This window comes from Amycolatopsis sp. NPDC043887 (assembly GCF_056435665.1).
This window is the reverse complement of the sequence record NZ_JBWKEB010000009.1, coordinates 311,474-368,019: the sequence shown is the minus strand read 5'-3', so window position 1 is coordinate 368,019 and position 56,546 is coordinate 311,474. Positions and strand designations below refer to the sequence as shown.

Sequence of the window (56,546 nt, the reverse complement as noted above, 5' to 3'; positions counted from 1 at the left end):
GCTCGGCGCGATCGAGGAATCCGGCAACGACCGGCTGCAGGTCGGCTTCAACCGCCGGTTCGCCCCGCTGCTGAACGAGTCGGTGCGCCAGTTCGGCCCGCGGATCGGCCCGGCTTCCGTGCGCTACCTGGTCAACGCCGGGCAGCTCGACGCGAACAGCTGGTACAACCAGGCCGACAGTGAGGGCTCGCGGTTCGCCGGCGAGGGCGGGCATTTCATCGACACGGTCAGCTGGCTGCTGGGCTCCGACCCGGTCTCCGTGTACGCCACCGCGACGCCCGGGCACCAGGACCTCCAGATCCTGCTGCGCTATCCGGACGGCTCGACGGCGTCGATCGCGTACACCACCAACGGTTCGTCGGCGTTCCCCAAGGAAACGATCGATCTCACCGCCGACGGCAAGGTGCTGAAATTCGACGACTTCGCGCGCGCGTCGGTGTTCGGCCGCAAGAAGTGGGCCAGCTCCCGCATCCCCAAGGGCCGGGACAAGGGGCAGGCCGCCGAACTCGAAGCGTTCGTCGACGCGCTGACCACCGGTGTCGCGATGCCGGTCTCGGTCGAGTCGCTCGTTTCGACGACGCTGGCCACGCTCGCGGTCAACCGCAGCCTGGAGACCGGCGCCGTGGTGCGGATCGGCACGGAGGGACTCGGCTGATGGATCCGTCCTGGTACCTGCGAAGACTGTCGCGGATGGGACCTGCCGAGATCGCCGGCCGGGTCACCGACGTCGTGCGCAAACGCCAGTGGCGCGGGGTCGCGGGGGAGAAGCCCGCCTGGCTGCCGGACCGCCGGTTCGTGACGGTGCCCGGTGAAGACGTCCTCGCCGCCGTTTCGGGCGAAGCCGTGAAGGATCTGCTCGTCACCGCCGACCGGCTGATGGACGGGCGCGCGGAGTACTTCGGCGTCGAGCGGGACGACCTCGTCGCCCCGGACTGGTCGTACGACCCGAAGACCGGCCGCCGCGCACCGTCCGATGTGTACTCCTTCGACATCCCGTACCGGAGCGAGGACGCCGTCGGCGACATCAAGCAGATCTGGGAGCCGTCGCGGCACCAGCACCTCACCGTGCTGGCCGCCGCGTACGCCCTGACCGGCGAGGACCGGTACGCCGAACGCGTCGCCGCGCACCTGAAGTCGTGGTGGGCGGCCAATCCGCCGATGCGCGGGGTGCACTGGGTCAGCGGGATCGAACTCGGTATCCGGCTGCTGTCGTGGGTGTGGGTCCGGCGCCTGCTCGACGGCTGGGCGCAGGCGCCGTCGCTGTTCGAGGACAACCCCGTGGCCCTCGGCCAGATCTGGCACCACCAGCGCTGGCTGGCGGCGTTCCCGAGCCGGGGTTCGTCGGCGAACAACCACGTGATCGCCGAGGACGCGGGACAGCTCGCCGCGGCCTGCGCGTTCGCCTGGTTCCCGGAATCCGCCGCGTGGCGGGACACGGCGCTCGCGTCGCTCGACAAGATGTTGCGGCACAACACCTTCGACTCCGGCCTCAACCGGGAACTCGCCACGGAGTACCACGGGCTCGTCCTGGAACTGGGCCTCGCCGGGGCGCTGGAGGCGAAGGCCTCCGGGGTCGCGGTGCCCGAGTCGACCTGGCTCGTGCTGCTTCGGATGACCGACGCTCTGGCGTCCATTGTGGACAATCGGCTGCGCCCGCCGAGGCAGGGTGACGCGGACGATGGTTTCGGCCTCATCGTCGACGGTGAGGACACCGGTCGTTGGGCCTCGCTGCTCGACACCGGGTCCGTCCTTTTCGGACGGTTGGACTGGTGGCCGGAGACCACGGGCGGGGACATCCGCACGCAGCTCTTCTCCGCGCTGGCCAAGGACATCCGGGTCGGCGCGCGGCGTCCGGTGCGGCGGCGGGACGACTTCGCCGACGCCGGGATGACCATCCTGCGGGACGGCGGGATCTGGTGTCGTTGTGACGGCGGGCCGCACGGCTTCCTGTCCATCGCCGCTCACGCCCACGCGGACGCGCTCTCGGTGGAGGTCCGGCACGACGGCGTCGACATCCTCGCCGACCCCGGGACCTACTGCTACCACGGCGAACCGAAGTGGCGGTCGTACTTCCGGTCCACGGCCGGGCACAACACGCTCGAACTCTCCCGCGCCGACCAGTCGGTCTCCGGCGGTCCGTTCCTGTGGACGAAACACGCCGTCACCACCGTGATCGCCGCGGGAACGCCGTCGCGCTGGAGCGCGGAGCACGACGGCTACGCGCCGTCCGTCCACCGGCGTTCGGTGGAGCTGGAAGGCACTGGACTGCGGATTCTCGACGAGGTCCGCGGTGGCGAGGCACAGCACTGCCGTCTCGCGTTCCACTTCGGGCCGCTGGTCGAGGTCTCGCTTTCCGGCGGGACGGCGACACTGTCCTGGACCGTCGGCGGCGAGGCTCGTACGGCTTCGTTCGAGCTGCCGCCGGAGCTGGGCTGGTCGGCGCATCGCGGCGAGACCACCCCGCCGATGGGCTGGTACTCGGCCGGGTTCGGCCGTCGCGAGCCGTCGTGGACCCTGCTCGGCAGCGGAACCGCCGTCGACGGAGCCACGTTCACCAGTGTGCTCACCTTCGAACCCGATAACGAGGATCCCCCATTGTGATCGCACGACCGCACCGCCTCCGCCGGGCAGCGCTTCTGGTGCTGCTCGGCTCGCTGACGCTCACCGCCTGCACCACCCCGGCCGAAGAGCCTGGACCGGATCCGGCCAAGGCGCCGTCCGGTGCGATCGCGCAGGTGTGCGACAAGCTGCCGGAGGGTCCGGCGGAAGCGCCGGCGGGGGCGGTGAAGATCGACCCGGCGGTGCCGGGCGACCTCGCGGCGAAGACTCGGTCGAGTCCGGCCGGGACGACGTTCTGGCTGGCACCGGGGACGCACAAACTCGGCGACGACCGCTACGACCAGGTCAATCCGAAGCCGGGAAACGTCTACGTGGGTGGTCCGAAGGCGGTCCTCGACGGCCGGAAGATCAACCAGTACGCCTTCGCGGGGGACGCCGCCGACGTCAAGATCCGGAATCTGACCGTGCAGGGCTTCGCCGCGCCGCACGACGAAGGCGTGGTCAACCACGATTCGGCCGACGGATGGGTCATCGAGCACAGCGCCGTCCAGGACAACGACGGCGCGGCGCTGATGGCGGGCGCGCGGCAGCAGGTCCGGGGCAACTGCCTGCGTCGCAACGGCCAGTACGGGATGAACGCCTACGCGCAGGACGGCGGCATCACCGGTCTCGTCGTCGAGGGCAACGAGATCACCGGCAACAACACCGGCGACTGGGAACGCAAGATCGACGGCTGTGGCTGCTCCGGAGGGATCAAGTTCTGGGAGGTCGACGGCGCCGACATCGTCGGCAATTGGGTGCACGACAACCGCGGCGTCGGGCTGTGGGCCGACACGAACAACAACGACTTCCGCGTCGCGGGCAACGTCATCGAGAACAACGACGGCTCCGCGCTGATGTACGAAACCAGCTACAACGCCGTGATCAGCGGCAACACCATCCGCCGCAACAACCGGGTGGACGGCAAGCGCTACATCGACCGCGGCGACAGCTTCCCGGTGGCGTCGATCTACGTGTCCGAATCCGGCGGCGAGCCGAGGGTGAAGGCGCGCACGGACAAGCTGGAGATCTCCGGGAACACGTTCGAGAACAACTGGAACGGCGTCACCCTGTGGGAGAACTCCGACCGGTTCTGCAACAGTCCGGCCAACACCTCGTCCGGCTCCTGCACGCGGCTGGTGCCCGAGCGGGCGAAATGCGCGCTGCCCGGGATCGCGGGCGGGCCGCTGAACGGCGACTGCCGCTGGAAGACCCAGCGCGTCGAGATCCACCACAACCGGTTCGTGCTCGACCCGGCCGTCGCCGGCTGCGAAGAGAGCTGCGCACGGATGGCGATGCTCGCGAACTTCGGCACGTTCCCGGACTGGTCGCCGTACAAGGGCGAGGTGGTCCAGCAGGCGATCACCTTCGACCAGGGCAACCGCCTCTACGACAACGTCTACTCCGGGCCGTGGAACTTCGTGGCGTTCGAACCGAGCCGGGTCCTGGGCTTCGGTGAATGGCAGGGCGCGCCCTACAAACAGGACCAGGGCAGCAAACTCACCCGTGCGGGAGGTGGCTGACATGCTCGATCCCGCGGTCCGGGCCGAACCGTCGATCCGCACGGGGATGCCCAAGGCGGTCGGCGTCGCCTGGACACTGTTGATCATCAACACCTTGGGCTCGACAGGGGCGAAGACGCTCATCCCGTTGCCGCGTTCGGTCAGCCAGCTGATCACCATGGGCGCGCTGGGCGCCGCGTTCGTGATCGCGCTCGCCCTGAACGCCCGGCTGCGGATCAGGCCGAGCGCCTATCTCTTCCTGCTCACCCTGCTGCTGGTGCTGAGTGTGGTCTCCAGCCTGAACCTGGAAGGCGGGTTCGGCGCGCTGTTCCGCTGCTTCCGGTTCGCCCTCTTCCTCAGCACCCTGTGGCTGCTGACACGGTGGTGGAACGGCGGTCTCGACCTCGTCCGCACGCATATCCGCGCCTACGGCGTGGTGCTGGTGACGGTGGTGATCGGGCTCGCGCTCGGCCCGGGCAACGCGATGCCGTTCGAGTACGGCGGACGGCTCACCGGAACGCTGTGGCCGCTGACGCCGCCGCAGGTCGGCCAGTACGCGGCCGTCGTCATCGGCCTGACGACGCTGTTGTGGCTCGGAGGGAAGCTGGAGCGGAAGCACGCGCTGGTCGTCATCGTCCCGGCGTTCGGGATCCTGCTGCTGACCCACACCCGCACCGCGATGCTCGGCCTGGTGGCCGGGACCGTGGTGGCGTTGATGTCGCAGTGGATGTCCAGCGCTCGCGCGCGCAAGGTGTTCACCTGGCTGGTACTCGGCGGGGGGTTCTGCGCGGTGGCGCTGAGCGGGCTGCTCCAGACCTGGTTTCTGCGGGGACAGTCCGAGGAGAACTTCTCCAGCCTCACCGGCCGTGCGAAGGTGTGGGACGCGCTGCTCGACGCGCCGCGGACAACGCTCGAATACCTGTTCGGTGTCGGGCTGACCGACAAGTCCTACGACGGGCTTCCGATCGACAGCAGCTGGCTCGCCGTCTACCACGAGCAGGGCTACGTCGGGATCGCGATCGTGGCGGCGTTCCTGCTCGTGCTGGTGGTGGTCGCGGTGCTGCGGCCGCCGTCGCCCGCCAGGGCTTGCGCGATCTTCCTGATCACCTACTGTCTTTCCGCCTCCTACACCGAGGCGGGCCTCGGCGACGCGTCGCCGTACCTGCTGCACTTGGCGCTGGCCGCGTCGCTGCTGGTGCGTGTGCCCGCCGAAGAACCCGAGTTCGTCAAGGAGCCCGTGTGAAGGTTCTCGTGATCCACAATCGGTACCGATCCGAGCAGCCGAGTGGCGAGAACAACGTCGTCGACCAGGAGACCGCGTTGCTGGCCGAGGCCGGGCACGAGGTCGGCCTGTTCGAGCGGCGCAGCGACGACATCGCCGGGATGTCGCTGCCGCGCAAGGCCGTCGTCCCGCTGCGGGTGCCGTGGAACCGGGCCGTGCGCGCGGAACTGGCGCGGCGACTGGCCGACGATCGGCCGGACGTCGTCCACGTCCACAACACGTTCCCGCTGCTGTCACCCTCCGTGCTGGCCGCGTGTGCCGACGCCGGGGTCCCGACGGTCGCGACCGTGCACAACTACACCCTGATCTGCCCGCCCGGCACGCTGTTCCGCGAGGGCTACATCTGCACCGACTGCGTGGGACGCAAGCCGATCCCGGCGGTGCGGCACGGGTGCTACCGTGGTTCGGGGCCGGCCACCGTGCCGATGGCGGCGAGCATGATGCTGAACCGGAACCGCTGGTGGACCGGGGTTTCGCGGTTCTTCTGCATCTCGAAGGCCCAGCGCGAGATCCTGATCGCCGCCGGGATGCCCGCCGAACGGCTCGCGGTGAAGTACAACTACGTCACCGACCCTGGCAAGACGCGCAAGGGCGCGGGGGAGCATCTGCTGTTCCTCGGCCGGATCACCGAGGAAAAAGGCATCGGTCTGCTGATGAAGGCGTGGGATCGGTTCGTCGCGGCGGGTGGCCCGGTGCCGCCGCTGGTGATCGCCGGCACCGGCCCGATGCAGGACGAGGTCGCGCGCTGGGCCCACGGCCGAGACGATGTCCGCTACGTCGGGCTTCAGTCCAAAGCGGAGTGCCAAGACCTGATCGTCCGCTCGAACGCCGTCATCGCCCCGTCCGAATGGCTGGAGGCGTTCGGACTCGTCGTGGTCGAGGCGATGGCCGCCGGTGTCCCCACCGTCGCCGCGGCCCACGGCGCCTTCCGCGAACTCGTCGAAGACGGCGTCACCGGCCTGCTGCACGAACCCGGGGACGCCGAATCGCTCGCGGCGCGGCTACGGGAGATCGTCGGCGACGCCGAACGGAACCAGGAAATGGGCTGGGCGGCACGGCTGGTGTACGAACAGGAGTTCACCCCGAAGGTCGGCCTCGAACGGCTCGTCGGCGGCTATCAGGCAGCGATCGACGCGTGATCACCGGTCCGCCCGCGCTCCCGCCGCGGGCGCGGATCCCACTCTGGGCGCTGGGCGCCTTCGGCTTCGTCGTCGCCCTCGTCCTCGGCCTCCGCTACGCTGGGACTTCCCACACCGCCGGCCTCGACGCCCTGGTGTTGGCGGTGGCCGACCGAGTGCAAGGCCCGCTCTGGTACGTGGCGACCGCCATCGACTTCGCGGGAGAACCGGTGGGCGCGATCGTCGTGATGGCGCTGTTCGGCTGGGTGTGCGTGCGGCACCGGCGGCCGCGGACGGCGATCCTGCTGGTGGCCGCCTCCGGGGTGACGGTGGCGCTGACCACCGGCCTGAAACCCCTGACCGGCAGGCTGATCCACGGCGAATTCCTCTCCTACCCGAGCGGTCACACGGCTTTCGCGGTCACCGTGGCCGCCGTCGTCGCGCTGTTGGTGATCGATGTGCGGGGTCTCGGCGTTCTCGGCGGGGCTTCGGTACTGGTGGGCCTGGTCGCTTTCGCCGGGCTCGCGATGGGGTGGGCCGAAGTGGCGCTGGGTGCGCACTATCCGACGGACACCTTCGGGGGTTTCGGGGTGGCTGTCGCGGTGGTGCCGGTGGTGGGGTGGGCGGTGGACCGGCTCACGCGGTCCGCTTGATCACGATGTTCGGCCGTGGCCGCGCTTGTGCCGTCCGGAACGCGGCGCGCAACTCTCGCTCGACCTCGTCCGGCTCGGTGCGCAGCCGGGACGGCAACGTCTGCAGCACGACGATCCCCGCGGCGACATAACGGGCGTTGCGCGCGACGGTGGCGCGATGGCCGTCGAGGTTCGCGTGGTGGCGGTAGGAGTCGATCTCCCAGGCGAAGGCGCACTCGTCACACCAGAAGTCCGGAGTGGCGATGTGGTTCCCGTTCGCGTCGAAGATCGGGACGTTCCAGTGGCCCGGCGAGAGACCGGATCTTCGCCAGAGACGCCAGGCGTCGGCCTCGGCGACGGATCTCGCGCCCGCCACGAGCGGAACGAGGGCCTTCCTGGGCAGGGCCGTTCCGTTTCGGCCTGCTCGGTCCAGCTCGTGGGCGAGCATTTCGGGGGTGCAGAAGCGACGTTGGACCGACTCGGCCATCATCGCCTGGATCTCGTCTTCGTCGGTGAGCCTGCGGGCGGCGTCGATGACGGCACGGGGGACAGGTGCGACCGGGAGATCTCCTCGGAAATGGGGACGAGGCAGGCGGTGAGTTCGCTCTATACGGACGAACCCGGCATCGGCCACGCCGCGGTTCGCCGGGATGAGGACATGGACTTCCCCCTGCTGAGGAACCCTTTCCAAACCGTGGCGGCGGAGTGCCCAAGCGCCGGTGAGCACCGCGTCTCGCCGGGCATGGAGCAACGCGGCGCGGACGCGGTGCTCATGAGTCGGTGGACCGCTGCTCAGCAGGACGACACCGGGGAGCAGCGTTCGCCAGGGGCCATCCGCCGCGCAGCGGCGAGAGATGGTCCGGCGCGGTACACCGATCCGTTCGAGATCGGTCGCGCGGACCACCTCCGGATGGTCCGGGGCGGTGAGCAGGGGGCCGGTAGGCCAGGTTCCTCTTCGCACCGGACCATCGTGCAAGCCGGTACCGACATTTTTCGCCCTGAGATTGCACGAAAGTCCCTCTCACGAAGAAAAGGTGGCGACGATGTAGGAATTGGGACACTCAACGTCCCAATTCCTACATCGTCGCGGAGGGGCGGCGGCTCCATTCCCCACTCGCGCCGGGGTCACGCCGCTCAGCACCCACCATCCCCAAAGGAACTACAAGCATCCTGCGCGTAAGGAGCCCCCTGCCACCCCGAAACCCCCACGGTCCGCGAAGCGTCCTGAACGACGAACCGCCACGCACCGGAATAATCGTTGTCGTACCACCGATTCTCCTGCCGGAAGGTCACCGCGTCCGAAACGGAAGATCCCCGGTAAGGCGACCAGTCCGGATAGGTCCCGAAGTTCGCCAAGAGAGCCATCCGTCCGCAAAAGCCCGAGCAATCGGACCCGTGAGAGAACTTGTTGCCGTGGATGGAGACCCGCTGGGTCTTCCACCGGCAGTCGTCGTACAACGGCCGAGAAGTGATCCCCGGCGAAGAGCAGGAGGAGACCGAAGGGACGAGGAGGGTGCAAGAGCCGGAAGACGTGTTCGCCGGGCTGTTGCAGAAGCGGTCCGCGTTCTCCCACAGGGTGATTCCGGACCAGTTGTCCTCGAAGACGTTGTCGACGATCTCCACCAGCGAAGTGCGGGCACGAACACGCGGCTCGCCGCCGGACTCCGAAAGGTAGATCGTGCCGACCGGGAAATCGTCCCCGCGAGAAGCGAAAGCGCGGCCTTGCACGAGCGTGTTCCGCCGGAAGGTGTTCCCGCGGACCACGACGTTGTAGGAGATCTCGTAGAACAACGCCTCGGCCTCGTTGTCCTCGATCAGGTTGTCCTCGATGAGGAAGTCGTTGTTGTTCGTGTCGGCCCAGAGCCCGGCACCGTGGTTGTGGTGGACCCAGTTGCCGCGGATGTCGGCGCCGTTCACGGCCCAGAATTTCGCTCCGCCGCTGCAGCCGCAGCCGGGTTCCTTCGTCTCCCAGTCGTCGGTGTTGTTCCCGGTGATCTCGTTGCCCTCGACGAGCAACCCGGTGATCCCGTCGCCCGCCCGGTAGGCGTTGATGCCGTACTGCCCGTTGTTCCGCAGGCAGTTCCGGAGGATCTCCTGACGCGGACCCGCCATCATCGCGGCACCGCGGTTGTCCTCGATGGTGTTGCCTTCGATGGTCCAGTGTTCACCGGAGTCGTGGTTCACCACGCCCTGATCGCGCGGCGCCGCGAAACCGCGGATCGTGAGGCCGCGGATGACGACGTCGCGAGCCCGCTGGGTGAACGCGTAGCGGTTGACGCCGCCACCGTCCAGTACGGCGCCGGGTGCGCCGAGGTAGGCGTTGCCGTCCTTGGGGATGACTTGCCCGAACTCGTCCGGGCCGAGGGTGTGCTTGCCCTCGGTCAGCCAGAATGTCGTGCCGGCCGGGAGCTCACGTGTCTTCGCGGAAAGGTCGATCCCCGGGGAGATCACCACGGCGCCGTCCGGTTCGCCCGGGCTCACCGGTCCCGCGGCGCAGGCCGCGACAGGAGCCGCCGAAGCCGTGACGACTCCTGTCGCGATCAGCATCAGAACAACCAGGAACGCGGGCATGAAGGCAACGGTAAGCCACTATGGACGGTCCCAGGTGGACACTTACAGGTGAACCTTCAGCAGGTCACCGGCTCTCCGAACCCGCTGCAGCCGTCCTGCAGGTAGGGCGCCGCCCGCCATTGCGCCGCGGTCAGCCGCCGTGACGTGTCGTGGGCGACGAACGTCCAGGGCCCGTAGTACTGGTTGTCGTACCACCGGTTGTCCTGCCGGAAGGTGATCGCCTCGGAGATCACGGCACCCCGGTATGGCGACCAGGCCGGGAAAGTCCCGTAGTTCGAGAGCACCGCCATCCGTCCGCAGAGGCCGAGGCAGCCTTCCAGCGACGTATCGAACTCGAACGTGTTCTCGTGCACCGAAACGCGCTGCGTCTTCCAGCGGCAGTCGCCGTACAGCGGTTCGGTCTTGATACCCGGATCGGAGCAGGCGGACGTCGGCGAAACCCAGGCCGTACAGGACAGCGTCGACGTGTTGGCCGGGCTGTTGCAGAACCGGTCGGCGTTCTCCCACAGCGTGATCCCCGACCAGTTGTCGGAGAACATGTTGCCCCGGATGTCGATCCGGCTGGTCCGGGCGGGCAGTCCGGGCTCGCCACCCGATTCGCTGAGGTACACCGCGGCGACCGGGAAGTCGTCGCCCTTGGCGGCCCGGTTGCGGCCCTGCACCAGCGCGTTCCGGTTGAAGGTGTTCCCGATCAGCTCCAGGTTGTAGGAGATCTCGTAGAACAGTCCCTCGGAGGCGTTGTCCTCGATCAGATTGTCCTGGATGAGGAAATCGTTGTTGTTCGTGTCGGCCCAGAGCCCGACACCGTGGTTGTGGTGGACCCAGTTGCCGATCACATCGGCACCGTTCACGGCCCAGAACTTCGCGCCGCCGCTGCAACCGCAACCGGGGATCCTGGTCTCCCAGTCGCCGGTGTTGTTCCCGGTGATCTCGTTGCCCTCGATCACCAGACCGGCCAGCCCGCCGCCGAAACGGTAGGCGTTGATGCCGTACTGGCCGTTGTTGCGCAGGCAGTTCCCGATCACCCGCTGGCCGGTCCCGGTCATCATCCCGGCGCCGTCGTTGTCCTCGATGACGTTGCCTTCGATGGTCCAGCGCTCACCGGAGTCGTGATTGACCACGCCCTGGTCCCGTTCGGCGACGAAACCGCGGATGGTCAGCCCGCGGATCACCACGTCCTTGGCCTGCGTGGTGAAGGCCGCGCGGTTGATCCCGCGTCCGTCCAGTACGGCGCCGGGTGCGCCGAGGTAGACGTTGCCGTCCTTGGGCATCACCTGGCCGAACTGGTCGGAACTCAGCGTATGCGTGCCCGGTGCCAGCCAGAACGTGCTCCCCGGCGGGCTGAACCGGGTCTTGTCGGTCAGATCGGTGCCCGGATCGACGACCTGGGCGCCTTCCGGGGCGGAAGGGACGCCGACGGTCGTGCCGCACACCCCTCGAGCCGGCTCTTCGGTTGCCTCCGCTGTGATTTCAACGGCGACCTGGAGCAGTAGCACCGACAACGCCACGCGCAGCGTGCGCGAGCCGGCCGAGCGATACGCGATCCCTGAACTCATACCCTTCTCCGAAATACCGGCTTCACCGGACGGCCACCCAGCCACGGTGCCGGATCTTCCGCGTCGAGCGCTTTGCGGTACACGAGGCAGGCCTGCGAGACCACTTCGACCGTCCGGTCGATGTCTTCTTCGGACAACGCGCTGCTGACCACGAACGACGGTCCGAGGACCCCGCCCGTGACCAGTTGCCGCAGGAACAACGTTCGGTAGTCCTGCGACGGTTTCTTCTCGGCGTCGAGCGTGCCGAAGACGAGGTTGCTCGCCCGGCCGCGCACGACGACGTGTTCCCCGACCCCGGCCGAGGCCGCGACTTCGCGGACCCCGGCGGCGAGCCGGTCGCCGAGCGCGTGCAGCCGCGCGGCGATGCCTTCTTCGGTGTAGGTCTCCATGACCGCGATCGCGGCGGCCAGCGAATGCGTTTCGGCGCCGTGCGTGGTGGACAGCAGGAAGACGCGCTCCTTGGCGGTGCGGAGTCCGCCGAGTTCCATCAGTTCGCGTTTGCCCGCCAGCGCCGAGACGGCGAATCCGTTACCGAGTGCCTTGCCGAACGTCGAGAGATCCGGCGTGACGCCGTAGAGACCCTGCGCTCCCGCCTCGGACCAGCGGAAACCGGTGATCATCTCGTCGAAGATCAGTACGCAGCCGTACCGGTCGGCGAGTTCCCGCAGGCCGACGAGGTACCCGGCGGGCGGTTCGAGCTGGGTGGACGCCTCCAGGATGAGGCAGGCCACCTGGCCCGCGTTCTCCCGCAGCAGCCGTTCGGTCGCGGGGAGGTCGCCGTAGGGGAACGACACGGTGAGATCGGTGATCCCGTCCGGGATGCCCGACGACATCGCCGTGGTGCCGATGAACCAGTCGTCGATGGAGAAGAAGGCGTGGTCACGGCAGATCGCCACGAGCGGCCTTCCGGTGGCGGCCCTGGAGAGCTTGACCGCGGCCGTGGTGGCGTCCGAACCGTTCTTGGCGAACTTGACCATCTCGGCGGTGGGCACGGTTTCGAGGAACTTCGCCGCCGCCCGTTCCTCCACAATGGATGGACGGGCGAAGTTGGCGCCCCGGTCGATCTCGCGGTGGGCGGCTTCGCTCACCCGCGGGTGTACGTGCCCGAGGCTGACCGCGCGCAGCCCCGAGCCGTACTCGATGTACTCGTTCCCGTCGACGTCCCAGACGTGCGCGCCGAGCCCGTGCGAGATGACCGGCGCCAGGTTCTCCGGGTACTGATCGTCGCCCTTGGCGTAGGTGTGCGCCCCGCCGGGGATCATCGCGTGGAGGCGCTCGTTGGCCCGCATGGATCGGGGAAGCTGACGGGTCATGCTCTCACCTCGTGTTCTGTAGTACCTGGTGGCGGATCTGAGACGAATCCGCGTGGCCCGCCTCGCCGAAGACCCGCTATCGCGCCGGCAGGACGCCTTCCCGGTCACCGCGAGGTGGGAGATCGGGCGGCGTCCCGCCGACGTCCATCGAGGACGCGGGTCCACCGATGGACGCCAGTACCGCGGAAAGCGGGAGCGCGGATCGGTCCCGCTCCGACATCAGCGCCACCGGAAGCGGCCACGGGATCGCCAGCTCCGGATCGTCGTGGGCGATCGCGACGTCCTCGGAAGGGTCGTGCGCGCGGTCGATCCGGTAGGAGACGTCGGCGTACTCGGTGAGTGCCTGGAATCCGTGCGCGCAACCCGCCGGGATGTACAGCGACACCTGAGTCTCCCCGGACAGTTCGAACGTCTCCTTGCCGAGGTACGTCGGTGAATCCGGCCTGAGATCGACCACGGCGTCGAAGACGGCGCCCCAGGAGCAGCGGACGAGTTTCGCCTCACCGAGCCCCGCGCGGAGGTGCATCCCGCGCAGCACGCCCTTGCGGGAACGGGAAACACTGTCCTGGAGGAACCCGTGCGGGTCGATCCCCGCCGACCGGACGACGTCGGCGTCGAACGTTCGGCAGAAGAAGCCGCGTTCGTCGGCGTGCGGGGTCGGCTCGAACAGGTACGCGCCCGCGATGGCGGGCACCGGGATGATCTTCATCGGACTCCCATCGGCAGGACGGCGGCCGAAAGCGCGGCGAACTGTTCGTCCAGCAGCCGCTCCTGCTCCGCGCTTCGTTTCGCGACGATCTCGGTCAGTTCGCCCGCCCTGGATTCCAGTTCGGCGAACTGGCGCACCAGCGCCTCGAAGTCGATCTCCTTGGCGGATTGGCAGAACTCCCCGAGCCCGAGCGTGGACATGAGGACCTCGTTCTTGCGGGCGTACCCGACGGACAACGTCGGCTTCGCCAGCTTCAGCGCGCACAAGACATTGTGGTAGCGCGTGGCGACGACGGTCTCGACCGTCGACATCGTCCGCATCACGTCATTCAGCGTGGCCGTGTCGGCCGCGGTGACCAGCGGGGATTCCAGCTTCCGCATGATCTCGCCGACCACCTGCGCGTCGGCCCGGTCGCCGATGAACAACCGCACTGGCCGGCCCTCGGCGACGAGGCCGGCGACGAACCGAGTCATCTTGTCCACGTAGGACCCATAGATCTCGGCGGCGCGGGCCCTGTCGTCGTTCCCGCCGTGATAGGCCATCACGCCGATTCCGACGGAACGGGGCACCACCGGCTCCGAAGTCGAAGAGAGGGCGAAGGCGAGGTCGGGGTAGACGCGGTCGTTCGTGACGTCGGTGCCCATCGCGCGCATCGCTTCCCGCGACGGCTCGTCCCGGTAGGACCGGAACGACGCGAGCCGCGCGGCCCAGCCGAGGATCGTCCGGGTGGACCGGTGCGTGCTCACGGTGGCGCCGACACTCACCAAAGCCACCTTGGTGCCGACCAGACGGCCGGACGCCGAAAGCAGCAGCAGTGCGTACGGGAACCCCCACGGACGCAAGGGAAGGGAGGTTTCGAGGACACCCATCCCCGGCACGATCACCACGTCCTGACGCCTGACCCAAGCCGTCGTGCGGAAGACGTCGACGAGTTTCCCGAAGCCCTTCATGGCGATGGAAAACGGTCCCGATGCTGTTCGGTACTCACCTTCGTACCAGTTCAACGCGGTCGTCTCGAGTCCGTAGCGCGCCGCGACGACTTCCGGACCGCCGCACATCACGCTGAGCGCGGCGTCCGGATGTTCCGTACGCAGATACCCGAGAACCGCCTCGAAGGAACCGTCGTTGCCGAGGTTCCCCGATCCGAGGAGTCCGAACAGCCCGATTCTCACGGGCGAGGTCAAGAGACTCGTCCCTCCTGGCCTGCGACGACCGACGCCACGGAGACCTCACGCGGGCCCAGTTCGGCCTCGGCCTGGTCGGGCATCCGGCCCATGGCCGGGTTCCCCGCCCGGTTCAGCATCCATTGCCGCAGATAGCGGAAGCATTCGCGCTTCTCCGCGCCGGAGATCGGCGCGTTGCGGATCGCGTTGACGTAGCCGAGCACGTACTCGCCGAGCAACCGGACCATCGGGTGGCGGAGCTTGTCGGCCCGCTTCGGGTCGAGGTTGGCGGCCCGCCTGCGCACGGTCGGGTGCTCGTGCTCGGAGCGGCCGGGGTGGTCACGCCGGAAGTACAGCCAGTCGGGCACCTGGTGGAACGGGCCGTGCAGGGCGAGTTCGGAGATGATCGTGCGGTCCGCGTGGTGGTAGCTGTCCAACGGTGCGACGCGGCGCAGCACCTCGGTGCGGATGACCGCGCCGTCGTCGTCCCCGCCGGGTGCGAACAACGTGCTGCGGAAGCGTTCCGCGGCGTGCGGCGAAGCCGTGTTGAGCGGGTACTCCAGTGCCTGCGTGACGACGGCCTTCTCGTCGATCATCGCCGTCCACGAGTGCGAGAGGACGAACTCGGGGTGCTCGTCGAGCGCCTCGACGCACCGTTCCAGCAGGTCGCATGCGTAGAGGTCGTCGTCGGACGCCCACTTGAACAATTCGCCGCGGGCGACGTCGACGCAGTAGTTGTGGTTCGGCGCGCAGCCGATGTTCACCGGCTGGCGGACATACCGGACGCGGGAATCCATCTTCGCGTACTCGCGGCTGATCTCTTCGGTGCGGTCCGAGGACGCGTTGTCCGAGATGATCAGTTCGAAGTTCTCGTAGCTTTGGCCGAGGAGTGCGTCCAGCGATTCGGCGAGGTAATCCTCGCCGTTGTAGACAGGGAGCCCGATGCTCAGCCGAGGAGCGGTGCTCATGACGTCCTCATTTCTTCCTTCTCCGAAGTTAGGTGCTCTTTGAGGGCGGAATGGAGCTGAAGCCACCACACCGCCGATCCGCTGGTGATCGCCAACGCGACCCCCCAAGCGGATCCGGACGCCCCGGCCAAGAGGGCGCCAATGAGCCCGAAACCGACATAGCCGGCCGAGTTGATCAGCTGGGCGCGAAGGCTCCTTTTCGCAGCGCCGAGCGCACGCAATCCGGCGGCCGCCCCGGTGTTGAATCCCGCCGCGGCGATACCGATGGTCACCGGGAGGATCAGTTCGGAGGCGGGAGCCCAGACGTCGCCGAGGACGAACCGGCCGGCGTCGTGGGGTACCAGAAGCAAGGCGAGACCCCAGACCAGGGCGGCGGCCGCCTGGCCCGCGCCCAGAACGGCGCAGAAGTGGCGTAGGCGATGCGGGGCTCGCTGGAGCACTCGCGCACCTTCCGCCACGGTGACCAGGGAAAGTCCCATCAGAAGAGCGAAGAACGGTCCGAGCAGCAGTTCGGCGCCGCGGATCTCGCCGACGCTCTCGAGTCCGGCGATCGCGCCGAGTCCGTACATGCGCAGCTGCGTCGAGCCGCTGTTGCTGACGTTTTCGATCAGGTAGCGGGTGCCGAGGTCTCGGTGCCGCTTGAGCCAGCCGAGCGTGCCGCGCGGATCCGGCCGGACCCCGGCCTGCAGGCAGCCGTATCCGGCGGCGACCGCCCCGGACAGGCCCCACGCCAGGATGAACGCGACGACCGAGTCGAACCACCGGTGGGCGATGAACAGCGCCGGGATCAGGGCGACGCCCCAGACGACGTCGTTGACGAACGCCTTCTTCCCGTGCCCCGCCGCGAAGAAGGCGAACCGCCACGCGTCCTGCAGCAGCAACGTGGGGATGACCAGGCCGAGCGCGACGAACGCGCCGCCGATGGGGCCGCCCACCACGAGACCGGCGACCACACTGACGGCACCGGCGAGGACACCCGCGGAGAGCGCCGTCCCGGTCGCCCTGGCGGTCGCCGTCCGCCAGGTCTCGGTGGGCACCCCGGAGAAACGCACCATCAGCGGATCCGTCGTCAGCCCGCGCGACAGGTTGAGCACCACGCCGTAGCTGACCCAAGCGAGGCTGAACATGCCGAAGGCGAACGTGCCGAGCGAGCGCGCCACGAACAGCCCGACCACGAAGTTGGTGATGCTGGAGACGGCCTGGTCGCCGAGGCCCCAGCTGAGCCGTCCGGCCATGGCCCGGACGGCTTGGGAACGCAGAAGTGATCGCATGGGGCCTCTAATTCTTGAGCAATCCGGCGTCGTGCAGTGCCTGAGCGGCGGCGACGACGGAATCGAACGGCAGCCCGGACCGATCGGCGACGTCGAGGAGGCTGTGCTCGCCGTCCGAGAGGTTGAGCACCCAGAGCATGGCCATCTGGGCATGCTTGGCGTCACTTCGCCCGCCGAGCGAGTCGTACAGCCCGCGCTTGCCGAGTTGCGGCTCGCCGAAGGGGCTGAGGTTGACGTAGCTGCGGTTGCGGTCGAGGACGGCGAAGGTGTCCCGCAAGGTCTGAAGGGTTTCCTCCATGGCCGCGGTGGAAACGAAATCGAGGTTGTCGGCCGAGGTGTGATATTCCGGATAACCCGCGTACGGCGTCCTCGTCAGCGAACCGACGCCGAGATTGAAACCGGGGGAGCAGAACTGGCGCTCGTCGTAGCCGTACGGTGAGAAGTCGACGATCTTGTGGGCGCGATCGGCCAGGACGTACGCGAGCACACGGTCGATCTCGGCGTCGCCTCGGCGGCTTCGCTTGTAGGTCAACGATCCCGGGTCACCGGCGCACGCCAGCACGAGCCCGGCCTTGATCCGGCCGACGCGGTCGTTGTTGCGCGCGAGCCAGGTGATGGCGCCGATCGTGCCCGGCATGAACAGGAACCGGTACGTGTAGTGGGGCTTCTTCAGCGTCCGCGCGAACGCGGCGGCGATCGCGATCCCGGCGACGTTGTCGTTCGCCAGCGAGGGATGGCAGGTGTGGCAGGAGATGATCACTTCGTCGGTGACTTCGCCCGGTACGACGTGTTCGGCGTAGGTGAGGCTCCCGTTCGTCAGCGTGGAGTCGATGTGGACCTCGTACACGCCGTCCGGCATCGCGTCGAGGGTCTCCTGTGCCAGGCAGAAACCCCACGTCGGCGAGTAGTAGCTGGTCCGGTACGGCACCAAGGACGGTTGATCGGGCAGGGTGTGCAGGTGTTCGCGCAGTTCGGTGAGTGGCATCTTCCGCGAGACCGGGACGCTGTAGCCGACGACGTGCAGATTCGACTCCCGGAAGTCGACGACCTTCCGCCCGGAAGGGTCCTTCACCCAGGCGTCGCGGATGTTCCACTCCTGGGGAACGGTCCAGTCGAGCACCTGGGTCCCGGTCGGCACCTCGTGGACGTCGAGCGGGATGTGCTCGCCGAGGATCTCCAGCGTGGCGCGGACGCCGTCGCCGGTGATGCTGCGGCAGAGCGGATACAAGCGCTCGACCAGCTCGCGCAGGTCGGCGCCCGTGTCCAGTGGCTTGCGGGTCATCACCGTCGCCGCAAGGTTTCGTCGATCTCGCCGGCGGCGGTCCGCGCGTTGAGCGTGGCCAGCCTGGTGAAGCGGTTCTTGAAGTCGTGCGCGGTCAGGCCGTGCGTGCGGTAGGCGTAGATCAGGTCGAGCGCCCCGTCCTTGACCGACCACTCGCATTCGAAGCCGGGGATCGCGTCGCGGAAGCGGGAGAAGTCGACGCGATAGGAGCGCGGGTCGCCCGCGGACTCGCCGGTGATCCGCAGCTTCGCGCTGGGGACGGCCTCGACGACCTGCTGGGCGATCTCGGCCACGGTCACGTTGTTGCGCTCGGTGCCGATGTTGAAGGCCTTGTCGTGGACGGCCTCCTTGGGCGCGACCAGCGCGGCCTCGAAGGCGCGCGCGATGTCCTTGGCGTGCACCAGCGGCCGCCACGGCGACCCGTCCGACAGCACCAGGATCTCGCCCGAAACGTGGGCGTGCGCGGTGAGGTTGTTGAGCACGATGTCCGACCGCAGCCGCGGCGAGAAGCCGAAGGCGGTGGCGTTGCGCATGTACACCGGGGTGAAATCGTCGTCGGCGAGTTCGTGGAGGTCGTCCTCGACCCGCACCTTCGACTCGGCGTACGGCGTCACCGGGCGCAGCGGCGCGTCTTCGTCGACGAGACCGTCTCCGCCCGAAGCCCCGTAGACCGAGCACGTCGAGGCGTAGAGGAACCGCTTGACTCCAGCGTCCTTCGCCAGCTTCGCGAGCTTGACCGAGGCGTGGTGGTTGATGTCGTAGGTGAGCTCCGGCGCCAGCGACCCCAGCGGGTCGTTGGACAGCGCGGCGAGGTGGATCACCGCGTCCACCCCGGTCACGTGCTCGGCCGTGATGTCGCGGAGGTCGACTTCGTAGCCCTTGGGATCGTCGGGCTTCGGGCCCAGCACGCAGGTGTCGAAGAGACCGGAGTCGAGGCCGACGACCTCGTGGCCTTCGGCGGCCAGCACCGGGGCCATCACCGTGCCCAGGTAACCCTTGTGCCCGGTCAGCAGCACACGCATGGCTTTCAGCCTTTCGGAGTGAGGTCGAGCGTCAGTTTCTTGAGGTCGAAGGCCTCCGCGTAACGCCGCCCGCATTCGATTCCGCGGATGCGGGCGAGGCCGAGGAAGGCTTCCCGGTCGTACCAGGGCCGGTGCCGCTGAGAGGCGTAGTGCTCCTGCAGCAGCCGGACCTTCTCTTCGGCGCGCTCGGGCGTGAGCGGTACGTACGCGGTGGGTTTGGCGAGGTCGCCGTCCCATTTCGCGATCTCGTACTCCAGCTGGAGATGGGTGCGGAACACCGTCGGCACCAGCGTCGCCAGCCCGCGGTGGTCCTGGTGCGCGTCCGCCGTGCGCGGGGAGAGGACGAGGTCCGGGTCGGTGCGGCGGCGCAGCTCTTCCAGGGCGTTCTTGGCCTCTTCCCAGTGCGCGGGGAACCGGCCGTCGGGCAGTTTGAGCACGGTGACCTCGACGTCGGCGCCCTGGCAGAAGGCCGCGAGCGCGGCACGCTCCTCGGCCTCCCGTTCGGTGCCGCCGCCGGAAAGGACGAGCACGTCCACCCGGACACCGGGGTTGGCGGCGCAGAGGGTCAGCAGGGTGCCGCCCGCCCCGATGGCGATGTCGTCACAATGCGCGCCCAGAGCGACGATCCGTTCGAGCCCGCCGGTACCGAGTCCGATCACGCGATGCTCACCGGAGCCGGTTCGTTTTCCCACAACGCCCACGGGCGGTCGCCGTGCGCGTAGGCGTCGTCCAGCTGGACGCGTTCCTTGACGGTGTCCGTCGGCTTCCAGAACCCGCGATACGGGTACGCGAGCAGCTTCCCCTGCTTGGCGAGTTCGCCGCAGCCGTCGGCCACCAGGTCGCCGCCCTCGGGGATGTGGTCGAAGATCTCCTGGCGCAGCACGAAGTACCCGCCGTTCTCCCACAGCGGCATCTCGCTGACCGGGGTCAGCGCGCCGATCCGGCCGTCCTCGCCCATCTCGACGCAGTGGAACGACGACTGCGGCGGTACGACCATCATCGACGCGCCGGCGTCGGATTCGGTGAACCGCTCGATCATCTCCGGCAGCGGGGCGTCGGTGAGGACGTCGGCGTAGTTGGCGAGGAACATCTCGTCGCCCTCGAGGTACGGGCGCACCCGGCGCAGCCGCTCGCCGATGGCCGATTCGAGGCCGGTCTGCACGAAGGTGATCGACCAGTCCGCGATGTCGGTCGACAGCAGTTCCGCCTTGCCGTTGCGCAGGACGAAATCGTTGGAGGTGGTCTCCCGGTAGTCGAGGAAGAACTCCTTGATGTGGTGCGCGCCGTAGCCGAGGCAGAGGACGAACTCGGTGTGGCCGAAATGCGCGTAGTACCGCATCACGTGCCAGATCAGGGGTCTGGGGCCGACCATGGCCATCGGCTTGGGCACGTCGGACGCGTCACCGTTGCGCATCCGCATGCCGTAGCCGCCGCAGAAGAGGACTACCTTCACGACTTCACCTCGACGATTTCCAGGTGCGGGATGGGAAAGACCAGTTTTCCGCCCCATTCGTCCACAAAGGACAGTTGGGCGGTCAGTTCCTTCCGGAGGTTCCACGGAAGGACGAGCACGTAATCCGGCTTGTCGGCTTCGATCCGTTCGGGTGGCAGGATCGGGATCCGGGTCCCGGGGGTGAACCGGCCGTGCTTGTACGGGTTCCGGTCGACGGTGTACCGCAACACGTCCGGGCGGATACCGCAGTGGTTCAGCAGCGTGTTCCCCTTGCCGGGGGCGCCGTAACCGACGACGCTCTTTCCGTCGAGCGCCGCGTCGGTGAGGAACTTGTTCAGCTCGAGCCGGACCTTGGTGACCCGCTCCGAGAATTCGGTGTAGCCGGACATTTCGTGCAGTCCGGCGGCTTTCTCGGCGTCGAGGACCTGAGTCATCCGCTCGCTCGGTTCGCCGGCGACGGCGTCCGGGCGCGCCCACAACCGGATCGAACCGCCGTGGGTGGGCAGGAGTTCGACGTCCACAACGGACAATCCGCCGCGCGCGAGGGCCCGGCGCGCGGATTCCACCGTGTAGTACTGGAAGTGCTCGTGATAGATCGTGTCGTATTGGTTCTCCTGGATCAGTGTCAGCAGGTGCTGGACCTCGATGCTGACCCAGCCGTCGTCGGCGACCAGGGCGCGGAGCCCGTGCGTGAAACCGATGATGTCCGGAATGTGTGCGTAAACGTTGTTCGCCACTACGAGGTCGGCCGGACCATGTTCCTCACGGACGTCGCGTCCGGTCTCGGGACTGAGGAACGCGGTCTTCGTCGGCACCCCGGCGTCACGCGCGGCTTGGCCCACGTTCACCGAAGGTTCCACGCCCAGACAGCGGATCTGCTGCGCCACAACGTGTTTGAGCAGATAGCCGTCGTTGCTGGCGACCTCGACGACGAACGAGGACTCGTCGAGCCCCAGCCGCTCGACGGCGCCGTCGACGAAGGTCTTCGCGTGTTCGACCCAGGAGTCGGAATACGACGAGAAGTACGCGTATTCGGTGAACGTCTCTTCCGGGGTGATCAGCGGCGGGATCTGGGCGAGCCGGCATTCGGTGCAGACTTGCAGGTGCAGGGGGTAGGTCGGCTCCGGCTCCGCGAGCTGCTCCGCGGTCAGGAATCGTTCGCACGGCGGTGTCGCCCCGAGGTCGGCGACACTGGCGAGATGGGCCGAGCCGCAGAGTCGGCAGGTGGTCATCTAAGAGGCTCCTTGGCTCGCGTCACGTATCCCAGACGTCGGCACCTCGGGTCGCCTCGTTACATGCCTTTCAGGGGTCTCACGCTTCCGTCTCACAACCGAAACCTGTCGTCTCGGCCATCCGCGCAGACGTCTCCGCCATCCGGGCGCGGGTACCCCCGGCGGATCGCGTTTAGCGGGCTGAACGCGATCCGGCCAGACCCGCGTGAAGCCCCCTTCCCCTCGGCTCAGCCGAGGGGAAGGGGGCCTTCACGCGCCTTCAGCCCATCGTCAAGAAACCACCAGCGCGTAGTCCGCGTCGGTGGCCGACGTCTCCGGGTGACCGTCGGCGTTCACCTGCGTCGCCACGACCTCCACCGTCCACGTCCCCGCGGCCGGCTTCTCGAGGATGACGTTCTCCACCGTGTCGACCGTGTTCGGCGAGCCGCCCGCGGTCGAGAAGTTGCCCGCCTTCAGCCCGTTGTTGCCGTAGTAGACGGTCCCGTTCGGCGCGGTGACCTTCAGGGTCAGGTCGTTGACCCTGGCGACCGACGCGCTCGGAGAGCCCGCCGGGTCGGTGTAGGCGAGCGTCGCCTTGAACTGCTTGGTCCCGTTCACCGCGACCGTGTACTTCTTCGACTGCCCGGTGCCCAGCAGGTCGGTCTCGTTCACCAGCACCGGCAGTTTCCACCCGTTCGCCTTGGCCTGGTCGTGCAGGTACCGCACGTTCGCGGTGCCCCAGCCCTGATGTGTCCTGGTCATGTCGTGCGACGTGCCACTGAACGCGAACTGGTCGGCCCCGTTGACCAGCAGGGCCTTCGCGGTCGCCGCGTGCGGGCGGCTCGTGAAGACGTCGCGGCCCTTGCCGGGGCCGCCGTCGAACACGCCGTCGGCCCACATCTGGAACAGCAACCCGGCGTTCCCGCAGGTGATCGGGGTCGCGCCGCTCGTGCCGCCGAACGACGTCGTGTACGAGGTGTCACTGCCCGAAGACGTGGTGTCGATCCGGTCGTAGTAGTTCGACAGTTCCGGTTTGATCCGGCCGTCGGCGGCCGGGCCGATGCTGGCGCCGCCGCTCCACTTGTCGTCTGTGCGGCCCAGCGTGTTGTAGTGGTACTGCCCGCCGACCGAGAGCACGTTCTTCGACCAGGCCTGCGGCCGCGACTGCTGGGTGCCCGCGTTGCTCTGCGACTGGCAGATCAGCAGGTCGTGGTCGAAGACGATCTTGTCGAGCTCGGCGGAGACGGAGTTGTAGGCCGTGGTCAGCCCGCCGCCCCAGCTGTTGCTCTGGAACACCGCGCGGTACTTGCCCGCCGGGTCGACCAGCTCCTTGGTGTGGGCGTAGCGGTCCGGCTTGTTGTAGGTGGCGAAGATCCCCTGCCCCTCGGGCAGCAGCCCCCGTTGTGGCGCGCTCACCCCCGACGCGAAGATCTGGCCGTAGGTGGAGGTCCCGTGGCTGGTGCTGGTGGAGTTCGAGCCGTGCATCACCGTCGGCCGCGCCTTGAACTCCTGGTGGGTGACGCGCAGGCCGCCGTCCATCACCTCGCCGCGCACGCCCTGACCGCGATAGCCGCCGACGCTCTCGACGTAGTTCGCGCCCCCGCTCTCCCTGGCGTTGGCCATGTCGGTCTCAGGGGCGGTGATCGCGCCGACCGCGAGCACCTCGGCCCCCTGCGCCACGGTGGCGGCTTGACCGGAACCGAGTTTCGCGACGATGTGCTGTCCGCTCTGCGAGATCGCCTCGATCCCGCCGCCGAGCCGAAGGATCCGCTCGGCCACCGCGCGTTGGTCCCTGGCATCGGATTCGACCAGCGTCACCAGATAGCTACCGGTCGCGGCCAGTGAGATCTCCACCTTGTCGTCCGGCCGGTATTCGCCGAGCCAGCGGACGAAAGCCAATTCCGCCACCGATTCGCGGTTCTCCGGCTTCAGTCGGACCACGTAGGCGAAATCGGGAATGTAGGTCCCGATCCGCACGCCGAGTGAGCGCAATTTCCCGCGCTGCGCGTCGGTCAGCGCGCCTCGGACCTGGAGCAGGTACGCGCCCTTCCAATCCTGGCTCGCCGCCGTGCGCTGGCTCAGCGGGTCGAAGGTTCTGCTGGCCAGACGGATGAACTGGGGGTCTTCGGCGGCCGGGGCGGCGACGGCCGCCCCGCTCGTCAGTAGCATCGCGCCGATCAAGGGCGCGAGGAAGCGGACAGACTTCGGCCGTGGCATGAAATACCTCCGGGGAGCTCTGCAGGGGAGAGGTCTTTCGAAGGTACCGGCCGAAAAGCGTGATGATCAGCCGCTGAACGGCCCAGCCGTTTTGCGGTATTGCGGGAAAAGGAGCATAAACGGTTAAAAACTGATTCAGGACATCTCGTCGATCGCCCCGCTGAATCGCGTCAGCCGCTCGCGTTCTTCTTCGTCGAGCCGCCGGGCGCTGCCCTCGGGCAGGGTGCACGCGACCCAGATGGTGCGGCAGCGCGCGTAGACGGCCCGCTCGTCGCGCAGCCTGCTGTTCACCACGACGTCGCAGGTGCCGATCCGGCCGACCACGGTCTCCACCTCGACCGGGTTGTCGCGGAAGGTCAGCCTGCGCAGGTAGCTGACGTTGTGCTTCGCGATCAGGTACGCCGGTCCCTTGGCCTGGAAAAGGTGCTCACGCCGCGGGTCGAGCAGCGCGATCTGGGCTTCCTGGAAGTAGTCCAGCAGCCGCACGTTCCCGACGTGACCGAGGCAGTCCAGGTCGGCGACACGCAGGCGATGGCGGTGGAGGTGGATCTCGGGAGCGGGACGCGCACTGGTCGTCCCCAGCGGATGTGCGTGCACGAAGTGGATCTTCAACGATCGCGTGGTGTTCCGGCCGCGCGGCGCAACGGACACCGGCCCGGTTCACTCCATCAGGGCTTCGGAGAGCTCGCGGATCGCGGCGGTCTCGGCGGTGTGGATGTCCCGGATCATGGCGCCCATCGTGCCGAAGAGTTCACGGGCTTCGACGTCGGTGAACGGTGTTTCGTCGTTGTAGTGCGCGCGCAGTTTCCACATTTCCGCACCGGCCGCCGCGGCGGCGTCCTGCCCCGCGTCGCCCTCCCGGACACCCGCCGACACCGCGCTGACCAGCCCGCGTACCCAGGCGAACTCCGCGTTCGACGCCGGGACGGCCGTCTCAGCCAGTTCGGCCCAGCGCTCGCCGATCCCGCGCCAGGTCGACGCCTGTTCGGCCAGCGCCGGAAGTTCGAGCAGGCCGGCGGCTTCGGTGAGCGCGTCGGCGAACAGCCCGCGCAGGTGCCCTCCCTCCATCCCGGCCGGGGTGACGCTCTCCCAGACGTTGAACAGCGCTCCGACCAGCCCGCGCCGCTCGCCGAACGCGCGCGGCCAGCCCTTCGGGTCACGCTCGTCGGTCATCGCCTTCGCCCAGCGCCCCCATGCGGGCAGCGAGAACGACTTCGACGGCGCCGAGAGGTTCCGGACGCAGTCCGTCAGCCCGGCGTGCACGGCCGTCCGCCAGTCGGAGACCTCGCCGGGCCGGATCGTCGCGAGCAGGTTCTTGTACGAGCCGACCCGGCCGCGCGCGGCGTCGAAGGTCTTCCGGCCGACCGTCAGCGGGGCGAGGTTCCGATCGTCGACGAGCACCCGGCCGTCCTCTTCGCCGTACGCGACGACGAAGTGGCCGCCACCGCCGGACATCTCCGGCGGCAGGTGCCAGTAACCGACCGATTCGCGGTCGGGGAGGACGAGCACCGGCCGCCCCGCTTCGAGTTCGGTGTCGAGTCGTTTCGCGGCGGCGCGTTTACCACCGGTGGTGTGGAGATCGAGGCCGAGTCCAAGGCGGTCCACTGTGGACTTGAGCCAGTCCTGGGGGTACTGCCAGCGCGCGCGGAAACCGAACACGATCGTCGACATCGTTTCGTGCGCGAAATCCCACAGGATGTAGCCGGCCCCGATCCCGCCGGAGACGGCGAAGATCAGCGCCTCGCCGGGCGCCTTCCCGTCCGGCCCTTCGACACCGTGATGCGCCAGCACGGCGGCCACGGCCGAGACGTCCGGTTGCAGCCCGCCGCGCAATTCGTACTCGGTCACCCCACCATCATGCCCGCTTCGGCCTCAGAAGTCCCTGATCAGGGAAACCCTGCCGCGCAAGGGATCCGCCACGTACACCGTCCTGGTGCGCTGGTCGATCGCGACCGCGCCCGGGTTCACGCCGAGTGACAGGTCTCCGGTGAGCAGGCTCGTCACCCCGTCGATCCTGGCGAGGCCGTTCGGCCCTCCGTTGGAGTACACGGTGTTCGATCCTTCGTGGACCACCACCGACGAAGCTTCCGAGCGCAGCAACACGGTCGCCTTCTCTTTGCGCGTGCCCGTGTCCACGATGGACAGATGATGGATCGCCGAATTCGCGACGAACACCGTCCCGGACGCGCTGTGCACGGCGACTCCGGTCGGTGACTTGCCGACCGGGATCCCGCCGGTGAACTTGCCCGCGCCGATGTCGAAGACCTCCAGCGAGTCGGTGGCCGTGCTGGTGCAGTACGCGAGCTTGCGTCCGCTGTCGACCGCCGTCGACGACAGCCCCCGCGTGGGACCGGGGACGAGGTCCAGCAGGCGGCAGCCGACGCCGTCGATGACGGCCAGCGTCCCGGTGAGGGCGCTGGCCGCGTAGATGCGGTTCGCCCGCTCGTCAATGTCGACACTGGACGCTCCAGGACCGGCCGGCACCACGCTGACGACGTCGTTGGTCCGCCCGTCGAGGACGAGGACGGTCCCGCCGGGCGGGTTCGCGACGAAGATCCGGTTGGTCACCGTGTCCACGGCCAGCCCGGCGGGCTCGCCGCCGACCGGGATCACGTCGCCGACCGTGCCGGACCGTGAGTCGAGGACGCCGACCGTGCCGGTGGACGGGTCGGAGACGTACGCGAAGCCGGTGACGGAATTCACCGCGACCGCCTCCGGGGCGCCTCCGACCTCGACGAGAAGCACTTTCTCGGCTCTGGCCGCCGGCGCGAAGGCGACCGCGGAGGCGCCGGCCGCGGCCAGGGCGAGCAGGGCTCGGCGGCTCAGTTCGGGTCCTCGCACAGGCGCCTCCCGATGATCGTTCCGAGGTTCGACGATAACCCGCGAGCCGAGCACGCGAAGGAACTTCGCGTCCCCCGATCGCGTTGTTTCCGATGAGTAACCCCCACCCCTGAGAAAGGAAGGAGCAGGACGCCGTGCACAAACACCAGAACGGGCTCAAGACCGCCGTCCTGCTCGGCCTGCTGTCCGCGCTCATCGTCGGGATCAGCGGTTTCTTCGGGCGGGGCGCGCTGGTCATCGGGCTGGTGGTGGCGCTCGGGGTCAACGCGTACGCCTACTTCAACTCCGGCAAGCTGGCGTTGCGGGCCATGCGCGCTCGTCCGATTTCGGAGGCCGAGCAGCCGGCCATGTACCGGATCGTGCGGGAGTTGGCGACCACCGCGCGGCAGCCGATGCCGCGGCTCTACGTCAGCCCCACCCAGGCCCCGAACGCCTTCGCCACCGGCCGCAGCCCCCGGCACGCGGCGGTGTGCTGCACCACCGGCATCCTCGGCCTGCTCGACGAACGCGAACTGCGGGCGGTGCTCGGGCACGAGCTGTCCCACGTCTACAACCGCGACATCCTGATCTCGTGTGTCGCGGGCGCGCTGGCGAGCGTGATCAGCGTGATCGCCAACATCGCGATGTTCACCAGCCTCTTCGGCGGCAGCAACCGCGAGGACGGCGACAGCCCGCTGGCCGGGCTGCTCCTGGTCTTGATCGGGCCGATCGCGGCCGCCGTGGTGAAGCTCGGGGTGAGCCGTTCGCGCGAGTTCCAGGCCGACGCGTCGGGCGCGGAACTCACCGGCGACCCGCTCGGGCTCGCCTCGGCTCTGCGGAAGCTCGACCAGGGGACGCGCGTGGCGCCGCTCGTGCCGGAACCGAAGCTGGTCTCGCAGTCGCATCTGATGATCGCGAACCCGTTCCGGCCGGGCGAAGGCCTCACGAAGCTCTTCTCGACCCACCCGCCCATGGCCGAACGCATCCGGCGCCTGGAAGAAATGGCGCGCCACCCCCACTGACCAGCCGGATCGCGTTTAGCCCGCGAAACGCAGGTCACGGCCGGGGTCGCGTTTAGCCCGCTAAACGCGACCCGCCCTGGGCCCATGCCCCCGCGTCGCGGGGCCCGCTGGCCCCAATGCGGCATTGGAGACACTCACCGCCCCCAATCTCATCTGGGGCGCGCTGACCAGCCGGATCGCGATTAGCCCGCGAAACGCAGGTCGGCCGCCGGATCGCGATTAGGGGGCTAAACGCAGGTCGGCCGCCGGTGTCCCACCTCGTGGGAGCGGGAATCGGGGCCGCGGGCGCGTTCCGGCAGGCCTACACCGGCACCACCCTGCGCGACCATCACCAGTACGCGGAGGCGTGACAGATGCCCAAGCAGATCAAACTCGCCGCACACTTCCCCGGCGTCAACAACACCACCGTGTGGAGCGACCCGCGTTCGGTAGCCAAATCGACTTTTCGTCCTTCGAACATCTCGCGCGCACGGCCGAGCGGGGCAAGTTCGACTTCCTCTTCCTGGCCGAGGGCCTGCGCCTGCGCGAACACGCGGGCAAGATCCTCGACTCCGACGTCGTCGGGCGACCGAACACCACCACCGTGCTGGCCGCGCTGTCGGTGGTCACCACCCGGCTCGGGCTCGCGGGCACGCTGTCGTCGACGTTCAACGAGCCGTACGAGGTCGCGCGGCAGGTCGCGAGCATCGACCACCTCTCCGGCGGCCGCGCCGCGTGGAACGTCGTCACCTCACCGGACGCGTGGACGGGACAGAACTTCCGCCGCGGTGGCTTCCTGCAACGCGAGGACCGCTACCGCCGCGCCGAGGAATTCCTCGCCACCGTGCGTGAGCTCTGGGACAGCTGGGCGCCGGACGCCCTGGTGAGGGACAAGGAGAACGGCGTCTTCGCGCGGGGCCTCGAGCGTGTTGTCCACAGCGGACCGCAGTTCGACATCCGTGGCGAGTTCACCGTCCCGAGGACTCCGCGGGGGCAGCCGATCGTCATCCAGGCGGGTGACTCCGACGAGGGCAGGGGAGTTCGCCGCCAAGACCGCCGACGTCATCTTCAGCCGCCACGGTTCACTGGAAAGCGGCAAGGAGTTCTTCGCCGACGTCAAACGGCGGCTACCCGCTTACGGGCGCGAGCCCGGTGAGCTGCTGATCATGCCCGCGGCGACGTTCCTCCTCGGCGACACCGAGGAGGACGCGCACGAGTACGCCCGCGAGATCCGCTATCAGCAGGTCCGCCCGGCGACCGCGATCCAGTTCCTCGAACAGGTCTGGAGCCGCGACCTCTCCGCCTGCGATGCCGACGGCCCGCTCCCCGAGATCGACCCGGACCCCGACGCCGAGCCACTGACCTGGGGCCGCGTCCGGCACGAGAAGGATCCTCTCGCCGTGGCCGCGAAATGGCGGGCGATCGCGGAGGAGAAGAAGCTCTCCCTCCGCGAACTCGTCATCGAGGTGACCGCGCGCCAGCAGTTCGTCGGCACCGCCCGGCAGGTCGCGGAGTCGATCGACGAGTACGTCCAGAGCGACGCCGCCGACGGGTTCGTGCTCGTGCCGCATCTGACCCCGGGTGGGCTGGACGCGTTCGTCGACGACGTCGTTCCGCGGTTGCAGGAACGGGGTGTCTTCCGGACCGACTACACCGGCGACACCCTGCGTGAGTTCCTGTTCAGCCGGTAGCACCCTGGGTTCGCGCGACGTTCATCAGATATTCGCCGTAGCCGGACTTCGCCAGCTTGGCGCCGAGCGCGTAGCACTGTTCGGCGTCGATGAAGCCCATCCGCAGCGCGACTTCTTCGAGACAGGCGATCCGGACACCGGTCCGGTGTTCGAGGACCTGCACGAACTGGCCCGCCTCCAGCAGCGAGTCGTGCGTGCCGGTGTCGAGCCAGGCGAACCCGCGGCCGAGGTCGATCAGGGTCGCGCGGTCCTGCCGCAGGTAGGTGAGGTTGACATCCGTGATCTCCAGTTCCCCGCGCGGCGAGGGCTTGAGGTCACGGGCGATCTCGACGACCTGGTTGTCGTAGAAGTACAGGCCGGTGATGGCCTTGTTCGACTTCGGCTTCTCGGGTTTCTCCTCGATGGAGAGGAGCTTGCCGTCGGCGTCGATCTCGCCGACGCCGTACCGCTGCGGGTCCTTGACCGGGTAGCCGAACAGCACACAGCCGTCGAGCGAGGTCGCCGCGGCCTGCAACCGGCTGGAGAACCCCTGGCCGTAGAAGATGTTGTCACCGAGCACGAGCGCGACGTCGTCGTCGCCGATGAAGTCCGCGCCGATGACGAACGCCTCGGCCAGCCCGTTCGGCGCGGCCTGCTCGGCGTAGCTGAAACTGAGCCCGAACTGGCTGCCGTCACCGAGCAGCCGCCGGAAATGCGGCAGGTCGACCGGCGTCGAGATGATCAGGATCTCGCGGATCCCGGCGAACATCAGCACCGAGATCGGGTAGTAGATCATCGGTTTGTCGTAGACCGGTAGCAGCTGTTTCGATATCGCCTGGGTGATGGGATGCAGACGCGTCCCACTGCCCCCCGCCAGCACGATGCCCTTCATGCGATGCCCCCGCTTCGTAGCCGATCGCTCGGGAACTCACACTACCGGGTGGCTCAGAAAGCCGGGCCCTTCGCGAAGTACGCCTTGCAGCCGAGGTTGTACTCGGTGGAGATCTGCAACACGTTCCTGCCCCCGTCGACCGGCAGCAGCGTCGAGCTGTAGTTGGGGCAGAAGTTGTCGTGGATCCCGACGATGTGCACCGGGGCCGGACGTTCGTACCAGTGTCCGGCGCCGAAGTTGTCGTTGACCAGCAGCACCCTGCCGTTCTTGTCCTGCGGGACCCCGGCGGCGTTGGTGTAGATCTGCCCGACCATCACCAGCCGCACCCCGTTCGGGCCGCCGGGGAACAGCGTGATCGTCTGGGCGTGCTGAAAGTAGTTGCCGTTCGCGGTGGTGACGCGGGTGCCGGGGTCGCGGGGATCGCCCCAGTTGGCGCCGTCGGAGGAGATCTTGAAGTACGGGTCGCAGAAGCGGTCGCGGTAGTTGCAGATCTCGTAGGCCAGGTAGAACCGGCCGTCTGGGAGGCGCCGGATGATCGGCATCCCCGGCCGCACCCGATGGGGCGGGATGGCCATCGTGCGCTGCTTGGTGCCCCAGTTCACCCCGTCGGTGGAGGCGACCCGGTTCATCACCTGCGCGAACTGTGGCGCCTCGGTCTCGTCGGCGTAGTGCAGCCAGAGCGTGCCGCCCGCGTCGACGACGAACTCCGGCTCCCAGATGCCGTCGTGATTGTGCGACCGGGCCGCCTCGGACAGGAAGCCCCATGTGCGGCCGGCGTCGCGGCTGGACCAGATCCTGATGCCGATCCGCCGCTGCGGACCGGCGTCCTGCCGGTAGCTCGCGGCCCACAACAGGGTGCCCGCGCGGAGCCTGCCGACCCGCTGCGGCAGTTCGTACAGCGTCCCGCAGCACATGCCGCGGCGGCCGTCGCGGTCGCGGATCTCGCCGATCTTGTGGAAGCTCTTGCCCTCGTCGGTGCTCTCCATGATCGGGGTGAACTTGCCGCTCGCGTCCTCGCTGGTCAGCGACGCGAGGATGCGGCCGCGGCCGATCGCGGAATGCTCCAGGCGGATGAGCCGCGGGTACGAGCCGTAGCCGGGCACGAGCTGCTGGCGCTCGGCAGCCTGCGCGGAGGTGAACAGGGACGCGACCACCGTGAGTGACAGCGCAAAGGCGAGTGCGGAGCTGAAACGGCGCTTCATCGTGACCTTCCTCGAACGCGATCGCCGGATTACAACACGGGCTTTTGTCCTTTTCGGACTCCCGCGAAGGCGTTGCGGCGGAAACCCACGTCCGAGTGGCCTGAATCGCTCGGCCGAGTGGTCCGGTAACGCTGGGCTATCGGCAGGCGAAGATCCGTTGACGGGTTCGACCAGGGGGAAATTCGTGATCATGCGCTTGTGCGCGGCCGCTCTGCTGACCGTGGGCCTGGTGGCCTGCTCACCGCCGAACCTGGGCCGCGTAGTCCCGCAGGCGGCCGCCCCGGAAGGGCTGGCCACACCTTCGCCGACCCCGACGACCACCCCGAGCCCCGGCCCGCAGCCGGAGGAGAAGCACTCGGGCAAGGGGAACGCGTCGGTCCCCATGGCTTGGCCGCCGCGCCTCGGCTTCGTGACCTTCGACTGCCCGAAGTGTTCCGGCCACGTCGCGGTCAACACCGAGAACGAGCTGATCGTCAACGACATCGGCCCGTACAAGGGCACCCAGTGGATCAACGACATGCCCGGCCGTCAGGCGAAGACGTTCACCGTCAAGGCCAACGCCGCCTGGACGCTGACCATCACCGACGAAAGCGGCCTGCCCGTCCTGGAACCGGGTAAGCCCCTGTCCGGCAAGAGTGAAGCGGTGTTCGCCGTTCCCGACGCCGTCACGTCGGTCGCCGTCACGACCAAGAAGAGCGGCCGCACCGCGGTGTGGGTGCACAGCGGCGACTACTCGGAACTTCCCGTGAACCAGCTCGGCGACTACACCGGCAGCGTGCCCGTGTCCGGCCCGGCTTTCGTGTCGGTGGAAGGCGACGGGACCTGGACGGTCACCGCGTCCTAGACATGACGAAGGCCACCTTCCGCGGAAGGTGGCCTTGTCGTCGCCGCGCTCAGCGGTAGTTCGTGAACTGCGTCTGACCTGGGCGGATGGCGTGCTGTGGCGCTCTGAGCTGCTGGTTCGTGCCCGTTGATGGTCGTCTTTGGCCGTCGCTGGTCGATGCCGTTTGTACCGGATTTGTACCCGACCCCTGATCGCTAGGCGTAGGGAGTAACAGGCGTCGACCAGGTCGCGACTAGCTAGTGCGCGTCCCTTGAGGGGCGCATGTGACGCTGTTGGGAGCCTGGTCACCACACAGGCAGCTTGGTAATCTCAATGAGATTACCTTTTGTTCTTATGCGACCACGGAGGGTAAGTAATGAAGTCGAGGACCGAGCACCCCGCCTACATTGATGCCCTGACGGAAGCGAGCAAGTCCTACGAGCCGTACGTCGACCTCAGTCGTGTCGTCGAAACGGCGCAGGCTGCCGCTGGTGGTCAGCGCGCCGACGGGGTTAGTGCCATCTACACTCACGAACCCGGGCCGGCCCTTTCAATCTGGGTAAGGTAAATGCCTTCATGGAGTAGCTTGGTTTCTGAGTTTTCGAAACTCAATGACCAGGAAAAAGGTGCTTGGCTGGCGCAGGGGTCAGCCAAAGCGCTGGCGGACCTGTCTGAGATCCGCTCTGGTCGCAATGTGGTCCTCTATAGCTCTTGTTTCCTGCAAAAGCCGCAAGTTCCAGGTGAATTCAGTCAGATCACGCATGAAGATCTCAATGGATTCATGAGTGTTATTTATGGGATGGACTGGAGTAAGGGTCTTACTCTTGTTCTTCACACTCCTGGGGGCGTTACAAATGCGGCTGAATCCATTGTCGATTACCTTCGTTCGAAGTTTTCTGACATAGAGGTGATCGTTCCAGCTCTTGCGATGTCGGCGGGCACGATGATCAGCCTCGCTGCTGACCGCATTCTGATGGGTCGTCAGAGTCAGCTGGGGCCGATCGACCCGCAGATGCCGGTGATGGGGCGCATGGTCTCAGCGCAGGCCATCGTTGCGCAGTTCACGCGGGCTCGGGAGGACATTGAAGGGGACGTGCGTCTGGCTCATCTGTGGGCCCCGATTCTTCAAAGCTTGGGCCCTGCGCTTCTCCAAGAGGCGGATCACGCGCTGGCGTACTCCGAGCGTATGGTTGCTGGATGGCTTCGCGATAATATGTTCAAGGACCGGGGGGACGCGTCTGAAATCGGCACCAAAGTTGCTCATCACTTCAATGACGCTGGCACTCATATGAGCCACGGCCGAAGGATAAATGCGGCAGAGGCGGCGAAGTGGGAAGTGAAGATCGAGCTGCTAGAGGATGATCAGGCTCTCCAAGAAGCGGTTTTGACTGCCTATCACGTCATGACCATTGCATTCGATACAACGCCGCATACGAAGGTCATGTGGGCAAGTACCGGGCAAAGCTGGCTAAAGTCGTGGCTGTCGCCCGAAGATCGAATGTTGATCGGCAAGGGTGCAAGGGTGCTAGAACCCGTCGTGCAGTCAAATCTTGGCGAATAGAGTGGGTGGCCTCTCGGCATCTCGTCGACCTGGCGCAGCCCGATCACGTCGGGTCAAGGGGGCACCTCTCCGCGTCCGTGACTGAGCTCCGAAACCGCCCCCTTGACGCGGCGTGATAGCCCTCCGGGAGGTCGACGAGATGCCGTCTGGCCAACCACGGACGTAACGTGCGAGCCCTGCCGGCCATCTCGGAGACCTGCCCGTCCGGCGAGGACACCTTCTCTTGGATCGGCAACTTACCTCGCCTATCGGCCACTCGCCCCGGCCGACTCGCGGGGGACCGGCCGCCAGGCCGCACGCCCCCGCGAGGGCTTGGCCGGGGCAAAGAGCTGGGGCCGAGCGGCCCCGGAGGGGCCGCCTTGATCCAGTAGAGAAAGTTCTCACCAAGCGTCCGGCTCACCGGCACGTGGTCTCCGGAGATCAGCCCGCCGGAAACTCGTACGCAAGCTCGTACTTGTCGCCGGACAACCGCATGTCGTTCATCTCAACCGCTCGACCCTCTGTGCTGTAGGCAATCCGCCGAACCGCGAAGATCGGAGTTCCGTTGTCGAGCTGGAGCATGGATGCCTCTTCGGGCGTCGGCATGCGAGTACTGACCGTCTCCACGAAGTGGTCCAGCGGGTATCCGGCTTCTTCAAGGCGCGCATAGCTACCGCCCTTGCCAGTGTCCACCTGCTCGATCAGCGTGTCTCGCGTGATCTCCCTGGGGAGTCGAGACGTCGCGAGCTGGACCGGCAGGCCGTTCGCTCGCATGACCCGCTCCCGAACCGTCACCTCCGCGCCCTCGTCGATACCGAGCGTGGTCGCCGTGTCCATGTCCGCCTGCTCGAAGGTGATCTTTACGCTCACGCTCGGCGTGAACTTGTTCGCCTCGGCATCCCCGAGGAACGCGCCCTTGTTTTTAGCGCGGGCTGCTCGGCTAAGCCTGCTTCGACTGAGGCGCTCAACCCTGTGTGGCGGGCGGATGAACACGCCCTTGCCATGCTCTGAACTCACGAGTCCCTCCGAGCGGAGAAGTCCAACGGCTTCGCGGATCGTGATTCGCGAAACGCCATAGGTCTCGACCAGGATGCGCTCGGACGGGAGCTTGTCACCCGGGTTGTACTCACCGGTGTTGATCTTTTCCCGCAGGTCACCGGCCACTTGGCGGTAGGCCGGGAGTCCGCTCGCTCGGTCGATCATCGACAACACCCTTACTGGTCAGTGCATCAGGACGTCACTACCAGTATCCCACCTCGCGACGGCTGATCACCACAGCATCAGCGAACTCATCTTGACATCATGACCAGTTGCCTTCATTCTGAAGTGGTCAGGTTGTCATGACCAGTTGGGAGGGCTTCGATGAACGCCTTGGCTGTGTTGGATGACGAGCCGCATGTGACGGTGATTCCGGAGCGACTCCGATTCTCGGAGCTGATCGTCGACTCGACGTCGTTCGGGGCGGTGAGCTTGTCGTTGGCTTGGGTCAGTGACGGCGGGTTTGTCATCTCCGTCGATCAGCCGCCCGCGCGCATGGTCCGCATCGGTGGCAACTGGTACCGGGAGTCGCGCTGGGGCGCTGCCCTTGCGGTGTCCCTTCCGGACGTTGTGCATGTGCTCGACGCCACCGAGGTTCAGGTGGCTATTCACTCTGCCGGTGTCGCTTTGGAGCATCGGATGCCGGTCGACGTTCTCGCGGAACTGGCCTTGATCGGCCTGGAGCGGGTCGGAGTGAATGAGGTCCGCCGTATCGCCGCCGAATGGGGTGCGATCTGCTTGGCGTCGGCCCGCGAACGTATCTCGGTGTCGTTGTGGCGCAAGGAAGTTCGGCGCGTGTGGGGCTCTCGTAAGGAGATGGACCGTGCGTGTCTGGCCAAGCTCGACGTGCTGGACGCCGTTCGTGGCGACGCGAGGTTGGCCGCCTGATGTGCGCCGACTCGCTGGTGACGTTCACCTTCGCTGATGTGAACCCGATCACCGGGCAGACCTATGCCCGGTCGGTCTTCGCTGAGTTGCCCGGATATGCGGCGGACATCGTGACCGGCACGCTCGCCCTGGAGCCCGGCGAATGGGACGTTCTCGTAGCCGACGATGAGGCGTTCGACTTCACCGGGGCCACGACGCCCTATCCGATTCCCGGTGCCACTCGCCGCCCGTTCGCTCACGCGGAGGGCTTCTACGTGGTCGTGCCCTCCGAGCAGATGGCCACACGCGAGCCTCCCGAAGACATCATCGGGGTGATCGACTGATGGTTGCTGCTCCGCTGGGCCTGCGCGAGATGGCGGCCGCGTTCACCGAGTCCGGCACGTTGGACCCGGCCCTGGCGCACGTCCTCGCCCGCGCTGACTTCGACTCCTGGGCCGGGAAGGTTCAGGCCGCTCGGGGCTGTGTGAAGCCGGTCCGGATGGCCGGATCGTCCACAGTGGTCGATGGCTCGGGCACTGTCGTCTCGACGTTGTCCGGCAGTGTGTTCGTCCCGTGCAAGAACCGACGGGCCGCTGTGTGCGAGTCCTGCTCGGCGCACTACGCCCACGACACGTTTCACCTGATCCGCGCCGGGATGGCCGGGGGCAAGGGCGTCCCGGAGACCGTGACCGGTCACCTGCGCGTGCTGGCGACGTTGACCGCTCCGTCGTTCGGGAAGGTCCATTCACGACCGGTCCGTAATGGACATGTGCGGCGTTGCTCGTGCGGTGAGCTGCACTCCCAGTACGACGACGTTCTTGGCACGCCGGTGGACCCGGAGACGTACGACTATGCGGGGTCGGTGCTGTGGCAGGCCCATGCCGGGGAACTGTGGCGCCGTTTCACCATCGCCGTGGGCCGCAAGCTCGCTCGCGCGCTCGGGCTGCGTCCGGTGGAGCTGCGCGAGGTCATGCGCCTGTCGTATGCCAAGGTCGCCGAATACCAGCGCCGGGGGCTGATCCACTTCCACGCGGTCGTCCGGATCGACGGCCCCGAAGGCCCGGACGGCCCGCCCCCGCCGTCCACTTTTCTGGACACCGACGTCCTGACGGCTGTCATCCAGGCCGCCGCGGCTTCGGTCGTCGTGCGCACCCCCGAGTCCTCCGCCGTGGGCGCGCGGGACCTGACTTGGGGTGACCAGGTTGACGTCGAATCCATCGCGACGTCAGAAGGCACCTCGGAGGACTCGGACGGTGGCTGGCATGACCGGCGTGTCGCGGGCTACGTCGCGAAATACGCCACCAAGGGCACCCGCCTGACCGAAGGCTCCGACTACCGGATCCGCTCTGCTGAGCACATCGAGCAGCTTGACGTCACCGAGCACCACAAGCAGCTCATGCTGACCGCCTGGCGTCTCGGTGGGCTGCCTGAGTTCGAGGAGCTGAACCTCCGGAAGTGGGCGCACATGCTCGGCTTCCGGGGCCACTTCCTCACCAAGTCCCGCCGCTACTCCACCACCTTCGGGCAGATCCGCCGCACCCGTGCCGAATACCGCCTCGACGAGCAGCGCGAAGCCCTGGGCATCGGCGACACCGAGCCGCTGACCGTCGTCAACGACTGGTCCATGACCGGCATCGGCTACCACAACGACGCTGAACGACGCCTCGCCGCTGTGTTCTCGGAACTACACCTCGCCCGGCGCAAGCTCGACGGTCAGGACGACGACGGTGGGGGACCCGGTGGCCGTTGATGACCTTTGGTACCTGCGGAAACGTGACTCCGTCACCGGGGAGCGGCTGCGTTCGAAGCGGCACGGACGTGGCAAGCGCTGGCGTGTGCGCTGGGTCGACCCGAACACTGGGCAGGACCGTACGGAGCTGTTCGAGCGGCGGGCTGACGCTGATCGGCACGACGCGAACATGCACGCCGACATTTCGCGCGGTCAGTACGTCGATCCGCGCGCCGGACGGCTGACGTTCAAGGCGTACGCGGACCAGTGGCGGCAGACTCTGTTGCACCGCCCGAGCACGGCTGAGCGCACGGAACGAGTCATCCGGCGGCACCTGGTACCCGTGCTCGGCGAACTGCCCATTGCCCAGATTCGCAGCTCGCATATTCGCGGCTGGGTAAAGGATCGGGCCGTCAAGCTTGCTCCGAGCACGCTCACGGTTGTCTACTTTGGAACGCTGGTCCCGCTGTTCAACGCGGCTGTGGCCGACAAGCGCATAGGGACGTCTCCGTGCGTCGGCATCCGTCTGCCGGAGATCGAGGATGCCAAGTACTACATCGCGCGGCCGGAAGAGGTCCACGCGCTGCACGACGCGCTCCCCGAGCGATACCGGCCGATCGTCTACCTGGCGGCCGGTTGCGGTTGGCGAGGTGGCGAGATCTTCGGCCTGGAGCGCGATGCGATCGACTTCGACACGATGGAGGTCGAAGTGCGACATCAACTCACCGTGGTGTCCGGTCGCACGCCTTATCTGGCCCCTCCGAAGACGAAGACCAGTCGCCGGGTGAACGAGCTACCGACACTGGTCGCGAATTCGCTGCGTAGTCACCTGGAGGTCTTCCGGTCTCTGCCGGAGGAGATCGACGACGAGACGGACCCCCGCCGGCCGATTCGACGGCCCGCCGATCTCGTGTTCACCCGGGGTGATGGTCGTCCGATCCACCGGGCCGACTGGTCGTACATCTGGCGTCCGGCCGTGAAGGCGGCTGGCCTGCCGGAGGGCTTCGGCCTGCGCGACCTGCGGCACTACTTCGCCACGGTGCTGATCTTCGGTGGAGCGAACGTCAAGACCGTTCAGCTCGCCATGGGCCACACGACGCCCACCGTGACGCTCAACACCTACGTCGGCTACTGGCCGGACGCCGTAGACCAGACGCGCACGCTCGTTGACTCCGCGCTGAGTTGTACCGGGGTTGTACCCACGGGCACCCGCTGACGGATACCCGCAGGTCAGAGCCCATCGATCAGCGGTAGTTCGTGAACTGCAGCGCGATCTCGAAGTCCTTGCCCTTCAGCAAGGCGATCACGTCCTGCAGCTGGTCCTTCTTCTTGCCGGACACCCGCAGCTGGTCGCCCTGGATCTGCGCCTGGACCCCCTTGGGGCCCTCGTCGCGGATGAACTTGGCGATCTGCTTCGCCTTGTCCGACGCGATCCCCTGCAGGATCTTGCCGCCGATCTTGTAGATCTTGCCGGACAGCGCCGGCTCGCCCGCCTCGAAGGCCTTCAGGGAGATGCCGCGCTTGATCAGCTTCTCCTTGAACACCTCGACCGCCGCCAGCGCCCGCTCCTCGGTCTCGGACTCGATCGCGATCGCCTCCTCACCGGACCAGTCGATCTTGGTCCCGGTACCCCGGAAGTCGAACCGTGTACCGAGTTCCTTGCTGGCCTGGTTCAGGGCGTTGTCCACCTCCTGGCGATCGACCTTGCTCACCACGTCGAAAGAGGGATCCGCCACGTGTTCTCACACCTCGTACTCGCTTGTCAGGAGCTTCCACCCTAGCCCTGCGGAACCCGGTTGACCGGCCCGCCACGGCATTGGGTATTCTTTCGTCTCGGCCGGGGGCACCCGGCCACGGCGAGTTGCCCGAGCGGCCAAAGGGATCTGACTGTAAATCAGACGGCACTGCCTTCGGGGGTTCGAATCCCTCACTCGCCACACCGGAGCGGCCTCGTGACTCAGTCACGAGGCCGCTCCTTTGTGTTGCGCGTAGCACATTTAGTTAGTGGTTAGTAACCAGTAACTTAGGTCCTATGGCACGGATGAGCGGACCCGAACGACGTGCCCAGGTGCTGGCCATCGCCGCGGAGGAGTTCGCGGAACACGGGCTGCACGGGGCGTCGACGGAAGCGATCGCGAAGACGGCGGGGATCACTCAGGCCTACGTCTTCCGGATGTTCGCGACGAAGAAGGCCCTGTTCCTGGAGTTGGTCCAGGCCGCTTTCGAGCGGCTCAGCGACGCGATGCGAGACGCGGGCGAAAGGGAGACCGGGCTGAAGGCGCTCTCGGCGATGGGTGCGCAGTACTTCGACCTCCTGGCCGACCGGACCGGGTTGTTGTTGCAGCTCCAGGGCTTTGCCGCGTGCGGCGACCCGGAGGTGCGGGACGTGGTGCGGTCGTGTTTCGCGCGGATGTGGGACACCGCCGAGAACGGCACCGGGCTCGACCCGGTGACCGTGAAGACGTTCCTCGCCTTCGGGATGCTGCTGAACGCCGGCGCCGCGATGGACGTCGAGCAGGTCGACGCGCTCTGGGCCGAGGGGGTTCGCACCCGGATCCAGCCGGGCCTGTTCACGCACGTCACCACCGAGACGAACCGATGAGTGCCCCCGTCCGGCGGGACGGACGGCTGAGCGCCGCACTGGTGTGCACGGCGTTGGCGGGCGCCGTGATCGGCAGCGTCGGCGCGCCGCTGATCACCCCGGTCGCCACCGGGATGCACGTATCCCTCGACGCGGCGCAGTGGACGTTGACGGTGACGTTGTTCAGCGGCGCGATCGCGGGTCCGGTCCTGGGCAGGCTCGGCGGCGGCCCGTACCGCCGCACCACGATCCTGGTCACCCTGGCCCTGGTCATGGCCGGTGGGTTGCTGACGGTGCTCCCGCTTCCGTACGCGGCGTTGGTGATCGGACGCGGCCTGCAGGGGCTCGGGGTCGCGGCAGGGGCGCTGTTGATGAGCGTCGCCCGCGCGCATCTGCCGCCCGAGCGCTCGACCTCGACGATCGCCGCGCTGTCGGTCGCGTCGACCGTCGGCATCGGGGTCGGCTACCCGGTGGTCAGCCTCCTCGATCAGCTCGCGGGCCTGCGCGTCGCGTACGGATTCGGATTCCTCCTCTCGGCCGTCGCGTTCCTCATCGCCTGGCGGATGCTGCCTGCCGAGGCACCCGGCGAGCCGCCCCGGATCGATGTCCCCGGCACGCTGCTCCTCGCTCTCGGCACACTCGGCGTCCTCCTGCTCATCGCCGTGCCCTCGCTGTGGGCGACCGTGTGGGCCGCCGGTGGTCTCCTCGCCGGTACCGCCGCGGTCCTGGCCGTGTGGGCGTTCATCGAACTGCGCACGACCGAGCCGTTGGTGGATCTTCGGCTGCTCGGCCAAGGCCCCGTTCTCCGCGCGAACCTGGCGATTCTCGTCGCCGGGGCGGGTCTGTACCTGCTGTTCAGTCTCTTCACCCGCTACGTGCAGACACCTGCGGACGCCCAGTACGGATTCGCGCTTCCCGGTGTCGCCGCGGGCGCGGCGCTGATCCCGTTCTCGCTGCTCGGATTCGTTGCGGGAAAAGCGATTCCGCACGTCAACGAGCGGTGGACGTACCTGGTCTCGACCATGATCGCGGTGGCCAGTGCGCTGTTGTTCGCCGTCGGCAGTCAGTCGTTCGTTCTCGTCCTCGCCGCGATCGCCCTGCTCGGGTTCGCCGTCGGCGGCATCTTCGCGGTGATGCCCAAACTCGTGCTCGTCGGTGTGCCGCAAGGGGAAACAGCCAGTGTGCTCTCGATCAACCAGATCGCCCGCAGCATCGGGATGGCCGTGGGCAGCGCCCTCGCCGGTCTGCTGCTCGCCGCCGCCACTCCGGACGGCGCACTGCTCCCCACCCGGGACGGCTACCTCACGACAGCACTGTGGGCTCTGCCGCTGCTCGCCGCCAGCGCGGTCATCGTCTTCACGGACGCACGCGCTCCCACACGGACACGTGCTTGGTGCTCTCGGCGGTGAGGTCCGAACGGTCCCAGTCCGCCCAGCGGTACTTCAAGCGCATCCCGGCGATGCGGGCCATGAGGTCCATTTCAGCGGGCCACGCGTACCGGAAGGGGATGCGGCGGAATCGTCCCTCTCCCTCCGGCGACACCGTGACGTGGTTCGAAGTGAACTCCTGCCTGACGACGTCGTACTGATCGAACCCCACGTAGCCGGGCGTCATCGCGAACGGGACGATGTCCTGCCCTGGCGGCAAGCGGCGTAGATCCGGCAGGCCGACCTCGACGAGGAACAGCCCACCCGGCCGCAGATGCGCGGCCGCGTTGCGGAAGACGTCGACTTGACCGTCCTGGGTGGTCACGTTGCTGATCGTGTTGTACACCAGGTAGACCAGCGAAAATTCGCCCGCCATCCGGGTTTTCGTCATATCGCCGATCGTGACCTCGACCGCGTCGCCGCCCGGCTTGCCCGCGATCCGGTCCGCCATCGCCCGGCTCAATTCGAGGCCGCTCACCGGTACGCCGCGCGCCGCCAGCGGGATCGCGATCCTTCCGGTCCCGACGGCGAACTCGAGCACCGGACCGTCGGCCAGGTTCTCGAGGACGTCCACCGCGGGCGTCACCACTTCGGGCGCGTTCGCGCCGCCCGGCGCGTCATAGCCCGCGGCCACACTCTCGGGAAACCAGCCGTCCGCCGGGTCGTCTCCCGTATCCGTCTCACTGATCACGGTCGCCGACGCTACGCCCGCGACCGTGCGGTGTTCATTCCGTTTTCGGTGGCGTCAGCGCGACGCGGCCCGATAACGCAGCAGGACGATCCCCGAGGCGAACGTCCGCTCCTCCGCCAGGCGAAGCTTCGGAACGCCGGTAGCCCCTTCGAACAGCCTGCGGCCTTCGCCGGCCACGACGGGATAGACGAACAGCCGGTACTCGTCGACCAGCCCCTCGGCGATGAGCGCCCGCACCAGCGAGATGCTGCCGGTCGTCACGATGTCCCTGCCTTCGGCGGCCTTCAGATCCTCGATCTCGGAACGCAGCCCACCGGAGAGCACCGTCGTGTTCTGCCACTCCGGCTCCGTCAGCGTGCTCGAAACCACGTACTTGTCCACTGAGTCGAGATAAGCCGAAATGCCCGTCGTGTCTTCGGTTTGCTTCGGCCAGTACCCGCGCATGTCTTCGAATGTGACGCGTCCGAGGAGGAACGCGTCGGCGTTCTCACGTTGCTCTTCGAGCACGGCCAGGACGTCCGACCGGTCCACGTCCGGATCCGTGTCGCCCGGACTGAACCAGTCTCCCGCCAGCTCTATCACGCCGTCGATCGTGCAGTTCTCGGTGACGATCAGCTCCCGCATGGACCAGACCGTACCGCCGCCCTCCGACAAGAATGGACCGATGACCGAGCCGCCGGCCCATGGATCCGTCATCCTCCGCGAGTTCACCGAAGCCGACGTCGGGCTCGCCCTCGAACTCGGCGAAGATCCCTACATCCCGCTCATCGGCAGACTTCCCGCGCATCCGAGCCGGCAGGAAGCCGAAGCGTGGGTGCGACGGCAGCAAAGCGGCCGAGCCGAAGGCCGCGGCTTTCCCTTCGTGATCGTCGCGGGCGGAACCGCGGTCGGCACGATCGGCCTCTGGCTGCGAAAGCTGTCCGAAGGCATCGGGATCGTGGGCTATTCGATCTCGCTCGAGCATCGGCGACGCGGTTTCGCGGCCGACGCCCTCGTGGCGATCACCGGGTTCGCCCGGACCGTGCCCGGCGTCGAGCGGATCGAGCTGTACATCGAGCCGTGGAACCGCGGCTCCCTCCGCGCGGCCGAGAAGGCGGGCTACCGGTGCGAAGGACTGCTGCCCGCTCATCACGAGATCGGCGGCGTCCCGAAGGACATGCTCCTCTACGCCTCGCCGTGAACCGCGCGCCTCGACGGGTACCACGTCTCACCCGCGGGTTCCCCCGCCATGTTCCAGCTCCACGACACCTTCGGCGTCACGCGCGAGTAGATGCCAGGGCCGACCGCTCCCACTCGTTCGATCGGGTCGTCGGCCTCGCCGTAGATCCGGATACCGCGGGCGATGAACGGGTCGAGGGAGGCCGTGTCGTCGACGACCAGGGCGACTTTGCGCCGCCCCGCACGGATGTTGCGGAACTTCCGGGTCGCGAGGACCGACGCGCCCACTCCGCCGACCCAGAAACAAGTGCCGTCGAACTCGAACGCCAGCGGCACGACATCAGGCTGTTCGCCGTCCTCCGAGAGGGTCGCGAAGCGGGCCAAAGGCTGCGAACGCAGGTATGCGATCTCCTCGTCTGTAAAGGTCATGGCGTCATCATCCCGCTCAAGCCGTGAGAATCCGGGCGCGGTTGAGAACCAGCATGTCGGTGACGAAGCAGGCCGGCCTGCCGTCGGCCGCCCGGCCGATCCAGGTCGGATAACTGCCGTCGCCCCAGCCGGTGGTGAACGCGATGATGTTGCCGTCGGCTCCGTCCGGGGTGACGTCGACATACGGGTCCACCTCCTCGAACTTCTCCAGGAGGTCGTCGTCCATCTCCGCGGGGACGGCGGCCGCGTCGGCGAAGCAGCCCGTGCCGCTGTCCACGCCGTAGCCGTAGAACTCCCCGTCCCCGAGGAAAAGCGCGTTCTGCCCGGGCCAGAGCGCGGTTTCCCAGGTGACGACGGGAACATCGGCGACGACGAGTTTGGCGGCCGCGACCCGTTCGTGGGTGGGTTCGTCGACGAACCGGATCACGGAGACTGCGACCTGGTACTCGCCGGGAGGCACGGTGACCGTGAAGTGCTCCGCGTCCGCGTCCAGGAACGCCGGGTCCGCCGCGACGAGCCTGCCGCTGGGCATGCGGAGCTTCCCGGCGTCCCGGAGCTCGACCTCGACGAGGCCATGGTCGCCGCTCAGCGAGAAGCGCGTGCCCGCGGTGAACATCTCGTCCAAGCCGGAAGGGCGCAGCGGAACGGACGGCCGCCAGGGACGTTCGTCGACGGGCAGCGGCGGATCGGTGTCGGGAGCGTCGGGGGTCCGGAGGGTCAGCGGCCCCGAGTTCGCGAGAGGCTGCCAGTCACCGAAGGCGGGCTTCGGTGTGGTCAGCTCCGACACCTGCTTGCTCACCTGACCGCTGCTGGAGCCGCCGCCGTAACCCTGGGGCGCCTGGTGCATCCAGCCCTTGCCGTCCGGGCCGAAGGACATCTCCAGATGGCCGGCGCTCTTCTTGTCGAACTCTTCCTGGTCCTCGAACCGGTAGGTCCACTGCTCGACCTTCATGAGGAACAGCGCGCCGTCCTCCAGCACCCGGAACTCGAAGAAACCCCGGCGCCTGCCCAGCTCATCGAACAGCACCGTGCGGGCGAAGGAGTGCTTCCACGCGATTTCGAGCAGCACCAGCGGCATCTCGGTGCCCGGGCGCACCAAGGCGACGGCGTATTGCTCTCCGGCGGCGTCGCGTCCGCGTGCGGTGCCGGACGAGAGCCTCCCGATCACCGCGCGGGCGGCCGGATCCCAGCCTCCGCAATAGACGACGTCCAGCAAGGTCCCCTCAGACATGGAGCGGAACCTAGCGGTAACTCCCGACAAAACCCAGGGTTATTCACGGATCGCGTAGTCGCCGAACGCCGGTTCCAGCAACTCGAAAGCCCGCTGTGTCGCCTTCGTCAGCGCTTCGGCGATCTCGTCGTTGCTCTCGCCCGCGTGCGAGCGCCGGAGGACCTCGCGGAAGAGGACGCGGTCGATCGCGTTGAGCTCGGCGGCCGCCATGACCGGGGTGACGTCGTCCGCGTCCGCTCCGGTCTCGCTCGCGAGCAGTTCGGCGAGCGCCGCTTCCCGCAGTTCGTGCAGTTCACGCAGCCGGGCGGTCAGAGTCGGGCTCTCCAGCACCATTTTGGCGAAGACCGGCCCGGTGAAGCCGATCACCGGCGAGTGCTCGGCCACCGCGTCCAGGAAGGTGCGTCGTAGCGCGGCCAACGCCGACTCACCCGGCTTCCGGTCCCGGACGGCGTTCGCCAGCCCGTTCGTGAACTCCTCGTGCTGGTCGAGCGCCAGGTCCTCCTTGCGCGCGAAGTAGTTCGTGACGGTCTTCTTCGCGACTCTCGCCGCCGCTGCGATCTCGGCGATCGTCGTCTCCTCGAAGCCCTTCTCGATGAAGAGCAGCGTCGCCTGGTCGGAGATCAGCTGCCGTGTCTCCTGCTTCTTGAGCTCCCGCAAACCCACATCAGTGCTGGTCATGAGCGAAGTTTACCACTGTCGTAAAAATATCCTTGACTTACGCTGCGTCGGATGTAAACTTACGTCCGTACTACCAAGTAGCGAGAGAAGAGGCTCCTTGACCGCTCGAATCCCCCAAGGCAACGAAGGCATCAATCGCGCCCAGGTCCGTCGGAACGACCGCCGCCACCAGCAGCCGTCCCCGGGCCGCTCGATGCCGGTGCGCCGCTCGATCGGCGTCCCGCGCCGCCGGTCGTACTGACCGGCCCGCTTCTCCGAAACCCACCGCCGACCCGAAGGGGATAGCCCATGAACGTCCTTGCCTCCACCGTCTCGCTGACCGTCGACGACGTCGCCGCTTCCAGCCGTTTCTTCACCGAGCACTTCGGTTTCAGTGAGCAGATGGCCGCGGAGGGATTCGTCTCCCTCGGGCACGAAACCGCGAAGGTGACCATCGTCCTGCTTCGGGCGGGGATCGAGGTCCTGCCGGAGAACCTGCGGCAGCAGCGCGCGTCCGGGGTGATCGTGGCCTTCACGGTCGAGAACCTCGAAGCCGAGGAGAAGCGCCTGCGCGACGAAGGTGTCGAGATTACGTTGCCGCTACGGGAAGAGCCGTGGGGAGAGCGCCTCCTCATGGTCACCGACCCGAACGGCGTACCCGTGGAACTCGTGGAATGGGTGCAGCGGTAAGGAATGCCCGTCTCTCGGTGAGACGCAGCGGGGCTTGGTCCACAGTGGACCAAGCCCCGCTTTTCCTTGTCCGGGGCTACTTCATCGTCGCGAGCTGGATCAGGTTGCCGCAGGTGTCGTCGAAGACGGCGGTGACCACCGGCCCCATGTCGACAGCGTCCTGCGTGAACTGGACCCCCAGGCCTTTGAGCCGGTCGACCTCGGCGTACACGTCGTCGACGGCGAACTGGGTGAACGGGATGCCGTCGTCGGTCAGTGCCTTCTTGAACGGCTTCGCCGCGGGGTGGCCATCCGGTTCCAACAGCAGCTCGACACCGTCGGGATTGGCGGGGGAGACCACGGTGAGCCAGCGGGCGTCGCCGGTGGGCACGTCGTGTTTCTTGATGAAACCCAGCTTTTCGGTGTAGAACTCCAGCGCCTTGGCCTGGTCGTCGACGAAGACGCTGGTGATGTTGATCCGGATCACGGGTTCGGTTCCTCTCGGTCGATGGGCCACCGCTCGACGATCGACCGCAACGGGCTCGTGTCGATGTGGTGGAACTTGTAGCGGCCCTGCCGCCGGGTGTGCACCAGGCCCGCCTGTTCGAGCATCGCGAGATGTTGCGAGATGGCCTGTCGTGACGAGGCCAGGCCGTGTTTCATGGTCAGCCTGCCGCAGATCTCGAACAGTGTCTGACCGTCCTTTTCGGTCAGCTCGTCCAGGATGGTGCGCCGCGTCGCGTCGCCGATCGCCTTGAACAGGTCGCCGTCCACGCCTCAGTTATAGGCAAGCGGTCACTTGCCTGTCAATTCGGGGCTCAGGAACCGAGGTACCGCAGGATCGCGAGGACGCGACGGCTGTACCCGGCGGTGCTGGCCAGTCCGAGCTTGTCGAAGATGGCGTTCACGTGCTTCTCGACGGCGCTCAGTGACACGAACAGTGACTCGGCGATCCCGGCGTTCGTGTGGCCCTGCGCCATTTTCTCCAGCACTTCACGCTCGCGGACGGTCAGTTTCCCGAGCGGATCGGTATGCGTGGTCCGCGCGAGCAGCCGCCGGACGACCTCCGGATCGAACGCGGCCCCGCCCGCGGCGACGCGGTCGAGCGCGTCCAGGAATTCGCCCACCTGGGCGACCCTGTCCTTCAGGAGATAGCCGACGCGCTCACCGTCGCCGGTGATCAACTCGGTGGCGTAGCGCTTCTCGACGTACTGCGAGAGCACCAGCACTCCGATCTCCGGCCAGCGCTTCCGGATCTCGAGCGCCGCGCGAAGACCCTCGTCGGTGTGGGTCGGCGGCATGCGGACGTCGGTGACGATCACGTCCGGCCGATAGGCGGCCGTCGTCGAGAGGAGCGCGTCGCCGTCGCCCACCGACGCCACGACCTCGTGCCCCTCCTCGACCAGCAGCCGGACCAGCCCCTCGCGCAGCAGGGTCGAGTCCTCGGCGAGGATCACGCGCACGGCAGCACCGCCGTCACCACGGTCGGCCCGCCGGGCGGACTGTCCACGGTGAACTGCCCGTCCGCGGCCGCGACGCGCATCGCGAGGCCGGAAAGACCGCCGCCGGACTCCCTCGCCCCGCCCGTGCCGTCATCGGTGATCCGTACCCGCACCCTGTTCCCGTCCCGCTCGGCCTCGATGTCGATCCGCGTCGCCGCGGCGTGCTTGATCGTATTGGTGACCGCTTCGGACGCGACGAAGTAGACGACGGTCTCGATGGCCGCCGGTGGCCGTTCCGGCAGGTCGACCCGGAGGTGGACCGGTATCCCCGAGCGTTCCGCGAGCGCTTCCAGCGCGGGGTGCAGCCCGTCGGAGTCCAGCGCGATCGGATACACCCGCCACGAGACCTCGCGCAGGTCGACGAGGGCGCGCTGGGACTCCTCGTGCGCCTGCCGCAGCAGATCCGACGCGCGCTTCGGGTCGGTGGCCCGCCGTGCCCGGCCGAGCAGCATCCCGAGCGCGACGAGCCGCTGCTGGACGCCGTCGTGCAGGTCCCGTTCGATCCGGCGGCGCTCGCCGTTGACCGCTTCGACCACCTCGGCCCGGCTGGTCGCGAGTTCGGAGACCCGGCGGCGCAGCTGTTCCTTCTTGCTGGGCCCGAAAAAGTACCTCGCCAGCTTGCCGTCCAGCGTCGCGGCCCCGATGAGTCCTTGCAAGGAAAGGAAAACGAGCAGCGCGCCGAAGAGCAGGGTGGTGACCGGGTCGTACCAATCGGCCGGGGCGTCACCGCCGGGCGACCTGCCGTCGAGGAGCTGATACCCGATGATCAGGCCGGATCCGGCACCCAGCAGGATCAGGCCGAAGATCCCGGCGCTGAGCAACCCGATGACGCACCGCGGGACCAGGTAGGCCATCGCGCGGCGTCCGGAGTAATCCGTCGCGTTCTCCTCGCCGAAGTACTTCTCCAGCCGTTGTCGCTCCATTTCGGACAGTGTGCGGGCGCCGGAGAAGACGGGCCGCCGCAACGCGGGAACCGCGAGCGCGATGCCGCCGAAAAGCACGTAGAAGAACTCCGCGACCCCGGTCGTGGCGCCGATCGCCAGGCCCAGCGTGCCGCGGAGCATCTTGCGCAGGTAGCGGCGCATCGCTGCCGGAACAGGCATAGCGCCAGGTTAGCGGGGTATCCGAAGGTCGGTATTGAGGTTTTCCGCAGTGATCTGTGCCGCTTCACCCCAGGGTGCGGAACCCGCGTGATTCGTACGTTCGTTGGCAACTGCAGACGACCACGAAAGGCCGCCATGAACCTCCTGCTCGCCCAAACCGCCAGCGAACCGATGGGAGGACTCGCCGGCTGGGCGGTGTCACTGATGGACGCGCTGGGCGGTCCGGGCGCCGCGATCATCGTCGGCCTGGACAACCTGTTCCCGCCGATCCCCAGCGAACTGGTGCTCCCGCTCGCCGGGTTCTCCGCCAGCCAGGGCACGTTCACCCTCGTGGAAGCGCTGGTGTGGACGACCTTCGGCTCGGTCGCGGGCGCCATCATCGTGTACTACCTCGGCCTCCTGCTCGGCCGAGACCGCACGCGCCGCTGGATGGCGAAGATCCCGCTGGTCAAGACGTCCGACTTCGACAAGACCGAGGCCTGGTTCCAGAAACACGGCACCAAGGCGGTGTTCTTCGGCAGGATGGTGCCGATCTTCCGCAGCCTCATCTCGCTGCCCGCCGGGATCGAGCGCATGCCGTTCTGGCGGTTCCTGGCCCTGACCACGCTGGGCAGCCTGATCTGGAACACGGTGTTCGTGCTGGCGGGCTACGGCCTCGGGGAGAGCTGGCACCTGGTCGAGGAGTACGCCGGGTTCTTCCAGTACTTCGTGATCGCCGCCGTCGGGGTCGCGCTGACCCTCTTCGTGGTGAACCGCCTGCGTGAGAAGAACCGCACCAACGCCTGAGCCGGTGGCGGGGCGCCCGGCCGGGCGCCCCGCACGCGGTGTCAGAGCCTGTTGGCGGAGCTGAGGATGGACTCGGAGAAGGGACACAACGCGTGAACCCGCCCGGCCGAAGGCCCCGCTATCGCGGTGGCAGGGCGCCCTTGCCTGTCAACGGGAGAGGGTTGATCAGGTCGCCCTGCCGACGTCGATCGCGGTGCGGGTTCACCAACAGGCACTCAGGAACGGAAGGGGCCGGTCACCTCGTAGGTGATCCCGCCGGAGGACGAACCGGAGGTACCGCGTTGCGACGAGAAATACAGCCGGTTGCCCGCCGGGGTGAACGCGGGACCGCAGATCTCCGACGAGCTCTGGCCGTTGATCCGCAGGAACGGCGCCACGATGTCGTCCGGCGTGATGATGCAGATCTCCATGTTGCCGCCGTCTTCGGCGACGTACAGGTCACCCGAAGAGGTCCCCGTGACGTTGTCGACGCCGGTCAGCGGGGCCGAGCCGGGGCTGACCAGCGAGTCGTCGTAGGCCAGCTCGTAAGTGTTGTTGGTCAGGTTGAGCTGCCAGACGCGGTTGTCGCCCTTGGTGGTGAACCACGCGGTGTCGTTGGCGTAGTGCAGGCCTTCGCCGCCGGAGAACCGCTTCGCACCGGACACCTGGTTGCGGGTGGCGGTGGGAGAGCCGTCGGGGTCGGGCACGTTCGCCCAGGTGAAGCTGCCGGAGGTCGCCGTGCCCGCCTTCAGCACCTGCAGCGTTCCGGCGGAGAGGTTGCCCCAGGTCGTCGGGACGAAGCGGTAAAAGCAGCCGTCCGAGGTGTCCTCGGTCAGGTAGACGACCTTGCGCACCGGGTCGGCCGCCGCGGCTTCGTGCTTGAACTTCCCCATCGCGGGCCGCTGGACGGCGGCCGTGGCCGGACCGTTCGGCTGGCACTCGTAGACGAACCCGAGGTCGATCTCCTCACAGGAAAGCCAGGTGTTCCAAGGAGTCTTGCCGCCCGCGCAGTTCTGGCGCGTATTCGCCAGGATGCGATGGGCGCCGGTGATGTTTCCGCTCGCGTCGAATTTGACCGCGCTCGCCCCGCCGCCGGGCGTGATCTCCGAATTCGACACGTAGATCCAGCCGCTGCCGTCGGCGAACACCGCGCCGCCGTCCGGGGCGCTGTGCCAGGTGTACCCGGTGTTCGCGACCTTCTGGCCGGACCTCGCGATGACGCGGCTGGTGAATCCCGCCGGCAGCTGGATCCCGTTCGCGTCGGCCGCCTGGAGCGCGCCGTACGGGCTGGGTCCGTTCTGGGCGGGCGCGGCGAGGGCCGCCCCCGAGAGCCTGTTTCCGAACGCCGTGACACCGGCGCCGACCACGGCCGCGCGCAGGAAATTCCGTCGCTTCACTCATGCCTCCGAGACATCCGCTGATGTGGTGGTGCGGGAAGGAGCGGGTCGGAGAGTACGGGCGGAAGGGGACTTCCAGGTGAATTCGCGGCATATTCACCGCGAGAAGGGAACTTTCGTAGGGAACCCTCGCTCAGCACAATTTCCCGGGCTTTGCGGAGTCCCGGCGCGTCGGCCCCGCCGCGCTGTTCCGCGACGGCCAAGGCGAGCAGTATCCGATCGATCGGTGCGCATCCGCCATTGCGGTGGTGACGACGTCCGATCAGGTGACGCCAGTCGGCGAGATACTCGTCGATTCCCGGCTCTCCGGGCACTGCCCGGAGCAGTGCGCGCACCAGCACCCTCATCTGGTTTTCGTTGCCTGGCAAGGTGTTCCGGGCCAGCGTGTCGGCCAAGGTGCTGCGGGACCAGCCGGTCGCGGCGGCCAGCGCGCGGATGCTGAGGCCGCTTCGGTCGCGAAGTTCACGCAGTCGCGCCATGAACTCCGATTCGGTGTTCATCGGCGTGCCCTGGCGGGCGCGGGGTGACGGAGAACGGCGCCGAACAGGGCGATGGCGATGCCCGCGGCGATCGAGGCACTGGTGCCGGCGAAGGTCAGTGCCGCGGTGAAACCGGTGAGAATGCTCAGACAGACGATCTGACCGGCCGAAACGCACCTGCGCCTCGGCCGCAACGGGGAAAGAATTCCTTGACTCATGACCTTGCCCTCTCAAGGATCACGCACCCCGGCTGGGTGGCACGCAATACACGTTATCAAAACGTGATAGGGAGTTTAAGGTGAGGCAATGTCCGGGTTCGTCCGGATCTCGGAAAGCCGAAAGCCCCGGATCCTTGGGGGATCCGGGGCTTCGGCCTCGCGCTGTTACGCCGCTTGGGCGACCGGAGCCGTCGCCGGGGCCAGCGCGATGTCCAGCACGTCGCGGACGTTCGCCACGGCGTGGACGTCCAGCTGTGCCAGCACTTCGGCCGGGACATCGTCCAGATCAGGTTCGTTGCGCTGCGGGATGATCACCGTCTTCATCCCCGCCCGGTGCGCGGCCAGCAGCTTCTGCTTGACCCCGCCGATCGGCAGCACGCGCCCGGTCAGCGACACCTCACCGGTCATCGCGACGTCCGACTTCACGACCCGGCCCGAAAGCAGGGACGCCAGCGCGGTCGTCATCGTGATGCCGGCGCTCGGCCCGTCCTTGGGCACCGCGCCCGCGGGGACGTGCACGTGGATGCCGCGGTCCTTCAGGTCGCCGACCGGCAGTTCCAGCTCGGCGCCGCGCGAGCGCAGGTACGACAACGCGATCTGCACCGACTCCTTCATCACGTCACCCAGCTGACCGGTCAGCGACAGCCCGGTCGAGCCCGACTCCGGATCCGCCAGCGACGCCTCGATGTAGAGGACGTCACCGCCGGCGCCGGTCACGGCCAGCCCGGTCGCCACGCCCGGGGTCGACGTTCGCTGTGTCGACGCGGGCAGCGAGGACTCCGGCAGGTGCCGAGGACGGCCGAGGTAGGTCTCGAGCCCGTCGGCGTCGATCGTGAGCGGCAGCTCGACCTCGTCGAGGGCGACCTTGGTCGCCACCTTCCGCAGCACCTTCGCGATGGTCCGGTTCGCGTTGCGCACCCCGGCTTCCCGCGTGTACTCGGCGGCGATGCGGCTGAACGCGCCGTCGGTCAGCGTGACGTCGTCCTTGCCGAGGCCGGCGCGCTCCAGCTCGCGGGGGAGCAGGTGGTCGCGGGCGATGGTCACCTTCTCGTGCTCGGTGTAGCCGTCGAGGGTGACCAGCTCCATCCGGTCCAGCAACGGGCCGGGGATGGTCTCGAGCGCGTTCGCCGTCGCCAGGAACACGACGTCGGACAGGTCGAGCTCGACCTCGAGGTAGTGGTCGCGGAAGGTGTGGTTCTGCTCCGGGTCCAGCACTTCCAGCAACGCGGCCGTCGGGTCGCCGCGGTAGTCGGCGCCGACCTTGTCGATCTCGTCGAGCAGCACGACCGGGTTCATCGAGCCCGCTTCCTTGATGGCGCGGACGATCCGGCCGGGCAGCGCGCCGACGTAGGTGCGGCGGTGACCGCGGATCTCGGCCTCGTCGCGGATGCCGCCGAGCGCGACCCGGACGAACTTGCGGCCCATCGCCTTCGCCACGGACTCGCCGAGCGACGTCTTGCCGACCCCGGGAGGACCGGCGAGCGCCAGCACCGCGCCCGAACGACGGCCGCCGACCGGGCCGAGTCCGGACTCCGCGCGACGTTTGCGCACGGCCAGGTACTCGATGATGCGTTCCTTCACGTCGTCGAGACCGGCGTGGTCGGCGTCGAGGATGTCGCGCGCCGCCGCGATGTCGTGGACGTCGGTGGTGCGCTCGTTCCACGGCAGTTCGAGGACGGTGTCCAGCCACGTGCGGATCCAGCCGCCCTCGGGGGACTGGTCGGAGGTCCGCTCCAGTTTGTCCACTTCGGACAGTGCGGCCTTCTTGACCGCGTCCGGCAGCTCGGCGGCCTCGACGCGGGCGCGGTAGTCGTCGTCGTTGGCGGTGCCGTCGAGTTCGCCCAGCTCCTTGCGGATCGCTTCGAGCTGGCGGCGCAGCAGGAACTCCTTCTGCTGCTTCTCCATGCCCTCCTGGACGTCCTTGCGGATGGTGTCGGTCACCTCGAGCTCGGCCAGCTGCTCGCGGCTCCATTCGAGGGCCTTCTCCAGTCGCGTGGAGACATCGAGCGTGGTCAGCAGTTCGAGCTTCTGCTCGGTCTTGAGGTAGGACGAGTTGCCTGCCAGGTCGGCGACCGCGGACGGGTCTTCGACCTCCTGGACGGCGTCGATCATCTGCCAGCCGCCGCGCTGCTGGAGGATCGCGATGACGACGGACTTGTACTCGGACGCGAGTTTCGCGGCGTTGTCGTCGGTGGTCTCGGTGGCGACCTCGGCGTGCACCCAGCGGGCGGCGCCGGGTCCGTCGGCGATGCGGCCGACGACGGCGCGGCGGGTGCCGCGCAGCAACACCGCGGTCTTGCCGCCGGGCACGCGCCCGATGCGCTCGACGGTCGCGATGGTGCCGAGTTCGGCGTACTCGCCGTGGACGCGGGGGACGATCAGCACTTCGGCCTTCGTGGCGGCGCTGGACCGGATCCCCGGGAAGGAAGCCTGGGCAGGCGTGTTGGCCTGGGCGGACTCCACCGCGGCGCGCGTCTCCGTGTCGGCGAGGTCGAGCGGGACGATCATGCCCGGCAGCACGACGTCGTCATCGAGCGGGAGGACGGGCAGGAGGCGGTTGTCGGTCATCTGTGCACTCCTCGGTTAGTTGAGTCTGCCTAGCTCAACTCTCCGATCGACCCGTTTGTTTCCTTTTCGCGTTCGCCGTCAGCGATCACCCAATCCTCCGACCTCTAATGCCCAACGCGTCGCGTTTAGCGGGCTAAACGCGACGCGTTGGGCTCAGAGGTCGGATGTCAGGGGTGGACGGAGACTCCGCACCAGGCGAACGGCCGGGCGCCTTCTTCGTCCCGCCGCAGCTCCCGCACCGGCCGCCAGTCGGGCAGGTGGACGACGCCGGGCTCCAGCAACGGCCAATCCCCGAAGAGCGGCTCGATCTCTTCGCGATCCCGCATCCACACGGGGTTGCTCGTCTTCCGGTACTGCTCGACCATCCAGTGGAGCCCGTCCGCGTCCTCGCCCGTCTGGCCGCCGAAGCTCATGTGCGACAGCCCCAGCCAGCTACCCGGCGCCAGCGCGTTCCGGTAGGTCGCGACCAGCGCGGGCGGATCGTCGTGCGGCCCGGCGAAATGCAGGACGGCCATCATCATCAGGCACACCGGCTGGTCGAAATCGATCAGCCGCAGGGTCTCCGGATGACGCAGGACGTCCTTCGGCCGCCGCATGTCCGCCTGGACGATCCCGGCCCAGCCGGTCGCCTCGTGCCGTTCGAGGATCAGCTCCGCGTGCGCCACCGCCACCGGCTCGTAGTCGACGTACACCACCTTCGCGGTGTCGCCCGGCTCCAGCTCCTCCTGGACGATCTCGTGCACGTTCCCGGCGGTCGGGACACCGGAACCCAGGTCGATGAACTGCCGGATCCCCGCGTTCAGCGCCGCGCGCACGACACGGTTCATGAACTCGCGGTTGTGCCGCGCGCCCGGTTTGACCCACCGCCACTGCTTTTCCAGCGCGCGGGCGAACTCGCGGTCGACCGCCCAGTTGTGGGTCCCGCCGAGGAACCAGTCGTAGATCCTCGCCGCGGACGGCTTTTCGGTGTCGACCCCGGTCGGCGCCACCGGGGCCGCGTCATCGTCCCTCTTCACGAAATGAGCCTATCGGGATCAGGGCACCGCGGGTCGGCGCTGCCAGTACGTCCAGAGCGGCCGGTAGCCCTGCGCGTACCAGAACGGCGTCGATCGTGGGTTGGCCAACGCGTGGTGCAGCAGCACGGCTTCGGTGCCGCATTCGTCGAAGACCTGGTGCGCGTGCGCGGCGAGCGCCGTCCCCACCCCGCTCGATCGCGCGGGTTCGGCCACCGCCAGGGACGACAGGTAGCCGACCCGGTCGGCCGCGACCCGGCCGCCGATCCACGCCGTCTCACCGGGGAACTGCACCCGAACCATGCCCAGCGGACGTCCGTACAGCTCGGCGATCCACAATGTCGGATTTTCCCGGCCCAGATGTTTCGACAGGTCCGTGGTGATCGTTTCCTCCGCGCCCTCGCGCAAAGTGACAGAACCGAACTGCGCGTCATAACGCTGCAATTCCAGTTCGAGTCCGACGGCGGTTTCGAGATCATCCGCTTCGGCGGGCCGGATGTGCACTCCGGGAGTGGCGGGCGGCCCCGTCACGGCGAGCCGGTCGGCAGGGCGGACCGCGATCACCAGCACCGGCGCGAAGCCGCGGCGCAGCAATTCGGCCGAGCCGGGGGAGTCCCGGCTGGGCCGCACCACGGTCGCCGCGGTCTCGACATCCCCAGGTGGGGCGACGGTCTTCAAATGTTCATCCCATCGGGTGAGTAATGCGTCAAGGGCAGCTTCCGGGCGAGGGCCGGTGAGCCGCGCTTCGAGGCGATGCTCGACGAGCGCCCGCCACGGAGAGTCAACAGAATCGGGGCGGGCCTCGGTCCGTACCGACAATCCGGCGGCCGCCGAGTCGCCTGCTGTCGCGGAGAGTGACACGGAGCCCTCGACAGGCTCCAGTGCAGGCATTTCGGGGAGCAGGGCGTCCACGGTGGCGAGCCGCTCGGCGTGCCCGGCGGCGATGGCATGGCTATTCATAGGGCTATTCAAGCCCCTACTGATGGGTCCGCCGGGAACTTCACGAGATTGGCCGGGGCGTGGCGCCAGGTGACTTCCGGTAGTCGGAAGGAACGCGAATAACGCTCCCATTTCACCCCTTGGTCCACGCAGGTCAGCGGGACGCGCCCATTGTTAACCCTGGGGTGATCTCATACTGTCTCGAATGGGACTCGGGTACGCCCTCCGGGGTACTGTATTGCCCTCGTCCCCGAGGTCGCGGTAGGACA

At 67.7% G+C, this 56,546-nt stretch carries 54 protein-coding genes, 1 tRNA gene and 1 pseudogene (1 of these 56 cut by a window edge); 20 read left to right on the top strand and 36 right to left on the bottom strand.

Going from position 1 to position 56,546, the window contains the following annotated elements; translation table 11 throughout:
* The 6 genes in view from AC069H_RS25655 to AC069H_RS25630 are tightly spaced (at most 1 nt apart) and all read left to right on the top strand, a layout consistent with a single transcriptional unit that may run on beyond the window.
* Positions 1–655 carry the final stretch of a bi-domain-containing oxidoreductase gene (locus AC069H_RS25655; protein ID WP_478234044.1) on the top strand. 1,523 nt of this gene lie to the left of the window's left edge, so 655 of the gene's 2,178 nt are visible here — the last part of the coding sequence; its start codon lies beyond the left edge, outside the window; its stop codon occupies positions 653–655.
* Positions 655–2,601 (top strand): heparinase II/III family protein, encoded by a 1,947-nt coding sequence (locus tag AC069H_RS25650; protein WP_478234043.1) that lies wholly within the window; start codon positions 655–657, stop codon positions 2,599–2,601. Before AC069H_RS25655 ends, AC069H_RS25650 begins: the two co-directional genes overlap by 1 nt.
* Complete coding sequence (locus AC069H_RS25645) at positions 2,598–4,121, top strand: right-handed parallel beta-helix repeat-containing protein (protein ID WP_478230826.1); 1,524 nt, start codon at positions 2,598–2,600, stop codon at positions 4,119–4,121. Before AC069H_RS25650 ends, AC069H_RS25645 begins: the two co-directional genes overlap by 4 nt.
* 1 nt (position 4,122) lies before the next feature.
* Positions 4,123–5,343, top strand: a complete 1,221-nt coding sequence (locus tag AC069H_RS25640) for an O-antigen ligase domain-containing protein (protein WP_478234042.1) — start codon at positions 4,123–4,125, stop codon at positions 5,341–5,343.
* A complete protein-coding gene (locus tag AC069H_RS25635) occupies positions 5,340–6,521 on the top strand; it encodes a glycosyltransferase family 4 protein (protein WP_478234041.1) in 1,182 nt (393 codons plus the stop codon). Before AC069H_RS25640 ends, AC069H_RS25635 begins: the two co-directional genes overlap by 4 nt.
* Positions 6,518–7,153, top strand: coding sequence for a phosphatase PAP2 family protein (locus tag AC069H_RS25630; RefSeq protein ID WP_478234040.1), 636 nt, complete (start codon positions 6,518–6,520; stop codon positions 7,151–7,153). The genes AC069H_RS25635 and AC069H_RS25630 overlap by 4 nt, the downstream gene beginning before the upstream one ends.
* Here AC069H_RS25630 and AC069H_RS25625 read toward each other — a convergent pair.
* The 17 genes from AC069H_RS25625 to AC069H_RS25545 form a co-directional block, all read right to left on the bottom strand.
* Positions 7,137–8,093, bottom strand: a complete 957-nt coding sequence (locus AC069H_RS25625; RefSeq protein WP_478234039.1) for a hypothetical protein — start codon at positions 8,091–8,093, stop codon at positions 7,137–7,139. The genes AC069H_RS25630 and AC069H_RS25625 overlap by 17 nt on opposite strands.
* Positions 8,094–8,266: 173 nt before the next feature.
* Complete coding sequence (locus AC069H_RS25620) at positions 8,267–9,703, bottom strand: right-handed parallel beta-helix repeat-containing protein (RefSeq protein ID WP_478234038.1); 1,437 nt, start codon at positions 9,701–9,703, stop codon at positions 8,267–8,269.
* A 56-nt stretch (positions 9,704–9,759) separates the two neighbouring features.
* The gene (locus AC069H_RS25615) at positions 9,760–11,259 is read right to left on the bottom strand and encodes a right-handed parallel beta-helix repeat-containing protein (RefSeq protein WP_478234037.1); all 1,500 of its coding nucleotides are present in this window, start codon (positions 11,257–11,259) and stop codon (positions 9,760–9,762) included.
* Positions 11,256–12,572 (bottom strand): glutamate-1-semialdehyde 2,1-aminomutase, encoded by a 1,317-nt coding sequence (locus AC069H_RS25610; protein ID WP_478234036.1) that lies wholly within the window; start codon positions 12,570–12,572, stop codon positions 11,256–11,258. Before AC069H_RS25610 ends, AC069H_RS25615 begins: the two co-directional genes overlap by 4 nt.
* 76 nt (positions 12,573–12,648) lie before the next feature.
* Positions 12,649–13,281: a dTDP-4-dehydrorhamnose 3,5-epimerase family protein gene (locus tag AC069H_RS25605; RefSeq protein ID WP_478234035.1), complete on the bottom strand. Its 633-nt coding sequence runs from the start codon at positions 13,279–13,281 to the stop codon at positions 12,649–12,651.
* Complete coding sequence (locus AC069H_RS25600; protein ID WP_478234034.1) at positions 13,278–14,465, bottom strand: polysaccharide pyruvyl transferase family protein; 1,188 nt, start codon at positions 14,463–14,465, stop codon at positions 13,278–13,280. The genes AC069H_RS25605 and AC069H_RS25600 overlap by 4 nt, the downstream gene beginning before the upstream one ends.
* Positions 14,462–15,412 carry a glycosyltransferase family 2 protein gene (locus AC069H_RS25595; RefSeq protein WP_340684818.1) on the bottom strand — a complete coding sequence of 317 codons (951 nt, stop codon included), beginning with the start codon at positions 15,410–15,412 and terminating at the stop codon, positions 14,462–14,464. Before AC069H_RS25595 ends, AC069H_RS25600 begins: the two co-directional genes overlap by 4 nt.
* The gene (locus AC069H_RS25590; RefSeq protein WP_478234033.1) at positions 15,409–16,683 is read right to left on the bottom strand and encodes a hypothetical protein; all 1,275 of its coding nucleotides are present in this window, start codon (positions 16,681–16,683) and stop codon (positions 15,409–15,411) included. The genes AC069H_RS25595 and AC069H_RS25590 overlap by 4 nt, the downstream gene beginning before the upstream one ends.
* 7 nt (positions 16,684–16,690) lie before the next feature.
* Complete coding sequence (locus tag AC069H_RS25585; RefSeq protein WP_478234032.1) at positions 16,691–17,965, bottom strand: DUF4910 domain-containing protein; 1,275 nt, start codon at positions 17,963–17,965, stop codon at positions 16,691–16,693.
* On the bottom strand, positions 17,965–18,987 hold the full coding sequence (locus AC069H_RS25580) for an NAD-dependent epimerase/dehydratase family protein (RefSeq protein ID WP_478234031.1): 1,023 nt from the start codon (positions 18,985–18,987) through the stop codon (positions 17,965–17,967). Before AC069H_RS25580 ends, AC069H_RS25585 begins: the two co-directional genes overlap by 1 nt.
* 5 nt (positions 18,988–18,992) lie before the next feature.
* Positions 18,993–19,646, bottom strand: a complete 654-nt coding sequence (locus tag AC069H_RS25575) for a PIG-L deacetylase family protein (RefSeq protein ID WP_478224915.1) — start codon at positions 19,644–19,646, stop codon at positions 18,993–18,995.
* Positions 19,643–20,440 (bottom strand): sugar phosphate nucleotidyltransferase, encoded by a 798-nt coding sequence (locus tag AC069H_RS25570; RefSeq protein WP_478224916.1) that lies wholly within the window; start codon positions 20,438–20,440, stop codon positions 19,643–19,645. Before AC069H_RS25570 ends, AC069H_RS25575 begins: the two co-directional genes overlap by 4 nt.
* Positions 20,437–21,672, bottom strand: a complete 1,236-nt coding sequence (locus tag AC069H_RS25565; protein WP_478234030.1) for a class I SAM-dependent methyltransferase — start codon at positions 21,670–21,672, stop codon at positions 20,437–20,439. The genes AC069H_RS25570 and AC069H_RS25565 overlap by 4 nt, the downstream gene beginning before the upstream one ends.
* A 270-nt stretch (positions 21,673–21,942) precedes the next feature.
* Positions 21,943–23,868 (bottom strand): S8 family serine peptidase, encoded by a 1,926-nt coding sequence (locus AC069H_RS25560; protein ID WP_478234029.1) that lies wholly within the window; start codon positions 23,866–23,868, stop codon positions 21,943–21,945.
* 135 nt (positions 23,869–24,003) lie between these two features.
* Complete coding sequence (locus AC069H_RS25555; RefSeq protein WP_478234028.1) at positions 24,004–24,519, bottom strand: acyl-CoA thioesterase; 516 nt, start codon at positions 24,517–24,519, stop codon at positions 24,004–24,006.
* A gap of 9 nt (positions 24,520–24,528) precedes the next feature.
* Positions 24,529–25,716: a BtrH N-terminal domain-containing protein gene (locus tag AC069H_RS25550; RefSeq protein WP_478234027.1), complete on the bottom strand. Its 1,188-nt coding sequence runs from the start codon at positions 25,714–25,716 to the stop codon at positions 24,529–24,531.
* A 24-nt stretch (positions 25,717–25,740) separates the two neighbouring features.
* Positions 25,741–26,709, bottom strand: coding sequence for a YncE family protein (locus AC069H_RS25545; RefSeq protein ID WP_478234026.1), 969 nt, complete (start codon positions 26,707–26,709; stop codon positions 25,741–25,743).
* 134 nt (positions 26,710–26,843) lie between these two features.
* Here AC069H_RS25545 and htpX point away from each other — a divergent pair, with 134 nt between their 5' ends.
* Both htpX and AC069H_RS25535 read left to right on the top strand, forming a co-directional pair.
* Positions 26,844–27,710, top strand: a complete 867-nt coding sequence (gene htpX, locus AC069H_RS25540; RefSeq protein WP_478234025.1) for a zinc metalloprotease HtpX — start codon at positions 26,844–26,846, stop codon at positions 27,708–27,710.
* Between the two features lie 353 nt (positions 27,711–28,063).
* Positions 28,064–29,380: pseudogene (locus AC069H_RS25535) on the top strand (NtaA/DmoA family FMN-dependent monooxygenase).
* On the opposite strand, the gene rfbA reads toward AC069H_RS25535, so the two are convergent.
* On the bottom strand, positions 29,370–30,251 hold the full coding sequence (gene rfbA, locus AC069H_RS25530) for a glucose-1-phosphate thymidylyltransferase RfbA (protein WP_034324212.1): 882 nt from the start codon (positions 30,249–30,251) through the stop codon (positions 29,370–29,372). The pseudogene AC069H_RS25535 and the gene rfbA sit on opposite strands and share 11 nt — an antisense overlap.
* A 53-nt stretch (positions 30,252–30,304) precedes the next feature.
* Entirely contained in the window at positions 30,305–31,453 is a 1,149-nt protein-coding gene (locus AC069H_RS25525; protein ID WP_478234024.1) for a sialidase family protein, read from the bottom strand.
* A 190-nt stretch (positions 31,454–31,643) separates the two neighbouring features.
* On the opposite strand from AC069H_RS25525, the gene AC069H_RS25520 reads away from it, so the two are divergent.
* Both AC069H_RS25520 and AC069H_RS25515 read left to right on the top strand, forming a co-directional pair.
* Complete coding sequence (locus AC069H_RS25520; RefSeq protein WP_478234060.1) at positions 31,644–32,297, top strand: hypothetical protein; 654 nt, start codon at positions 31,644–31,646, stop codon at positions 32,295–32,297.
* A gap of 565 nt (positions 32,298–32,862) precedes the next feature.
* Positions 32,863–33,837: an SDH family Clp fold serine proteinase gene (locus AC069H_RS25515; protein WP_478234023.1), complete on the top strand. Its 975-nt coding sequence runs from the start codon at positions 32,863–32,865 to the stop codon at positions 33,835–33,837.
* 420 nt (positions 33,838–34,257) lie between these two features.
* Here AC069H_RS25515 and AC069H_RS25510 read toward each other — a convergent pair whose 3' ends face one another.
* A complete protein-coding gene (locus AC069H_RS25510) occupies positions 34,258–35,019 on the bottom strand; it encodes a GntR family transcriptional regulator (protein ID WP_478234022.1) in 762 nt (253 codons plus the stop codon).
* 159 nt (positions 35,020–35,178) lie between these two features.
* Here AC069H_RS25510 and AC069H_RS25505 point away from each other — a divergent pair, with 159 nt between their 5' ends.
* The 4 genes from AC069H_RS25505 to AC069H_RS25490 are packed head-to-tail and all read left to right on the top strand — an operon-like array spanning position 35,179 to position 38,666.
* Positions 35,179–35,742 (top strand): hypothetical protein, encoded by a 564-nt coding sequence (locus AC069H_RS25505; protein WP_478234021.1) that lies wholly within the window; start codon positions 35,179–35,181, stop codon positions 35,740–35,742.
* Positions 35,742–36,065: a hypothetical protein gene (locus AC069H_RS25500; RefSeq protein ID WP_478234020.1), complete on the top strand. Its 324-nt coding sequence runs from the start codon at positions 35,742–35,744 to the stop codon at positions 36,063–36,065. Before AC069H_RS25505 ends, AC069H_RS25500 begins: the two co-directional genes overlap by 1 nt.
* Entirely contained in the window at positions 36,065–37,471 is a 1,407-nt protein-coding gene (locus AC069H_RS25495) for a replication initiator (RefSeq protein ID WP_478234019.1), read from the top strand. The genes AC069H_RS25500 and AC069H_RS25495 overlap by 1 nt, the downstream gene beginning before the upstream one ends.
* Positions 37,461–38,666, top strand: a complete 1,206-nt coding sequence (locus tag AC069H_RS25490) for a tyrosine-type recombinase/integrase (RefSeq protein ID WP_478234018.1) — start codon at positions 37,461–37,463, stop codon at positions 38,664–38,666. The genes AC069H_RS25495 and AC069H_RS25490 overlap by 11 nt, the downstream gene beginning before the upstream one ends.
* Positions 38,667–38,694: 28 nt before the next feature.
* Here AC069H_RS25490 and AC069H_RS25485 read toward each other — a convergent pair whose 3' ends face one another.
* A complete protein-coding gene (locus AC069H_RS25485; RefSeq protein ID WP_016331028.1) occupies positions 38,695–39,186 on the bottom strand; it encodes a YajQ family cyclic di-GMP-binding protein in 492 nt (163 codons plus the stop codon).
* A gap of 119 nt (positions 39,187–39,305) precedes the next feature.
* On the opposite strand from AC069H_RS25485, the gene AC069H_RS25480 reads away from it, so the two are divergent.
* The 3 genes from AC069H_RS25480 to AC069H_RS25470 all read left to right on the top strand — a co-directional run bounded on the left by AC069H_RS25480 (position 39,306) and on the right by AC069H_RS25470 (position 41,440).
* Positions 39,306–39,387, top strand: a tRNA-Tyr gene (locus AC069H_RS25480).
* A 104-nt stretch (positions 39,388–39,491) separates the two neighbouring features.
* A complete protein-coding gene (locus AC069H_RS25475) occupies positions 39,492–40,052 on the top strand; it encodes a TetR/AcrR family transcriptional regulator (protein ID WP_478234017.1) in 561 nt (186 codons plus the stop codon).
* Positions 40,049–41,440, top strand: coding sequence for an MFS transporter (locus AC069H_RS25470; protein WP_478224925.1), 1,392 nt, complete (start codon positions 40,049–40,051; stop codon positions 41,438–41,440). The genes AC069H_RS25475 and AC069H_RS25470 overlap by 4 nt, the downstream gene beginning before the upstream one ends.
* Here the strand turns inward: AC069H_RS25470 and AC069H_RS25465 are convergent.
* Positions 41,388–42,149 carry a class I SAM-dependent DNA methyltransferase gene (locus tag AC069H_RS25465; protein WP_478234016.1) on the bottom strand — a complete coding sequence of 254 codons (762 nt, stop codon included), beginning with the start codon at positions 42,147–42,149 and terminating at the stop codon, positions 41,388–41,390. The genes AC069H_RS25470 and AC069H_RS25465 overlap by 53 nt on opposite strands.
* 54 nt (positions 42,150–42,203) lie before the next feature.
* Positions 42,204–42,773, bottom strand: a complete 570-nt coding sequence (locus tag AC069H_RS25460) for a dihydrofolate reductase family protein (RefSeq protein ID WP_478234015.1) — start codon at positions 42,771–42,773, stop codon at positions 42,204–42,206.
* 40 nt (positions 42,774–42,813) lie between these two features.
* On the opposite strand from AC069H_RS25460, the gene AC069H_RS25455 reads away from it, so the two are divergent.
* Entirely contained in the window at positions 42,814–43,329 is a 516-nt protein-coding gene (locus AC069H_RS25455; protein ID WP_478234014.1) for a GNAT family N-acetyltransferase, read from the top strand.
* On the opposite strand, the gene AC069H_RS25450 is transcribed toward AC069H_RS25455, so the two are convergent.
* The 3 genes from AC069H_RS25450 to AC069H_RS25440 are packed head-to-tail and all read right to left on the bottom strand — an operon-like array spanning position 43,314 to position 45,645.
* A complete protein-coding gene (locus tag AC069H_RS25450; protein ID WP_478224929.1) occupies positions 43,314–43,736 on the bottom strand; it encodes a PPOX class F420-dependent oxidoreductase in 423 nt (140 codons plus the stop codon). The two genes, AC069H_RS25455 and AC069H_RS25450, sit on opposite strands and share 16 nt — an antisense overlap.
* A gap of 16 nt (positions 43,737–43,752) precedes the next feature.
* A complete protein-coding gene (locus tag AC069H_RS25445) occupies positions 43,753–44,967 on the bottom strand; it encodes a DUF4241 domain-containing protein (RefSeq protein ID WP_478234013.1) in 1,215 nt (404 codons plus the stop codon).
* A gap of 39 nt (positions 44,968–45,006) precedes the next feature.
* Positions 45,007–45,645: a TetR/AcrR family transcriptional regulator gene (locus AC069H_RS25440; RefSeq protein WP_478224931.1), complete on the bottom strand. Its 639-nt coding sequence runs from the start codon at positions 45,643–45,645 to the stop codon at positions 45,007–45,009.
* 288 nt (positions 45,646–45,933) lie between these two features.
* Here AC069H_RS25440 and AC069H_RS25435 point away from each other — a divergent pair, with 288 nt between their 5' ends.
* Positions 45,934–46,314, top strand: a complete 381-nt coding sequence (locus AC069H_RS25435) for a VOC family protein (RefSeq protein ID WP_478224933.1) — start codon at positions 45,934–45,936, stop codon at positions 46,312–46,314.
* A 76-nt stretch (positions 46,315–46,390) separates the two neighbouring features.
* Here the strand turns inward: AC069H_RS25435 and AC069H_RS25430 are convergent, their stop codons facing one another.
* The 4 genes from AC069H_RS25430 to AC069H_RS25415 are packed head-to-tail and all read right to left on the bottom strand — an operon-like array spanning position 46,391 to position 48,898.
* Positions 46,391–46,780, bottom strand: a complete 390-nt coding sequence (locus AC069H_RS25430) for a VOC family protein (protein ID WP_340684793.1) — start codon at positions 46,778–46,780, stop codon at positions 46,391–46,393.
* Entirely contained in the window at positions 46,777–47,067 is a 291-nt protein-coding gene (locus AC069H_RS25425; RefSeq protein WP_005152025.1) for an ArsR/SmtB family transcription factor, read from the bottom strand. Before AC069H_RS25425 ends, AC069H_RS25430 begins: the two co-directional genes overlap by 4 nt.
* 44 nt (positions 47,068–47,111) lie before the next feature.
* Positions 47,112–47,756: a response regulator gene (locus AC069H_RS25420; protein ID WP_478234012.1), complete on the bottom strand. Its 645-nt coding sequence runs from the start codon at positions 47,754–47,756 to the stop codon at positions 47,112–47,114.
* A complete protein-coding gene (locus AC069H_RS25415) occupies positions 47,747–48,898 on the bottom strand; it encodes a sensor histidine kinase (protein WP_478234011.1) in 1,152 nt (383 codons plus the stop codon). The genes AC069H_RS25420 and AC069H_RS25415 overlap by 10 nt, the downstream gene beginning before the upstream one ends.
* Before the next feature lie 135 nt (positions 48,899–49,033).
* On the opposite strand from AC069H_RS25415, the gene AC069H_RS25410 reads away from it, so the two are divergent.
* On the top strand, positions 49,034–49,684 hold the full coding sequence (locus AC069H_RS25410) for a DedA family protein (RefSeq protein WP_219146160.1): 651 nt from the start codon (positions 49,034–49,036) through the stop codon (positions 49,682–49,684).
* 215 nt (positions 49,685–49,899) lie between these two features.
* Here AC069H_RS25410 and AC069H_RS25405 read toward each other — a convergent pair whose 3' ends face one another.
* The 6 genes from AC069H_RS25405 to AC069H_RS25380 form a co-directional block, all read right to left on the bottom strand.
* A complete protein-coding gene (locus AC069H_RS25405) occupies positions 49,900–51,060 on the bottom strand; it encodes an alkaline phosphatase PhoX (protein WP_478234010.1) in 1,161 nt (386 codons plus the stop codon).
* Positions 51,057–51,560, bottom strand: coding sequence for a helix-turn-helix domain-containing protein (locus tag AC069H_RS25400; protein ID WP_478234009.1), 504 nt, complete (start codon positions 51,558–51,560; stop codon positions 51,057–51,059). Before AC069H_RS25400 ends, AC069H_RS25405 begins: the two co-directional genes overlap by 4 nt.
* Complete coding sequence (locus AC069H_RS25395) at positions 51,557–51,757, bottom strand: hypothetical protein (protein WP_478234008.1); 201 nt, start codon at positions 51,755–51,757, stop codon at positions 51,557–51,559. Before AC069H_RS25395 ends, AC069H_RS25400 begins: the two co-directional genes overlap by 4 nt.
* Positions 51,758–51,922: 165 nt before the next feature.
* Positions 51,923–54,325 carry an endopeptidase La gene (lon, locus tag AC069H_RS25390; RefSeq protein WP_478234007.1) on the bottom strand — a complete coding sequence of 801 codons (2,403 nt, stop codon included), beginning with the start codon at positions 54,323–54,325 and terminating at the stop codon, positions 51,923–51,925.
* Positions 54,326–54,492: 167 nt separating this feature from the next.
* Positions 54,493–55,341 carry an SAM-dependent methyltransferase gene (locus AC069H_RS25385; protein WP_478234006.1) on the bottom strand — a complete coding sequence of 283 codons (849 nt, stop codon included), beginning with the start codon at positions 55,339–55,341 and terminating at the stop codon, positions 54,493–54,495.
* Between the two features lie 18 nt (positions 55,342–55,359).
* Entirely contained in the window at positions 55,360–56,298 is a 939-nt protein-coding gene (locus AC069H_RS25380) for a GNAT family N-acetyltransferase (RefSeq protein WP_478234005.1), read from the bottom strand.
* Between the last annotated feature and the right edge of the window lie 248 nt (positions 56,299–56,546).

Coding starts and splice junctions, on each gene's coding strand:
- AC069H_RS25650 (WP_478234043.1), top strand. CDS start 655: ATGGATCCGTCCTGGTACCTGCGAAGACTGTCGCGGATGGGACCTGCC.
- AC069H_RS25640 (WP_478234042.1), top strand. CDS start 4,123: ATGCTCGATCCCGCGGTCCGGGCCGAACCGTCGATCCGCACGGGGATG.
- AC069H_RS25620 (WP_478234038.1), bottom strand. CDS start 9,703: ATGCCCGCGTTCCTGGTTGTTCTGATGCTGATCGCGACAGGAGTCGTC.
- AC069H_RS25615 (WP_478234037.1), bottom strand. CDS start 11,259: ATGAGTTCAGGGATCGCGTATCGCTCGGCCGGCTCGCGCACGCTGCGC.
- AC069H_RS25610 (WP_478234036.1), bottom strand. CDS start 12,572: ATGACCCGTCAGCTTCCCCGATCCATGCGGGCCAACGAGCGCCTCCAC.
- AC069H_RS25605 (WP_478234035.1), bottom strand. CDS start 13,281: ATGAAGATCATCCCGGTGCCCGCCATCGCGGGCGCGTACCTGTTCGAG.
- AC069H_RS25595 (WP_340684818.1), bottom strand. CDS start 15,412: ATGAGCACCGCTCCTCGGCTGAGCATCGGGCTCCCTGTCTACAACGGC.
- AC069H_RS25590 (WP_478234033.1), bottom strand. CDS start 16,683: ATGCGATCACTTCTGCGTTCCCAAGCCGTCCGGGCCATGGCCGGACGG.
- AC069H_RS25585 (WP_478234032.1), bottom strand. CDS start 17,965: ATGACCCGCAAGCCACTGGACACGGGCGCCGACCTGCGCGAGCTGGTC.
- AC069H_RS25580 (WP_478234031.1), bottom strand. CDS start 18,987: ATGCGTGTGCTGCTGACCGGGCACAAGGGTTACCTGGGCACGGTGATG.
- AC069H_RS25565 (WP_478234030.1), bottom strand. CDS start 21,672: ATGACCACCTGCCGACTCTGCGGCTCGGCCCATCTCGCCAGTGTCGCC.
- AC069H_RS25560 (WP_478234029.1), bottom strand. CDS start 23,868: ATGCCACGGCCGAAGTCTGTCCGCTTCCTCGCGCCCTTGATCGGCGCG.
- rfbA (WP_034324212.1), bottom strand. CDS start 30,251: ATGAAGGGCATCGTGCTGGCGGGGGGCAGTGGGACGCGTCTGCATCCC.
- AC069H_RS25525 (WP_478234024.1), bottom strand. CDS start 31,453: ATGAAGCGCCGTTTCAGCTCCGCACTCGCCTTTGCGCTGTCACTCACG.
- AC069H_RS25520 (WP_478234060.1), top strand. CDS start 31,644: ATGCGCTTGTGCGCGGCCGCTCTGCTGACCGTGGGCCTGGTGGCCTGC.
- AC069H_RS25510 (WP_478234022.1), bottom strand. CDS start 35,019: ATGATCGACCGAGCGAGCGGACTCCCGGCCTACCGCCAAGTGGCCGGT.
- AC069H_RS25505 (WP_478234021.1), top strand. CDS start 35,179: ATGAACGCCTTGGCTGTGTTGGATGACGAGCCGCATGTGACGGTGATT.
- AC069H_RS25500 (WP_478234020.1), top strand. CDS start 35,742: ATGTGCGCCGACTCGCTGGTGACGTTCACCTTCGCTGATGTGAACCCG.
- AC069H_RS25495 (WP_478234019.1), top strand. CDS start 36,065: ATGGTTGCTGCTCCGCTGGGCCTGCGCGAGATGGCGGCCGCGTTCACC.
- AC069H_RS25475 (WP_478234017.1), top strand. CDS start 39,492: ATGAGCGGACCCGAACGACGTGCCCAGGTGCTGGCCATCGCCGCGGAG.
- AC069H_RS25470 (WP_478224925.1), top strand. CDS start 40,049: ATGAGTGCCCCCGTCCGGCGGGACGGACGGCTGAGCGCCGCACTGGTG.
- AC069H_RS25460 (WP_478234015.1), bottom strand. CDS start 42,773: ATGCGGGAGCTGATCGTCACCGAGAACTGCACGATCGACGGCGTGATA.
- AC069H_RS25455 (WP_478234014.1), top strand. CDS start 42,814: ATGACCGAGCCGCCGGCCCATGGATCCGTCATCCTCCGCGAGTTCACC.
- AC069H_RS25450 (WP_478224929.1), bottom strand. CDS start 43,736: ATGACCTTTACAGACGAGGAGATCGCATACCTGCGTTCGCAGCCTTTG.
- AC069H_RS25445 (WP_478234013.1), bottom strand. CDS start 44,967: ATGTCTGAGGGGACCTTGCTGGACGTCGTCTATTGCGGAGGCTGGGAT.
- AC069H_RS25440 (WP_478224931.1), bottom strand. CDS start 45,645: ATGACCAGCACTGATGTGGGTTTGCGGGAGCTCAAGAAGCAGGAGACA.
- AC069H_RS25435 (WP_478224933.1), top strand. CDS start 45,934: ATGAACGTCCTTGCCTCCACCGTCTCGCTGACCGTCGACGACGTCGCC.
- AC069H_RS25415 (WP_478234011.1), bottom strand. CDS start 48,898: ATGCCTGTTCCGGCAGCGATGCGCCGCTACCTGCGCAAGATGCTCCGC.
- AC069H_RS25410 (WP_219146160.1), top strand. CDS start 49,034: ATGAACCTCCTGCTCGCCCAAACCGCCAGCGAACCGATGGGAGGACTC.
- AC069H_RS25400 (WP_478234009.1), bottom strand. CDS start 51,560: ATGAACACCGAATCGGAGTTCATGGCGCGACTGCGTGAACTTCGCGAC.
- AC069H_RS25395 (WP_478234008.1), bottom strand. CDS start 51,757: ATGAGTCAAGGAATTCTTTCCCCGTTGCGGCCGAGGCGCAGGTGCGTT.
- lon (WP_478234007.1), bottom strand. CDS start 54,325: ATGACCGACAACCGCCTCCTGCCCGTCCTCCCGCTCGATGACGACGTC.
- AC069H_RS25380 (WP_478234005.1), bottom strand. CDS start 56,298: ATGAATAGCCATGCCATCGCCGCCGGGCACGCCGAGCGGCTCGCCACC.